This window comes from Micromonospora sp. NPDC049060 (genome assembly GCF_040649055.1).
In the GTDB taxonomy this organism is placed as follows: domain Bacteria; phylum Actinomycetota; class Actinomycetes; order Mycobacteriales; family Micromonosporaceae; genus Micromonospora; species Micromonospora reichwaldensis.
The window spans coordinates 1-56,927 of record NZ_JBEZEV010000010.1 but is presented as its reverse complement, the minus strand read 5'-3'; the positions used below and the strand labels follow the sequence as shown (position 1 = coordinate 56,927).

Here is a 56,927-nt window from a genome sequence, read left to right as displayed (position 1 = left end):
CGGCTACCGCCTCGGCGTACGCGACGCTGGTGTCCACGGCCGCGTCGAGCAGGACCGTGAGCTGGGCCGGGGCCACCCCGTGCGCCAGGTCGGTGGCGACGTGACCGGCCAGCAGCAGCTCGCCCTCCCGCTCGTGCACGTACGCCTTCGGCAGCAGGCGGTCGTGGTTCCAGGCGTTGCAGAAGGCGTACGCCTCCGCGAGCCGGTCGGCCGGCAGCCGGCGGTTCGCCACGGACCGGGCCTGGAGGATCTCGCCCCGCTCGCCGGCGCGCCGGAACTGGATCAGCGCCTCGCCCCACCGGCCCGTGACGGCGCCACGGTCGTCCACCGCGTACCGGTCCCCGCGCCGGTCCAGCTCGGCGGTGATCATCGCCAGGCTCAGCGGGCGTGGCTCCTCGTCCGGCAGGACGTCGTCGGGCGGGTCGTCGGCGTCGTCGTCCGCGTCGTCGTCGGGCGGCAGGGGCACCGGTGCGGCGGCCGGCCGTTCGGCCAGCCAGGACGCGATCCGGCCGGACTGGTGGCCGGTGCCGTTGCGGGCGTCGAAGCTGCCGGCCAGCGCGGTGGCCACCCCGAGCAGGGTGGCACCCAGCGTGGCCACGTCGAGCTCGGCGGCCGGCCGCACCCCGTACGCCGGGCGGTGCACCGTCCGCCCGCCGAGCCCCGCCTCCACGGCGAGGGCGCAGACCAGCGCACCGGCGGCGGCGAACTCCATCGCGGACAGGTCGTCGTGCGGCCGGTCCAGCCGGGGCAGTTGCTCGGCGAGGACGTCGACGCCCCGGGCGGGGTGCCCGGCCAGCGCGCACCACCGCAGGTGCGTCGCGAGCAGCGGGAAGGCGGCCTGCTCCTGCCGGTGCCGCCGGTACGCCCGCACGTGCGCCTCGGCCGCCTGCTCCGGCTGGCCGGTCCGCAGCCACGACAGCAGCCCGGCGACCAGCGTCCGCTCCGGCTGCTCGGTGCAGTCGCCGCCGCCGTGCGGGGAGTCCGGCAGGGCGGCCAGCGCGGCCCGGTGGTCGCCCCAGCCGGCGAGCAGTTCCGCCCGTCGGGCCGCCGCGCAGTCCGGGCAGCCGCCGACCGGCCCCGGATCGGCCGTCGACCAGCGGTCGTACCACTGCCGGGCGGTGGGCTCGTCGCCGAGGTGGTCGGCGATGCGGCAGCGCAGCTCGGCGACCACCGCCGGGTCGTCGGCGGCGCGTGCGGCGAGGTCGTCCAGCATGGCCCGGGCCTGGTCCAGCCCGACCCGGGGCGAGCCGAGCAGGGCCTCGACCGCGTACCGCCGGTAGCGCCGCAGCGGCTCGGCCTGGTCCGCCGCCAGCAGGTCGGGGCGGCGCTCCACCGTAGCGAGGCAGCGGCGCACCGGCTCGACCAGCCGCCACCGCTGCCCGTGCAGGAGGTACGCCTCGATGAGCGCGAACCTGGCTGCCAGCGCCGTCCGGTCGTCGCCCGTGGCGTCGGCGTGCGCGGCGATGCGTTCCAGCTCGGTGCTGCGGGCCTCGCCGTCGGGGGTGTCGCGGGCGTCGGCGAGCGCTTCGGCCAGCGCGGGGTCGGACCCCCGGCCCCCGCGCCGCAGCCCGCTCCACCAGCCGGGCAGCCCGAACGGGTCGAGGCCGCGACCGGCCAGGTCACCGCCGCGGCCCGTCACGCCACCACCCCGCCGGGCAGCCGGGCCACCTCGGTGGCGAGCTGGCAGCCGGTGGCGATGCCGCAGTCGAGCAGCTGGTCGAGCTGGTGCGCGGTGACGCCGCGTTCCAGGTCGGTGATGACCTCGCCGCAGATCCGGGCCCGCCCGTCGTCCTCGACGTGCACGAAGGCCTTCGGCCAGAGCCGGTCGTGGTTCCACGCGTTGCAGAAGGCGTGCAGCGCCGGCACGTACTCGATGGGGAACGCCGGCGCGGTCAGGGTGCGGACCTGGAGCAGCTCCCCGTTGGCGCCGGGGCGCAGGAACCAGATCAGGCTGTCGTCCCAGCGGCCGACCAGGTCACCGTCGGCGTCGGCCTGGACCCGGTATCCCCGGCTGTGCAGCACGGCGGCGATCAGCTCGCCGGTCAGCGGTTCCAGCGCCCCCGGGTGCCCGGCCAGGTGGCCGTCCCGACCGTCCTCGGTTCCCGGCGACGACATGGGGGCAACCCTTCTGAGGCAGATATCACGTGACGCGGCGGGGCCCGCGCTGCGACACGCGGACACGACCCGGAAAGGCGGCGATCTGCCGGGTCACGCCATTAGGTTGATGCTATGGCGGGCCGTACCTCTCAGGCGAGCCGGCGGCGCGGCGCGTCGCCGCGTGGCACCACGAACAGTCGTGCCCGTCAGCCGGCGAAGAAGACCGCCCGCGCGGCGGCCCGGCGGCGGCCGGCGGTCCGGTCCGGCCCGGGGCTGATCGTCGGGCAGGCGGTCCGCACACTGTGGATGGGGATGGCGCACGGCCTCGGCTGGGCGTTCCGGCAGGCCGGCTCGGCCCGGGGGCTCGACCCGGAGCAGCGCCGCGACGGCGCGGGCCTGCTGGTCTTCGGCCTCGCCCTGCTCAGCGCGGTGGCCCTCTGGTTCTCCGGCGCCGGCCCGGTCGGCGCGCGGCTGGCCGACACCTTCCGCCTCTTCCTCGGGGCGATCTCGGTCGTGGTGCCGGTGCTGCTGATGATCGGCGCCTGGCGGTTGATGCGCGAGCCCGTCGATCCCGAGCACCGCGGCCGGGGCCTGGTCGGCTGGACCTCGATGCTGGTCGCCACCGCCGCGATGCTGCACATCGGACAGGACCCGGCCGACGCGGGCCAGCGCGACTTCGCCGGCGGCCTGGTCGGCGCCGGCGTCGGCAGCCTGATGGAGCGGGCGGTCACCGCCTGGGTCGCCGTGCCGCTGCTGATCCTGCTGCTGGTCTTCGGCCTGCTGGTGGTCACCGCGACCCCGATCAACAAGGTCCCGGAGCGGCTCGGCCTGCTGTTCGGCACCCGGATCGCCCCGCCGGTGGTGGAGGAGGAGACGGACGAGGAGCCCGCCCGGCCGGCGCCCCGCAAGCGCGCGGCGAAGCGGGCGGCCCCGCCGCCGCCCGACCCGGCGGAGTTCGACGACGACCTCGACGGGGTGGACCTCCAGGAGACCCTGGTGCTGCCCCGCAAGCCCCCGGGCCGGGTTCCGGCCACCCGCAGGCCGGCGGAGCCGCCGGAGCACTCGCCCGCCCCGACGCGGGCCGAGCAGCTCGCGCTGACCGGGCTGGCGGGCGACTACACGCTGCCGCCGGCGAACATCCTCGGCAGCGGCGCGGCCCCGAAGTCCCGGAGCAAGGCCAACGACGAGGTGATCGTCGCGCTCACCGGCGTCTTCGAGCAGTTCGGTGTGGACGCGGCCGTCACCGGGTTCACCCGCGGGCCGACCGTCACCCGCTACGAGGTGGAGCTGGGCCCGGGCGTCAAGGTCGAGCGGATCACGCAGCTCTCCCGCAACATCGCGTACGCGGTGAAGTCACCGGACGTGCGGATCCTCAGCCCGATCCCGGGCAAGAGCGCGGTCGGGGTGGAGATCCCGAACACCGACCCGGAGAACGTGGCGCTCGGCGACGTGCTGCGGTCGCGGGCCGCCACCAGTGACCACCACCCGATGGTGGTGGCGCTGGGCAAGGACATCGAGGGCGGCTACGTGGTGGCCAACCTCGCCAAGATGCCGCACATCCTGATCGCCGGCGCGACGGGCGCGGGCAAGTCGTCCTGCCTGAACTCGCTGCTGGTGTCCATCCTCACCCGGGCCACGCCGGACGAGGTGCGGCTGCTGCTGATCGACCCGAAGCGGGTCGAGATGACGGGCTACGAGGGCATCCCGCACCTGGTCACCCCGATCGTGACAAACGCGAAGAAGGCGGCCGACTCGCTGGAGTGGGTCGTCCGCGAGATGGACATGCGCTACGACGACCTCGCCGCCAACGGGGTCCGGCACATCGACGACTTCAACCGCAAGGTGCGCAACGGCGAGATCAAGGCGCCGCCGGGCAGCGAGCGGGAGATGCGCCCGTACCCGTACCTGCTGGTGATCGTGGACGAGCTGGCCGACCTGATGATGGTCGCCCCGCGCGACGTGGAGGACTCGGTCGTCCGGATCACCCAGCTCGCCCGCGCGGCCGGCATCCACCTGGTGCTGGCCACCCAACGCCCGTCGGTCGACGTGGTCACCGGCCTGATCAAGGCCAACGTGCCGTCCCGCCTGGCGTTCGCCACCTCCTCGCTGGCCGACTCGCGGGTCATCCTCGACCAGCCGGGCGCGGAGAAGCTGCTGGGCCGCGGTGACGGCCTGTTCCTGCCGATGGGCGCCTCGAAGCCGATCCGGATCCAGGGCGCCTGGGTGACCGAGCGCGAGATCGCCGACGTGGTGAAGTTCTGCAAGGACCAGCGCGAGCCGGAGTTCCGCCCGGACGTGCTCGTCGCGCCGGACGCCGGCAAGAAGAAGATCGACGAGGAGATCGGCGACGACCTCGACCTGCTGGTGCAGGCGGTCGAGCTGGTGGTCACCTCGCAGTTCGGCTCGACCTCGATGCTCCAGCGCAAGCTGCGGGTCGGCTTCGCCAAGGCGGGGCGGCTGATGGACCTCATGGAGACCCGGGGCGTGGTCGGCCCGTCGGAGGGGTCCAAGGCCCGGGACGTGCTGGTCAAGCCGGACGAGCTGGAGGAGGTCCTGGTCGGCCTGCGCGGCGGCGAGGACTAGGACCGGGCGACCGCTGAGGGCGCCGGGGGCGTTCACGGTCGTCACCGGCGGGGCTGAGCCGGGCAACCGCCCGACAGGGCGCACACGCGACGGGCCCGCCGGCACGCCGGCGGGCCCGGTCTCCGCCGGGGGAGCGGTGGGTCAGTTGTTGACGAGCGCGTTGATGATCAGCAGGCTGATCACGATGGCGGCCACGTTGGCGGCGGCGGCGTACCAGCCGAGCGGCTTGTCACCGAGCACGGCGCCGACGATGCCCAGGACCAGCCCGATCACGCCGAAGATGAGCGGGTTGAGCAGGAGCGCGAGGACCGCGAACACGAAGCCCACGATGGTGCAGATGCGGGCGGCGTTGGTGCGCGGGCGGGCGGTCGAGTGCATGTTGGCCATGTCTGCCTCCGTGGATGAGAGCCTTTCCGGTGCCAGGCACAGCTCTACCCACTGTGGTCGTCCGTCACGCCTCGCCCCTGTGGACGCCGGTCAGTGGAAGACCTTCAGGCCGACGACGCCGGCGACCACCAGCAGCAGGCAGGCTATCCGGGGCAGGCTGGCCGGCTCGTTCAGCGCGAGCATCCCGACCAGGGCGGTGCCGACCGCCCCGATGCCGACCCAGACGACGTAGCCGGTGCCGACCGGGATCTCGCGCAGCGCGTACGCCAGGCCGGCCATGCTGAGCACCAGGGTCACCACGAAGGCCAGCGACGGGACGAGTCGGGTGAAGCCGGCGCTGCGGTCGAGGGCGATCGCCCACGCGGTCTCGAGAAGTCCGGAGATCACCAGCACGATCCAGGCCATGGAAGATCACCTCTGCGTAGGCGCCCGGACCAGCGGGCCGGGAGGAGTGGGTTCGGTACACACACGCGGGGCGTCTTGGCCTGACCGGGTACGCCCACCACTCGTCCGGGGCGACCTGGGGCCGCCACGACCGACGGTAGCACCGGCCGGGCGGCCTCCGGGGTGAGCCGGGCCACCACGGGTTGACGTGAACCTCGCTTCAACTTGCAGTATCGGGGTATGCCGCTGCTCTTCTCCGATCCCGAGGTCGCCGCCGCGCTGGACGCCCCCACCACGGTCGCCGCGATGCGGGACGCCCTGCTCGCCGCGTACGCCGGCCGCCTGGTGGCCCCGCCCCGGGCCGCCGCGCCGCTGGGCGGGGGACGGATGGTGCTCACCGCCGGCCACCTCACCGGAGAGTGGTACGGCTACCGCTCGTACGACACGTTCGGGCACCCGGAGAGCGAGCAGGTGGTCGTGCTGCACGACGGGCGCACCGGGGCGGTCCGGGCGGTGGCGGTCGGCGAGGAGCTGGGCTCCCGGCGTACCGGCGGGCTCGGCGGGGTCGCCGTGGACGCCCTGGCCCGGCCGGACGCCGCCACCCTGGGCGTGATCGGCTCCGGCGGGCAGGCGTGGACCCAGGTCTGGGCCGCCGCCGCCGTCCGCCCGCTGCGCGAGGTCACCGTGCACAGCCGCTCCGTCGCCCGGCGGGAGTCGTTCGCCGCCCGGATCCGCGCCGAGCTGGGCGTGCCGGCGCGGGCGGTGGACTCGGCGCGGGCCGCCGTCCGGAACCGCGACGTCGTGGTGCTCGCCACCACCGCCGTCGGCCCCGTGCTCGACGCCGCCGACCTGGCCCCCGGCACCCACGTCAACACGGTCGGCTTCAAGCAGGTCGACCGGCACGAGTTCGGCACCGACCTGCTGGACGCCGCCGACCTGCTGGTCACCGACTCGCCGGCGCAGGCGGCCGCGTACGACCCGCCGATGCTGGCGACGCTGCCCGCGTACGCCGGGCGGTTGCGCGACCTGGGCGCGGTGCTGGCCGGCGCCGATCCCGGCCGGACCGGCGCGGACCAGGTCTCGGTCTTCTGCTCGACCGGCCTGGCCGGCACGGAGGTCTTCCTGCTCGACCGGCTGGTCGGGGTGGGCGCGGCGGCGGTCTGAGCGGGCCGTGGCCGCCGGGAGCGTGCGGGCGGCCCGCCGTTGGCGGCCGCCGCCCGACCGCCCGGTACCCTCGGATGGTGTCTGCCACCTCCCCTTCCCCCGCCGACGGCCGCCGTGTCGCCCTGCTGACCCTGGGCTGTGCCCGCAACGAGGTCGACTCGGAGGAGCTGGCCGCCCGGCTGCACGCCGACGGCTGGCAGGTCACCACCGACGGCGAGGGCGCCGACGTGGTGGTCGTGAACACGTGCGGCTTCGTGGAGAAGGCGAAGCAGGACTCCATCCAGACCCTGCTGGCCGCCGCCGACACCGGCGCCAAGGTGGTCGCCGCCGGCTGCATGGCCGAGCGGTACGGCCGCGAGCTGGCCGACAGCCTCCCCGAGGCGCAGGCGGTGCTGAGCTTCGACGACTACCCGGACATCGCCGCCCGGCTGGACGCGGTGGTGGCCGGCGAGCGGATCGGCGCGCACACCCCGCGCGACCGGCGCGAGCTGCTGCCCCTCACCCCCGTCTCCCGGCGGGACAGCGGGGTGTCGCTGCCCGGCCACGGCACCCCGGTCCGGGGTGTCACCGAGACCGACGAGCACACCCCGGCCCACCTGCGCCAGGTGCTGCGCCACCGGCTCGACACCGGCCCGGTCGCCTCGCTCAAGCTGGCCAGCGGCTGCGACCGGCGCTGCGCGTTCTGCGCCATCCCCGCCTTCCGCGGCGCCTTCGTCTCCCGTACGCCGGACGAGCTGCTCGCCGAGGCGGAGTGGCTGGCCAAGACCGGCGTCCGCGAGCTGGTGCTGGTCAGCGAGAACTCCACCTCCTACGGCAAGGACCTGGGCGACCCCCGGGCGCTGGAGAAGCTGCTGCCCCAGCTCGCCGCGATCGACGGCATCGTCCGGGTGCGGGCGAGCTACCTCCAGCCGGCCGAGACCCGGCCCGGCCTGGTCGAGGCGATCGCCACCACGCCCGGCGTGGCGCCCTACTTCGACCTGTCGTTCCAGCACTCCAGCGAGCCGGTGCTGCGCCGGATGCGCCGTTTCGGCTCCACCGAGCGGTTCCTGGAGCTGCTGGCGAGCGCCCGCGCGCTGGCCCCGGACGCGGGCGCGCGGAGCAACTTCATCGTCGGCTTCCCGGGCGAGACCCGCGGCGACTACCAGGAGCTGGTCCGGTTCCTGACCGAGGCGCGGCTCGATGCGATCGGGGTGTTCGACTACAGCGACGAGGACGGCACCGAGGCCGCCGGACTGTCCGGCAAGGTCTCCGCCGCCACGGTCAAGCGTCGCTACGACAAGCTCAGCGCGCTCGCCGACGAGCTCTGCTCGCAGCGCGCCGAGGAGCGCCTGGGCTCCACGGTCGAGGTGCTTGTCGACTCGGTCGACGACGGCGTGGTCGAGGGGCGGGCGGCCCACCAGGCCCCCGAGGTCGACGGCTCGACCACCCTCGTCGCCCCGGCCGACGGCGGGGTGGACCTGGCCGCGCTGCGCCCGGGTGACCTGGTGCGGGCGACGGTGACCAGCACCGAGGGAGTGGACCTGGTGGCGGTCCCGGATGAGATGATCTCGGCGGCGCCCGGCGCAACACGGTGACGGCGGGCCCGGACGGAGCGGGGGAGCGACGTGGTGGGGTGCCAGGTACGCCACGGCCGCCGGAGCGGGGCGCGGCGATGACCGGGGCGACGGAATCGACGCCCGCGCCGGTGGTGGCCGGCGTACCGGTGATGAACGCGGCCAACGCGCTCACCGCGCTGCGGCTGGTCCTGGTGCCGGTCTTCGCGGCGTCCGTGGTCGCCTCCGCCATGGACCACGCCGGCTGGCGGATGGTCGCCTGCCTGATCTTCGCCGTCGCCTCGGCGACCGACCTCGTGGACGGCTGGATCGCCCGCCGGTTCGCCCTGGTCACCTCGGTGGGCAAGGTCGCCGACCCGATCGCCGACAAGGCGCTCACCGGTGCGGCGCTGCTGCTGCTCTCCTGGTACGACCAGCTGCCCTGGTGGGTGACCGCCGTGATCCTCGTCCGCGAGCTGGGCATCACCGCGCTGCGCTTCTGGGTGATCCGCCACGGCGTGATCGCGGCCAGCCGGGGCGGCAAGATCAAGACTGCGCTCCAGATCCTGGCCATCACGTGGTACCTGTGGCCCATGCCGGCCGTGCTCGCCGCCGTCGGCCCGTGGATCATGGCCGCCGCGGTCGGCGTCACGGTGGTCACCGGCTTCGACTACGTCGCGCAGGCCCTCCGGCTGCGCCGCCCGGCTGCCTGACCCGGTGCCCGTACCGTCCGTCCTCTCCCGCCCGGCCCCGCCCCTCTCCCGCCCGGAGCCGCGCCCGTCGGGAAGGATGAGTAGGGCCGACGGGGCGGGGAAAGGATCCGGGACATGGACAGTGACGCTGCCGGAACGCGGCCGGCCGGAAGCCCGGCGGCCGGCGTGGTGCACAGCCTCTCGGAACGGCGCGAGACCCTGGCCACCGTCGAGTCGCTCACGGGCGGCCTGCTGGCCGCCTCGATCGTGGAGATCGCCGGGGTGAGCGGCATCTACCGGGGCGGCCTGGTGGTCTACGCCACCGAGCTCAAGTCGCTGCTCGCCGACGTGCCGGAGGACCTGCTGGCCGACCGGGGGCCGGTCGACCCGGACGTGGCGGTCGCCCTCGCGGAGGGCGGCCGGCGCCGCTGCGGGGCCGACTGGGGCCTGGCCACCACCGGGGTGGCCGGTCCCGAACCGCAGGACGGCAAGCCGGTCGGGCTGGTCTACGTCGCCGTGGCCGGGCCGTCCGGCGCCGAGGTCCGGCAGCTCGACCTGGACGGCGGTCGCGACCACGTCCGCTCGGCCGCGGTCGTCGAGGCGTTGCGGCTGCTCGCCGCGCGGATCCACGAGACCGACGCCGCCGGGGCGGCCGCATCCGACGGCCGGGCGGCCGGGGCCGACGGCGGACGGACCGACGCGGCCGGCGCGGGTCGCCGCTGACGGCCTTCTGAGGATCCGAGGGGCGGGGTGGGATGTCGTGGGGGCCCGCAACGGGTACGGTTGCGGGAAGGCTCCGACGACCGGTCCGGCTCGACGTGCCGGACGGGCCGCCTGGAAGAGTGGTGTCCCTCAGGGGGAGGTGCGAATGGTCCTGCTACGCCGCGTGATCGGTGACGCACTGCGGGCGCGCCGGCAGGGGCAGCACCGCACCCTGCGCGAGGTCTCCTCCGCCGCCAACGTCAGCCTCGGCTACCTCTCCGAGATCGAACGCGGCCAGAAGGAGCCCTCCAGCGAGCTGCTGGCCGCGATCTGCGACGCCCTCGGTGCGCGCCTGTCCGAGCTGCTGCGTGAGGTCAGCGACACCGTCGCCCTCGCCGAACAGATGCCCGGCGTGCTGGTGCCGGTGCAGGACGAGCCGGCCGCGCCCGTCGCCGTGCGCAGGAGCACGGGTCGGGGCGTCCACCAGGTCAGCTCGGACGGCGCGGTCGCCGTGCAGGTCCGCCAGGACTCCCCGCTCAAGGCCACCCTGCGCAGCTCCCGGGTCCGGGGCAGCGAGCGCGACGTGGTCTGCGCCGCCTGATCCACCCCTCTCCCTCGCCACGTGGTCGGCCTCGACGCCGCCGCGTACCCTTGATCGCGGACGGCGTCGGCGCTCGCTTCGCTCGCCGGTACGGATGCCCCGGTGGCGTCCGGCTGGGACGATGGAGCCACTGCCGCGCCGGAGCCGGCCGGGAGCACCCGGCGCGGTCCAGGCGGAGCGACGCTACTGAGGGGACAACGCAAAGATGGCGAACCCGTTCGTCAAGGGGTGGAAGTACCTGATGGCGCTCTTCGGCGCCAGGATCGACGAGCACGCCGATCCGAAGGTGCAGATCCAGCAGGCCATCGAGGAGGCCCAGCGCCAGCACCAGGCGCTGGTCCAGCAGGCCGCAGCCGTGATCGGCAACCAGCGGCAGCTGGAGATGAAGCTGTCCCGTCAGATGACCGAGGTCGAGCGGTTGCAGGCCAACGCCCGCCAGGCACTGGTCCTCGCCGACCAGGCCCGCGCCCGGGGCGACGAGACCGAGGCCGGTCGCTACGAGCAGTCCGCGCAGACCCTGGCCACCCAGCTGGTCTCGGCCGAGCAGGCCACGGAGGACCTCAAGACCCTGCACGACCAGGCGCTCGGCGCCGCCGCCCAGGCCCGCCGGGCGGTCGAGAACAACTCGATGATCCTCCAGCAGAAGCTCGCCGAGCGCACCAAGCTGCTCAGCCAGCTGGAGCAGGCCAAGATGCAGGAGAGCGTGGCCCGCTCGCTGGAGTCGATGTCGTCGCTGACCGCCCCCGCCAACACGCCCTCGCTCGACGAGGTGCGCGACCGCATCGAGCAGCGGTACGCCACGGCGATGGGCCGCGCCGAGCTGGCCGGCAACTCCGTCGAGGGCCGCATGCTGGAGATCCAGAAGTCGACCCTGGACGCGGCCGGCTCCTCCCGGCTGGAGCAGATCCGGTCGAGCATGGCCGGCGAGCAGCTCGGCGGCAAGCAGGAACGACCGGGTGTGGAGCAGGCCCAGCCCGCCGCACCGGCCGCCGACCCGGCGGCCGCCGCCCGGCTGAACGAGATCCGGGCCAGCATGGGCCGGGAACGTGGCACCGGAGACACCACCGCCGCCGGCTGAGCGGCCGGGTCGAGGAGGCAGAGGTGGCAGACGAGCGCACGCGGTACTTCCGGCGCCTGAGCCGGTTGCGGCGGTCCGCGCGCCGGTGGAGCGTCACGGCCGGCGGCCTGGGCGGCGCCGCCGCCGTGCTGACCCCGTACGCCGGGCTGGGGCTGCCCGACGCGGCCTGGGCGGCCGGGGCGGGCGGCGCGCTGGTGCTCGCCGCCTGGCGCTGGGTCGACCTGCGGGCGCTGGCCGCCCGGCCGGCACCACCGGCGCTCGACCCGGCCGAGGCCGCCGCCCGGTCCCGTGCCAGGCTGGTCGCCGCCGTGGAACGGCTCCCCGTCGGCCCCGGCGTGCTGGCCGAGGTCCGCCGGGTGCGCTCCCGGGTGGCGCTGCGCGGCACCAGCGCCGCCGAGCCGTGGGCCCGGCTGGACCGGGCCGCCCTGACCCTCGCCGGGATGACCGGCCGGCTCACGGGGCTCGCCTCGCCGGCCGTGCTCGAGGCCGCCGAGGCCGACCGGTCGCTGCGGGACCTCGCCGACCGGGTGGCCAGCGTCGAGCGCACGCTGCGGCTCGCCCCGGCCGAGTCCCGGCCGGCGCTGGCCGAGGCGCACCGGGCCCTGAGCGCGCAGCTGGAGCAGGGCGTCACCGCGTACGAGCGGCTCGTCGTGGCCGCCGCCGGCTACGTCGCCGGGGAAGCCCACCCCGACGCCGCGCACCCGGCCGCCTCCCGGCTCACCGAGGCGACCGACCTGCTGCACGGCGTGGCCACGGCCCTGACCGAACTCCGCGGCGTCGGCGCCCCCCTCCGCACCCCCTGACCCTCCCCGCCCCGCCCCGCCCCGGCCCCCTCCCTCCCGCGCGGTCGATCATGCAGTTGTGGTGCCGGTTCGGCGCCCGTTCGGGCGTTTTGCACCCCACCATAACTGCATGATCGGCCCGGGCCCGGGCGCGGGGGCGGGGGGCGAGGTCAGGGGGGTGTAGTTACCGGCACCGGGCCGGTGAACGGGGAGCTGCCGACGACGTTGAACGACCGGATCCGGTAGTGGTAGGTGACGCCGCGCGCCAGCCCGGTGTTGGTGAAGCCCCGGCCCGTGACGGTGAAGGTCGCCACCTCCAGGCCGAACGCCGGGTCCAGCGCCCGCTGCACGATGAACCCCGCGCCCGGTGCCGCCGGCGTGCTCGCCGCCCAGGCGAGGATCACCGTCGCCGTGTCCGGCCCGGGTGCCGTCGCGGTGGCGGTCACCCCCGTGGGCGGGCCCGGCGCCGGCGGGGTGGTCGCCCGGGCCACCGTCGACCAGGCCGACGCGGCGCCGAGATAGGTGGTCCGCACCCGGTAGTAGTACGTGGTGTCGGGGGCGACGGCGATGTCGAGATGGTTGTCGCCGACGCCGATCGCTGTGGTGCCCGGGCCGCTGCTGAACGTCGGGTTGGTGGCCCGCTGCACGTCGATCCCGGTGGCGAAGGAGCGGTTGGTCCAGCGCAGCGCGATCCGCAGCGGCGCGGCCGGCGGGATCGCCGCGGTCAGCCCGGCCGGCGCGGCGAGGTGCACCGAGGCCGGCACGCTGTTGGACCACGTGGAGCAGCTCACCGCGTTCTCCGCCCGGATCCGGTAGTGGTAGGTCACCCCGGGCGTGACGCTGGCGTCGGTGTAGCGGGTCGCCGTGGCCGCCACGGTGATCGCCGTGAGGCCCTCCGTGAAGGCGGCGTCGGTGGCCCGCTGGAGCAGGTGGCTGGTGGCCGGTGGCCGGCTCCCGTTGCCCGTCCAGGTCAGCGCGATCGCGGGCAGCGCGGTGGCCGAGCCGGGGGCGGGGGTCGCGGTCAGCCCGGTCGGTGCCCGGGGCGAGACCCGCAGCACCAGCGGCCGGATCATGCCCTGGTCCCGGTGGCCGCCGAGCTGGCTGTGCCAGTGGTACTCCCAACCGAGGTTGACGAGCTGGTTCACCACGACCGCGGGGCGACCGTCGACCGGGCTGACCGGGGTCGAGCCGGTCCGGGCGCCCGCCGGCCGGAGCGGGTCGAGCAGCCGTACGCTGTCGCCGATCTTGAACGGCAGGGGCGGCGCGACCGGCCGGAGCGCGACGATCACGTCCTCGCGCGGGTCGACCCGGACGACCTGCTTCCAGCCCCGCTCCGCCGGGTGCGGCGGACGGGTGGCGCCGTCCCAGCCGACCCGGCCGACCAGCTGCACGTCGCAGCCGGTGAACCGCACCGGCTGGGTCTGCCGGCTGTTGCCGCGGATCCGCCAGAGCTGGGTGCCGTCGCCGGGCCCGCCCACCGCGACGGCCGGATCGCTGACGTGCAACACCTCCGTGGCCGGGTCGGTCGGCCCGAGCGGCAGGACGGTGGGGGAGAGCGGCCCGGCGTGCGGGTGCCCGACGCCGAGCCGGCCGACGAGCCGGCCGTGGTCCGGTTCGAAGACCTGCTGCACCGCCTTGACCTCCAGCGGCAGGAGCACCGGGGCGGCGGCGCCGGCCGGGACGAAGCTGACCGTCGCGGCGTGCACCGGGACCACCGTGTCGCGCGCGGTCCGGGTGCCGAACGCCACGTCGTACGCCGGCTGCGGCACGATCGGCGGGCGCTGGCTGGCCGCGTACGCCTCGGGCAGGCGCTCGCGCAGCCGCGCCAGGTCGTACGGCGGCGCCGGGGTGCCGACGACCCGGAACTGGAGCAGGGTGCGGGTGTTCGGCCCGTACCCGGGGCGGGCCGGCGGCGCGCCGCCCTCGGCGCTGCGGTCCGGGGCGCCGGTGAAGTGGTCGGCGCGCGGGTCGAAGCCGGGCAGCGGGGCAGGGCAGTCGTTGTAGAGGATCAGCGTGCCGCCGGGCGCGACGGTGGAGAAGTCGACGAGCACGTCGGCCGCCTCGCCCGGGGCGAGCAGCAGCGCGTGCGCGTCGACGTTGAGCACGGTCGGGTCGCGCCGGTCGTACCGGTAGCTCACCGGCCGGTTCGGCACCACCACCGGCGCGGGCAGCAGGCCGCACTCGTTGCCGATCTGGACGAGCTCCGGGCCGGCGGCGCGCGGGTCCGGCACCCCGCCGTCGCGCCCGTCCGTCGGCCAGCCGGCGGGCCGCTCCGGCGCGCGTACCGCCTCCACCATCGGCACCTCGCCGGCGCCGGCGTCGGCCAGCCCGCCGTCCGGGTCCCACATCGGGCCGTCGGAGCGGGCCCGGTAGAGCTGGAGGTTCAGGCCGCGGTCCAGGCAGGCGTTGAGGATCCGGAACCGGTACGTCCTCGGCTCGACCTCCAGGTACGGGTACGCGATCCCGTTGACCAGCACGGTGTCGCCGAACGCGTCCGGCACCGCCGACGGGTGCGGGACGCCGGGCGCGAGCGGCGGCTCGTCAGGGTCGGCGACGGGGTCGTGGTGCGGGTTCGGCACGGGGTCCGCCCGGTGCCGCGTACCGCCGTGCTCCCGCTGCCCGACGTCGTCGCCCGTACGCGACCACGGGCCGTAGTCCCACCGGCCGGTCGGGTTGGTCCCGTCGGCCCGGTGCGGGTTCTGCCGGGGCTGGTAGACGTGCGGGTGCCAGAGGCTGCCCCGGGAGCCCCAGCGGTCCCGGTCCCACGTCGGGTCCTCCCCGGCGAGCTGGGCGTCCTCCGGCACGAACGTCTTGTCCTCGATCACCAGGGGCAACTGGTCGGCGGGGAGCACCTCGTCGGCGACGAGCCGCTCCTCGGCGGGATCGGTGAGCAGGTAGAGGGCGACCTGCCCGGAGTAGACGGTGAGCCGGGCCAGGCCGACGGTGTTGTCGTGGAACCAGCACAGCCGCCCGCTCTGCTCATTCGGGTAGTAGAGCGTGGTGGCGCCCGCGCCGGGCGGCGGCATGTCGGGCACGTGGGTCAGGCCGGGCCCCGTCGGGTAGGGGGTGATCTCGCCGGCCGGCGTCACCCACTGCCAGGGGTTGCCAGCGCTGGTCCAGCCGGTGTGCGCGCCCGCCAGCCGCAGCACCGCCCGGTTCTGCGGGTAGGGTGCCGGGCCGTCGAGCGGGCCGGCCCCGGCGCCGTCGACGGTCGGGTCGACCGGCAGGAAGAGCTCGCCGGAGCGGCCGGTGGGGAGCTGGTTGATGAACTTGACCCGGACCGGCCGGCCGCGCCGGGCCAGGATGAGCGGGCCGAGGTGCCAGGGGCGTCCCGCCGGCGCGACCGTGTTGTGCCCGTGGGCGTCCGTGCCGAGGTTGAGCTGCCGGTAGCCGCGCAGCCGGGTCGCCGGCAGGTCCCGGTGCAGCCGCTGCGCGTACTGCTCCAGGCCGATCTCGTAGTAGTCGCAGCCCGGATAGCTGACGGTGTCCGGCACCGCCACCGGCAGGTGGGCGCCGAGCTCGGTGCGGCCGAGCGCGCCGGGGCGGGGCAGCGCGTCGACGAACTTGCGGATGCCGGTGCCGGGCACCACGCGGCCGTCGCCGTCGACCACCGGCAGCGGGCTGCGGGCCTGGTTCGGCAGCGGGCCGAAGTAGCGGGGCACGGCGGCCGGGTCGAGGCTGGCCGGCGCGGCGACCGGCTCCGCCGCGCGCCGGGCCGCCGGTACGGGCCCCGCCCCGGTTCCGTCGGCGTCGTGCTCGGCGCGGGCGCTCGCCCGCTCCGCCCACGGGATCCGGAGTCTGCGGAACAGCTCCATGGCTCTCCCCGGTGTCCGGGCGCTGCGGCCACCACGTCGGCGTGGCGGACCGGTCGCGCGTCGCTGACGATGCGTGAGGAGTCAACCGCAGCATGCGACCTCGACGGCGATGTTAGGAAGTACCCAATCGTCCGTATCTGTGGCAAGGACGCGACTCGCCGCCCTGCCGGCGGAGTGTCCCGCCCGACACGCCGACCGGGTGGCTGCGGGTGGCTACCCGCCGTGCGCGACGCAGGACACGCGCGTGTCGCACCGGCCCGGCCGCGTCAGTCGGCGGGACGCTCCGGCTGGCAGACCGGGCACCAGTAGGTGACCCGCTCGCCCAGTTCCTCCTTGCGGATGGCGGTGCCGCACCGCCGGCAGGGCTGGGCGCGCCGGCCGTAGACGTAGCTGGTCTGCCCCCGGCGCAGCGAACCGGTGGTGCTCTGCGTCCAGCGGCCCCGGTTCGCCGCGAGCAGCTTCTGCGCGAGGGCGACGGTCCCGGCGAGGTCCGGCACCGCGCGCACCGGGGTCCACGGCGAGACGCCGCGCAGGAAGAGCACCTCGCACTTGTAGAGGTTGCCGACGCCGGCCAGGTTGCGCTGGTCCAGCAGCGCCTCGGAGATGGTGACGTCCGGGTCGGCGGCCAACCGGCGCACCGCCTCCGCCGGGTCCCAGTCCGTGCCGAGCAGGTCGGGGCCGAGGTGCCCGACGAGCGACTCCTCCTCGGCGGTCGGCACCAGCGTCAGCTCGTGCAGGTGGTAGCCGACGGCGACCGCCCGCGCGCTGCGCAGCACGACCCGGATCAGGTGCGCCGGCCGGGCCGTCCAGCGCTCCCCGGGCGCGTACGCCCGCCAGGCGCCGTCCATCCGCAGGTGCGAGTGCAGCGTCCAGCGCGCCCCGCCGTCGTCTCCCGGTGCCGCGTCCCCGGCCGCACCGCCGCCCTGCACCGGGGCCGTGCCGCCCTGCGCCGAGGCTGTACCGCCCTGCGCCGAGGCCGCGCCGGCCTGCGGTGTGACCGGGGTGTCGGGCGGTGGCGTGGCGTGCGGTGGGGCGGTGAGCCGCAGCAGCAGGTGCTTGCCCCGGCTGGCCGACTCCCGCACCGTCCAGCCGGCGAGGTCGGTCGCGGCGAGCTGCGGCACCCGGAAGTCGCTGCCGGTCAGGCGGGCGCCGGCCAGGGCACGGTGCAGTACGCGGGCGGTGTTCCAGACGGTGTCGCCTTCGGGCACCCGTCCATCCTTCCTCTCCATCCTTCCTCGTTCGAAGGAAATTCGCATGCGTCGCTGGTTGTATGAAGTTTTTTGTCAATCTATAAATAGAGCGTCATCGAAAAGTTGTCAGGAGAGCGCCATGACTCTGTCTCAACGTCGTGCCCGTACCACCGCCCTGACCAGCATCCTCGCCCTCGCCCTCGCGCTCCTGCCCACCCTGACCCCCGCACCGGCCGCCGCTACCGCCGTCGACTCCGCCGCCTCCGCCGCCACGCCCGGCCTCACCTACCGGGTGTACGCCACCCGGATCGGGCTGGTCGGCGGAGTGACCGCCAACGGGCACACGATCGTTTCCCGGGACCACTTCGTCGCGCTGCCGTCGTTCCGCGGCCTGTCCCCGCGGAACACTGGCGACTACACCGTCCGGGTCTGCACCACCACCGGCAGCCGGTGCGAGTACGCCCCAGTCTGGGACGTCGGCCCGTGGAACACCCGGAACGACTACTGGAACCCCAGCGACGTGCGGGAGGAGTGGAAGGACCTGCCGCAGGGCCTGCCGCAGGCACAGGCGGCCTACCAGTCCGGCTACAACGGCGGGCGGGACCAGTTCGGCCGGACGGTGCTGAGCCCGGCCGGCATCGACCTGGCCGACGGCACGTTCTGGGACGGGCTCCAGCTCACCACCAACGCCTGGGTCGACGTGGCGTACCTGTGGACCGGCAGTGGCCCCCGGGGGGTGGTCGGCGGTGGTCCGCTCAACATCCGTGCCGGCGCCGGCACGGGTTACGCGGTGCGCGGCCTCGCCGCCCGGCACGCGAACGTGCCGATCGAGTGCTACGTGACCGGGCAGAGCGTCGCCGGGCCGTACGGGACCTCCAACCGGTGGAACCGCGTTGCCAGCGGCCAGTACGTCAGCCACGCGTACGTCTCGGCGGTCTACGGCGGCACCGTGCCGCTCTGCTGACCACCGCCCGCGTACGCCCGCCGGGCAGGACGGAGCAGTCCGCCGGCCCGGCACGGCGACCGGGCCGGCCCGACCAGGGCCCGGTCGGTCGGACGGCGGCGCGCTCCGCCGCCCGGCCCGGCCAGGCGGCGCTCCGCGTGCTCAACCGGCCGCGACCCGCAGCAGGTCGCCCGGCGCCACCGCCAGCAGGTCCACCGCCCGGCCGCCGTTGACCGCCACGGCGACCAGGCCTGCGGAGTCGGCGTGCACCAGCAGCCCGTCCGGCCCGGCGTCGCCGAAGGTACGCCCGTGCACGGCCTCCCGGTCGGGCCCGGCACCCGCGCCCGGTCGCACCCGGACCCGGACCGGCAGCGGCGCCAGCAGGTCGGCCGGCGCGGCCAGTTGGACGTTGCCGAAGTGGTCGACGGTCAGCACCTCGGCCGTGAACCCGTCCGCCTCCCGCCGGAGCACCGGCGCCGGCAGCCGGACCAGGGACTCCGGGTCGACCGCCGGGCCGACCCCGGACAGCGGTGCGCCGAGCGCCAGCCGCGCGGCGACCGGCGCGAAGACGTCCCGGCCGTGGAACGTGCGGGACACCTCGGGCGCGAGCCACTCCGGGTCGGTCAGCTCGACGGCTGCGGTCACCCCGCCCAGCGCCTCGGCGGCCTCCACCAGCAGGCCGTTGTCCGGCCCCACCAGCAGCCCGCGGGGCGTGGCCAGCGCGACGCCCCGCCGGGTGGTGCCCACGCCCGGGTCGACGACGGCCACGTGCACCCCCTGCGGCAGGTGCGGCACGGTCTGCGCGAGCACCGCCGCGCCCCGGCGTACGTCGGCCGGCGGGACGAGGTGGGTCACGTCGACGACCCGGGCCTCCGGCGCCAGCCGCGCGATCACCCCGTGGCAGGCGGCGACGAATCCGTCAGCGAGGCCGTAGTCGGTTGTCAGCGAGATCCACGGGGCGCGGGCCGTACCGGCGGGCGGGCCGGCGACGGCCTGCCGACCGTGGACCGGGCGGCCGGCGGGGACCCGTCCGTCGGCGGTGAGGGGCGGTTCCGGGACCGGTCCGTCGGCGGTGAGGGGCAGTTCCAGGACCAGTTCGTCGTGCAGCTCGATGCCGTCCTCGCCGACCACCGGGATGCTCGGCTTGAGCCGGCGGGCCCGGTCCACCGCGCCCCGGTCCACGCGCACCAGCCGCAGCCCGCGCCGCTGGTAGAACCGCAGCGCCCGCAGGTTGTCGTTCGTGGTGACGAGCCAGAGCCGGGCCCGGCCGTCGGCCCGGGCCACCTCGCCGGCCGCCGCCAGCAGCGCAGTGCCGACGCCGCCGCCGGGCGTCGCGGCCACCACGCTGACCACCTCCAGCCCGTCGGCGTCGTCGTGGTGGGCGAGCGCCCCGACGACCGCCCCGGCCCCGTCGGTCGCCACCAGCGTGGGCAGCGTACGCAGGTCGTACCGGGTGTCGTGGGCGACGACGTACGGCCCGCCCCACTCGCGTTCGTGCAGCGCGTCCACGGGCGCCCGGTCCCCGGCCCGTGCCGGCCGGACGGTCACCCCGTCCACCTCGTCCGCCCCGTCCACCCCGGTCATCGTCGGCTCCCCTCGTCGACCGGTCGGGATCGTACCGACGCCGTCAGCCCGCCCCGGTCGACCGGGGCGGGCTGGCAGAAATGGGACAGCCGCACTGACCGACCGGCCACTGCCGGGACGGGATCCGGTTGGGCAGACTGCCAGGGGTGACCAACCGGAGCCTGCCCGCCGTCGCGGTGCTCGTGATCGCCGCCGCCCTCACCGCCGCCTGTGGCGACGACGCGGAGGACCGGCGCGCCGCGCCACCGGCCGCCACGGCGTCGACCCCGGCCGACGTGCCGTCCCCGGGCCCGACCGGCGCGGCGGAAGCCACGGCGACGCCCGCCGCCCCGCCGAGCGCCCGGCCGACGGGGGCGGGCCCGGCGGCTCCGAGCGCCGGCGGGCCCACCCAGCGCCGCCCCGCCAGCCCGCCGCCGGTCGAGCTGCCGGCCCGCCCGACCGGGACGCCCGGCGCGCGGCAGGTCGTCGACGCGTTCAAGGCCGCCGGGCTGAAGGTGCCGAACCCCCGGGACCGGTCGGTCGAGTGCGGCCCGGACGGGCTCGGCCTGGGCTGCTCCGAGCTGGTCGCGACCGACGCCGTCACCGTGTACGTCTTCCCCGACGAGACCAGCGCCAGCGACATCGCCGAGACGTGGGGCGGCCAGTCGTTCCGGCGGGGCACGGTGGTGCTCAACTACCTGGAGGCGAAGACCCCCGCCGCCGATCGCGCCAAATACGAGAAGGTCCTCACGGGCCTGCGCTGACCGGTGCGGGTCAGCCGCGCAGGCGCAGGCCGCGCGGGGTGGCCCGGAAGCCGGCGGCGGTGAGGGCGTCGCGCAGCGGCGAGGAGCGCACCGCCTCGCCGTCGGCCCGCTCCACCGACATCGCGCCCAACGCGCCGGAGTGGACCGCGTCGGCGAGCGCCTTCCCGGCCGCCGTCAGCAGCTCGGTGTCGTCGGTGAAGGAGAGGATCGTCCGCCCGCCGCGTTCGACGTAGAGCACCAGGTCGCCGGCGACCAGCACCACCACGGCGCCGGCCTTGCGCCCCGCCCGGTGCCCGGTCGCCGGGGCCGTCCCGTCGCCCGAGTCGACCACCCGCTCCGGCCAGGACAGCGCCGCACCGTACGGGTTGGCCGGATCCGTCGCGGCGAGCACCAACGTGGGCCCGCCACGCCCCCGCCCGCCGTCGGTCGGCTCGGCCAGCGCCCGGATCCGGTCCACCGCCCCCGGCACCGCGAACTGCGCGGCGCCCAGCCCCTCGACGAAGTAGCCCCGCCGGGCCGCGCCGCGCTCCTCGAGCGCGGAGAGCACCGGATAGACCGCGGCGAAACCGCCGGTCACCTGCTCGGCCATGACCGCGCCCCGGGTCACCACGCCGTGCCGTTCGAGCAGCACGTCGGCCAGGGCCGCGGCGCGCCGGGTCGCGTCGGTGTCGCGCTCCGGCAGGCGGGACCAGCGGCCGGCCACGGTCGGCGGGCCGCCGCGCGTCGGCAGGGCCACCCGCCCGGGGCGCCGGTAACGCGTGCGCGGCGTGGTGGCACGGGACCGGTGCGCCCCACCGCCGCCGAGCGTCGCGCGCAGCGGCGCCAGGGTGTCGTTGGTGAGGTGACCGGCCCACACCAGGTCCCAGACGACGGCGGTCAGCGCGGCGTCGTCGGTCGAGCCGACCCGGTCGGACAGCGACCGGAAGAACAGCGCCTGCCCGTCGCCGAGCGCGTCCAGCACCGCGTCGTGCAGCGGGGTGCGGGTGAGCGCCTCGTCGGGCGGGGGGAGCAGCAGCGGCGCGACGTCCGCGTAGGCCAGGGTGACCCAGCCGTCCCCGCCGGAGATCGCCCCGGAGCCGGCCCAGAGCACCTCGCCGCTGGCGCAGAGCTCGTCGAGCTGGGCGGGGGAGTAGTCGGCGACCCGGCCGGGCAGCACCAGCCGTTCCAGGGCCGACGCCGGCACGGCCGCGCCCTGCAACTGCTCCACGGCGGCGGACAGCGCCTCCACCCCCCGCGCGGACGAGCCGACCTGCTGCCAGCGGGGCAGGAACGCGGCCAGCGCGCGGGGCGGCACCGGCTCGATCTCCCGGCGCAGCGCGGCCAGGGACCGGCGGCGCAGCAGCCGCAGCACCTCCGCGTCGCACCACTGGCTGCCGGCCGTGTCGGGGGTGAACTCGCCGGCGACCACCCGACCGGTGGCGGTGAGCCGGCGCAGCGTCTGCTCGATCACGAAGACGCCGAGCCCGAAGCGGGCCGCGCAGGTGGCGGCGGCGAACGGCCCGTGCGTACGCGCGTAGCGGGCGACCAGGTCGCCGAGCGGATCGGCCACCGGGGCGAGGTAGGCCTCGGCCACCCCGACGGGCAGGGCCACGCCGAGGGCGTCGCGCAGCCGCGCCGCGTCCTCGACGCCGACCCAGCGCTCCTCGCCGGCGACGCGCACCCGCAGCACCCGGCGGGCCGCCGCCAGCTCGGTCAGCCACGCGGGGGAGGCGCCCCGCTCGGCCAGCTCCGCCTCCGACAGGTCGCCGACCACGCGGAGCAGCTCGACCACGTCCTCCGCGTCGCGCGGGCGGCGCTGCTCGGTCAGCCAGCGCAGCTGCCGCTCGGTCTCGGCCAGCACCGCCGGATCGAGCAGCTCCCGCAGGTCGACCCGGCCGAGCAGCTCGCCGAGCAGGGTCGAGTCCAGCGCCAGCGCGGCGGCCCGGCGCTCGGCCAACGGCGCGTCGCCCTCGTAGAGGAAGGCGCCGACGTAGCCGAAGAGCAGCGACCGGGCGAACGGCGACGGCTGGGCGGTCTCCACCTCGACCAGGCGCACCTTGCGGGCGGCCAGGTCGCGCATCAACTCGGCCAGCGCGGGCTGGTCGAAGACGTCCTGGAGGCACTCCCGGGCGGCCTCCAGGGTGACCGGGAAGTCGGCGTACTCGCGGGCGACGTCGAGCAGCTGGGCGGCGCGTTGCCGCTGCTGCCACAGCGGCTGGCGGCGGCGCGGGTCGCGGCGGGGCAGCAGCAGCGACCGGGCGGCGCACTCGCGGAAACGGGACGCGAAGAGCGCGGACGTGCCGACCGACTCCTCGACGAGCTGGGCGATCTCCTCGGGCTCGAAGACCACCACGTCGGCGCCGGGTGGCTCCTCCGCCGTGTCCGGCAGGCGGACCACGATGCCGTCGTCGGACGGCATCACCTGGGCGTCCACGCCGTAGCGCTCGGCGAGCCGGCGGCCGATGGCCAGCGCCCACGGCCCGTTGACCCGGGCGCCGAGCACGCTGTGCACGGCCAGCCGCCAGTCGCCCAGCTCGTCGCGGAACCGCTCGACCACGACGGTGCGGTCGTCGGGCAGGGACCGGGTGGCGGCGCGCTGCTCGCGCAGGTAGGCCATCAGGTTGCCCGCGGCCCAGTCGTCCAGGCCGCCGGCCCGCAGCGCGGCGACCGCCGTCTCGTCGTCCTGCCGCAGCAGGGCGCGCACCCGGGCGCCGATGGCCCGGCCCAGCTCGACGGGGCGGCCGAGCTGGTCGCCCTTCCAGAACGGCATCTTCGCCGCCTGCCCGGGGGCCGGGGAGACCAGCACCCGGTCGGGGGTGATCTCCTCGATCCGCCAGGACGACGAGCCGAGCAGGAAGACGTCGCCGACGCGGGACTCGTAGACCATCTCCTCGTCCAGCTCGCCGACCCGGGCGGCCCGCTCGGCCCCCGCCAGGAAGACGCCGAAGAGGCCCCGGTCGGGGATCGTGCCGCCGCTGGTCACCGCGAGCCGCTGCGCGCCGGGCCGGCCGGTGAGCGTGTCGGTGGCGCGGTCCCAGACCAGCCGGGGCCGCAGCTCGGCGAACGCGGTGGACGGGTAGCGGCCGGAGAGCATGTCGAGCACGGCGTGCAGCGCCGAGTCGGGCAGCTCGGCGAAGGGCGCCGCCCGGCGTACGAGCACGGCCAGGTCACCGACGCGCCACGGCTCCAGCGCCACCATGGCGACGATCTGCTGGGCCAGCACGTCGAGCGGGTTGCGCGGGTGGTGCAGCTCCTCGATGGCGCCCTCGGCCATCCGCTCGGCCACCACGGTGCACGAGAGCAGGTCGCCCCGGTGCTTGGGGAAGACCACCCCCCGGGAGACCGCGCCGACCTGGTGCCCGGCCCGGCCCACCCGTTGCAGGCCGGCGGCCACGCTGGGCGGCGCCTCGATCTGCACCACCAGGTCGACGGCGCCCATGTCGATGCCCAGCTCCAGGCTGGAGGTGGCCACCACGGCGGGCAGCTGGCCGGACTTGAGCGCCTCCTCGATGTGCTTGCGCTCCTCCCGGGAGACGCTGCCGTGGTGGGCGCGGGCGATCACCGCCGCCGCGCCGGCCGCCGCGCCGGCCTGCGCCATCAGCTCCGCCGGCGTGCGGCCGACGCGCACCGGCCCTTCGGGGCCGCCCCACTCCTGTGCGCCGCGCGGCGACGGCGGGGGCCCGCCGGCCAGCTCCTCGCCGGCCAGCTCGTTGAGCCGGGCGCAGAGGCGCTCGGCGGAACGCCGGGAATTGGTGAAGACGATGGTCGAGCGGTGTGCCCTGACCAGGGAGAAGACGCGTTCCTCGACCGCCGGCCAGATGGACGCCCGGCGCGCGCCGAGGCCGCCGAGGTCGTCCTCCGGCGGCTCCTGCTCGTCGAGGCGGGTCATGTCCTCCACCGGCACCTGGACGCTGACCTCGATCGTCTTGGCGGTGGGCGGCGCGACGACGTCGACGGGGCGGGCGCCGCCGAGGAAACGGGCGCACGCGTCGACGGGCCGGACGGTGGCGGAGAGGCCGATCCGCTGCGCCGGGGCCGGCAGCAGCTCGTCGAGGCGCTCCAGGGAGAGCGCGAGGTGGGCGCCGCGTTTGGTGCCGGCGACCGCGTGCACCTCGTCGAGGATCACCGTCTCGACGCCGCGCAGGGAGTCGCGGGCGGCGGAGGTGAGCAGCAGGAACAGCGACTCGGGTGTGGTGATGAGGATGTCCGGCGGGGTGCGGGCGAAGGCCCGCCGCTCGTCGGCGGGGGTGTCGCCGGTGCGCATCCCCACGGTGATCTCCGGCGGGGCGACGCCGAGCCGGGTGGCGGCCTGGCGGATGCCCGTGAGGGGGGTGCGCAGGTTGCGCTCGACGTCGACCGCGAGCGCCTTGAGCGGGCTGACGTAGAGCACCCGGCACCGCTGCCGGGGGTCGGCCGGGGCGGGCTCGCGGGCGAGCCGGTCGAGCGACCAGAGGAACGCGGCCAGCGTCTTGCCCGAGCCGGTGGGGGCCACCACCAGCGCGCTGCGCCCGGCGGAGACGGAGCCCCAGGCGCCGGTCTGGGCGGCGGTGGGCGCGGCGAAGGCGGCACCGAACCACTCCCGGGTGGCCGCGCCGAAACCCGCCATCGCATCCGTCACGCCATCCATCCTGCCCCGGCGGTGTGACATCGAGGTTCTGGGCGGAGGGCCATTGCCCCGCTCCGGCTCATACGCGATGTTTGCGCGTTCAATCCGTTAAGTCTTACTTAACTGCTTGCTTGTGCCCCACAACATAAAGTAACTTCACCCGGAGCATCGGCCCGGGGTGGAGGAGATCGGATTGACCGTCGAGCAGCGGAGCTTCGAGCCCGGCACCGACGTGCTCATCCGCAAGGTCGACAGTCACCTCGCTGCCGTCCGCACCGGGCTGTCCGGCCCGGAGCTGGAGCTGGCCGAGCGGCTCGCCGCCGCGCTGCGGGAGCTGGTCGTCTCCACCGCGCAGGCCAGCGCGGCCGACCGGGGGCAGGTCCGCGCCGCGGTGCACTACTTCGTGCTGCGTCGGGAGAGCCGGGGCCGGTTGCTGCCGGTGCGCTCCCTCGCCGCCGCCCAACGGGTGGTCAACAAGGTCGTGGTCCAGCTCGGCCGCCCCGACCTGCTGGTGGAGCCCCGGCGCGAGCGCCCCGCCCGGGAGCCCGTCGCCCCCACCGCCGACGTCGCCGTGGGCTGACGGCCGCCCCTCCGCCCTCCCCCGTCCGCCCTCCCGCCTCCGCCCCGGCCAGCTCCCCGCCTGCGCCCGGCCGCCCCTGCCGTGTCGCCCCTCGGCTGACGGCTGGCCGACCGTCTCGGCCGGTTACCCGCACGCGGGCGACAACGGGACGAATTCCCGCAAAACCGCCCGCCGGGCGACGATCTGGCGTCTGATCGCACCTAGGTGCCCGTCCCACCTCCGGCGCGCGCCGCAGCCACCTCGACCGGGAGCGCGGGTGCTCGTACTGCTGATCCTCCACTTCGTGGCGGCCCTCGTCGCGCCGCTGCTCGTCCGGTGGTGGGGTCCCCGCGCCTGCTACCCGCTGGCGCTGGCGCCGGCGGCGGCGTTCGGCTGGGCGCTGGCCCGCACGCCCGCCGTCCACGACGGCGGCGCGGTGGTCGAGACGTACCCGTGGATCGGCCAGCTCGGCGTCGACCTGGCGCTGCGGCTGACCACCCTGTCCTGGCTGATGACCCTGCTCGTCGGTGGCGTCGGCGCGCTGGTCCTGGTCTACAGCGCCTACTACTTCGGCCGGGAGTCCGCCGGCATGGCCCGGTTCGCGGCCGTGCTGGTGGCCTTCGCGGGGGCGATGCTCGGCCTGGTCCTCGCCGACGACCTGCTGCTGCTCTACGTCTGCTGGGAACTCACCACGATCTTCTCGTACCTGCTGATCGGGCACAGCACGGAGCGGCGCTCCAGCCGGTGGGCGGCGGCGCAGGCGCTGACCGTGACCACGTTCGGCGGGCTGGCGATGCTTGTGGGGTTCATCATGCTCGGCGGGCACGCCGGCACCTACCGCTGGTCGGAGATCGTCGCCGCCCCGCTGCCGGGCGGGGCGTACCTCGTCGGGGCGGTCGTGCTGATCCTCGTCGGGGCACTGTCCAAGTCGGCGGTGCTGCCGTTCAGCTCGTGGCTGCCGGTGGCGATGGCGGCGCCGACGCCGGTGAGCGCGTACCTGCACGCCGCCGCGATGGTGAAGGCCGGCGTCTACCTGATCGCGCTGCTCGCCCCGGTGCTGGCGAGCGCCGGCCCGTGGCGGCCGGTGGTCGTGGTCGCCGGCCTGGCCACCATGCTGACCGGGGGCTGGGCGGCGCTGCGGCAGACCGACCTGAAGCTGCTGCTGGCGTACGGCACGGTCAGCCAGCTCGGCCTGATCGCGGTGGCCGTCGGGGCCGGCACCCCCGACACCGCGCTCGCCGGGGTGGCGATGCTGCTGGCGCACGCCCTGTTCAAGGCGCCGCTCTTCCTCGTCGTCGGCATCATCGACCACGGCACCGGCACCCGCGACCTGCGGGAGCTGTCCGGGCTGGGGCGCCGGGCGCCGCTGCTCGTCGCCGTGACGGTGCTCGCCGCCGCCTCGATGGCCGGGCTGCCGCCGCTGGTCGGCTTCGTCGCCAAGGAGGCCGTGCTGGCCGCGTTCACCGACCGGCCCGCCGTCGTCGCCGTGCTGGTGGTGGGCACCGCGCTCACCGTCGCCTACAGCGCCCGCTTCGTCTGGGGCGCGTTCGCCACCCGGCCGGGCGTGGAACCGGCCGTGCTCGGGCGGATCCCCGCGTCGATGCTCGCCCCGCCGGCCCTGCTGGCCGCCGTCGGGCTGGCCGCCGGCCCGGCCGCCGGGATCCTCGACGGCCTGCTCCGCCCGTACGCCGAGTCGTTCGGCGTCGTCGGCAAGGACCTGGCGCTCTGGCACGGCCTCAGCCCCGCGCTCGGCCTCTCCGCGCTGGCCGTGGCCGGTGGCGCGGCGCTGTTCGCGCTGCGCGGCCCGCTCGCCCCGGTGCTGGCCCGGCTGCACGTCCCGGTCAGCGGCAACCAGGGGTACGAGTGGTTCATCCGCCGCTTCGACCGGCTGGCCATGAGGGTCACCGGCGCGACCCAGCGGGGCTCGCTGCCGCAGTACCTCGGCGTCATCCTGGTCGTGTTCGTCCTGGTGCCCGGCGGGGCGATGCTGGCCACCCGACCGTGGCGGGAACGGATCGCCCTCTGGGACAGCCCGTTGCAGGTCGTGGTGGTGGCGGTGGTGACCGTCGCGGCGGTGCTGGCGGTGGGCGCCCGCCGGCGGCTGACGGCGATGCTGCTGGTGGGCATGACGGGCTACGGCACGGCGATGCTCTTCGTGGTCTACGGCGCGCCGGACCTGGCACTGACCCAGTTCCTCGTCGAGACCGCCACCATCGCGGTGTTCGTGCTGGTGCTGCGCCGGCTGCCGGAGCGGTTCTCGGCCCGCCCGAGACGTCTGAAGTGGGCGCGTCGGACGATCGGGCTGGTGGTCGGCGTGGTGGTCGGCGGGCTGGCCCTGACCGCCGCCTCGGCCCGGCGGGCGCCCACCATCTCCGCCGAGTTCCCGGACCTGGCCGTCACCCACGGCTACGGCCGCAACGTGGTCAACGTGACCCTGGTCGACATCCGGGCCTGGGACACGATGGGCGAGCTGTCGGTGCTGGTGGTGGCCGCGACCGGCGTGGCCAGCCTGGTCTTCCAGCGGTCCCGGACCGGGCCCCGCCCGCGCCGCCCGGAGCGGCCGGACCGGGTGCAGCGGCCGGGGCACCGGGTCTGGCTGCGCGGCGGGTCGACCCTGCACGAGCGGCAGCGTTCGATCGTGCTCGAGGTGGTGACCCGCCTGGTCTTCCACACGGTGGTGGTCTTCTCCCTGTTCCTGCTCTTCGCCGGCCACAACGCGCCGGGCGGCGGCTTCGCCGGCGGCCTGGTGGCGAGCCTGGCGCTGGCCGTGCGCTACCTGGCCGGCGGCCGCTACGAGCTGGCCGAGGCCGCCCCGGTCGGCGCCGGCACGGTGCTCGGCGCCGGCCTCTTCGTCTCGATCGGCACCGGCGCCGTCGCCCTGTTCGCGGGCGGCACGGTGCTCGAGAGCGCCCGGATCAACCTGTGGCTGCCGGTGATCGGGGACTTCTACCTGGTCACGTCCCTCTTCTTCGACGTGGGCGTCTACCTGGTCGTGGTCGGGCTGGTGCTGGACATCCTGCGCAGCCTCGGCGCCGAGGTGGACCGGCACATCGAGGCGGCCGGCGAGTCCGGGGGCGGCCTGCGGGTCGACGGGCAGGGGGAGCGGGCGTGAGGACGGCCGGCGCGGGGCCGACCCTGGTGCTGGTCGTCGCCGCCGGGGTGCTGGTCGGCTGCGGGGTCACCCTGCTGCTGGAGCGCAGCCTGACCCGGATCCTGCTCGGCGTCATCCTGCTCGGCAACGGGGTGAACACGCTCATCCTGCTCGGCGGGCGCTCGGGTGCCGCCCCGGTGGTCGGCACGGCGCCCGCCGGTACGTTGAGCGACGCGCTGCCGCAGGCCATGATCCTCACCGCCATCGTGATCACCTTCGGACTGACCGCGTTCCTGCTGGCGGTGAGCTACCGCAGCTGGTACCTCACCGGCGACGACGAGGTCCCCGACGACATCGAGGACCGGCAGATCAGGCATGCGGTCGAGCGCAGCGAACTGGCCGCCGCCGACCTCGGCGGCGAGGGCCCGGACGCCGACCCCGAGCAGGTCGACCCGGAGCCGCCGCGCCGGCTCCGCCGCGGGGACGGCCCCGGATGACCGGGTACGCGGGAGGGGGCGCCCGATGAGCTGGCTCGTGCCGCTGCCCGTGGTGGTGCCGCTGCTGGGCGCGGCGCTGACCCTGCTGCTGGCCCGGTGGCCCGGGGCGCAACGGGTCGTCAGCGTGGCCTGCCTGACCGCCACGCTGGCGGTGGCGGCGGTGCTGCTGGTGCAGGCGTACCGGCACGGGCCGGTGGTGGTCCAGGTCGGCGGGTGGCCGGCGCCGGTGGGCATCGTGCTGGTCGCGGACCAGCTCGCCGCGCTGATGCTTGTGGTCTCGTCGGCGGTGACCCTGTGCGTGCTGCTCTACTCCGTCGGCCAGGGGCAGGGGGACTTCGGCGAGACCGTCCCGGTGACCATCTACCACCCCACCTACCTGGTGCTGACCGCCGGCGTGACCAACGCGTTCCTCGCCGGGGACCTGTTCAACCTCTTCGTCGGCTTCGAGATCCTGCTGGCCGCGAGCTTCGTGCTGATCACCCTCGGCGGCACCGAGACCCGGATCCGCACCGGCTCGACGTACGTGGTGGTCAGCATCCTCTCCTCGATGATCTTCCTAGCCTCGGTGGGCCTCGTGTACGCGGCCACCGGCACGCTGAACATGGCCCAGTTGGCGCACCGGCTGGACGCGCTGCCCGGCGGCGTACGGCTGACCCTTGAGCTGATGCTGCTGCTCGCCTTCGGGGTCAAGGCGGCGGTCTTCCCGCTCTCGGCCTGGTTGCCGGACAGCTACCCGACGGCGCCGGCCCCCGTCACGGCGGTCTTCGCCGGCCTGCTCACCAAGGTCGGCGTGTACGCGATCATCCGCACCGAGACGCTGCTCTTTCCCGGTGGCCACGTCTCCGGGCTGCTGATGGTGGTGGCCGGGCTGACCATGGTGGTCGGCATCCTCGGCGCGGTCGCCCAGTCCGACCTGAAGCGGCTCTTCTCGTTCACCCTGGTCAGCCACATCGGCTACATGATCTTCGGAGTGGGGCTGAGCACCGTCGCCGGGCTCTCCGGCGCGATCTTCTACGTGGTGCACCACATCACCATCCAGACCACGCTGTTCCTGGTCGCCGGCCTCGTCGAGGAGCGGGCCGGCAGCACGGACCTGCGCCGCATCGGCGGGCTGGCCCGGGCGGCCCCGCTGCTCGGCGTCCTCTTCTTCGTCCCCGCCATGAACCTCGCCGGGATTCCGCCCTTCTCCGGGTTCCTCGGCAAGCTCGGCCTGCTCCAGGCCGGCGTCGCGGCCGGCGAGCCGCTGCCCGGCGTGCTGGTCGCGGCGGGGACGGTGACGAGCCTGCTCACCCTCTACGTGGCCTCGCGGGTGTGGAACATCGCCTTCTGGCGCGCCCCCCGGCTGGCCACCACCGAGCCGGTCGTCCACCTGCCCGCGCTGATGGTCGGCGCGACGATCGCGCTGGTCGGGCTGGGGCTGGCGCTTACCGTCGTCGCCGGGCCGCTGTTCGACGTCACCGCCGACGCGGCGGTCGACCTGCGCGAGCGCACCCCGTACATCCGTTCCGTGCTGCCGGTCGGTGTCCCGTGACCCCGGCCTCCGGGACGCCGCCGCGCGGGCGGGGGCGGCGGCGCGACCGGTTGATCGCCTTCGGCTGGCTGGTGCTGGTCTGGAGCCTGCTCTGGGGGGACTTCTCGTGGGGCAACCTCGCGGGCGGGACGCTGGTGGCCGGCGCCGTGCTGCTGTTCTTCCCGCTGCCGCCGGTGAGCTTCGGCGGCCGGCTGCGCCTGGGGCCGCTGGTCGTCTTCGCGGTGCGCTTCGTCGGCGAACTGGTCAGCGCCAGCGCGCACGTCGCCCGGGTCGCGGTCCAGCCCGGCTACCGGCCCCGGGGGGCGATCATCGCGGTCCGCCTGCGGGTGCGTACCGACCTGAACCTGGCGCTCACCGCCGAGGCGATCTCGCTGGTGCCGGGCACGCTGATCGTCGAGGTGGACCGGGACGTCGGAGTCCTCTACGTGCACGTGTTCGACACCCACGGCCCGCAGGACCTGCGCGGCAGCCGGCAACGGATCCTCGCCGTCGAGCGGCGGATCGTCCGCGCGGTCGGCTCCGACGCCGAGGTGCGCCGGGTCAGCGCCGATCCCGTCGAGAGGGGACCCGAACCGTGATCACGTTCCTCGCCGCCACCCTCACCGTCCTGTTCTCGGTGACCGCGCTGCTGGCCCTGATCCGGCTCTACCGGGGGCCGTCGCTGATCGACCGGGTGGTCGCGGCCGACATGCTGCTCGCCACGATGGTCGGCGCGGTCGGCGCGGAGGCCGCGGTGAACCACCACGCCACCACCCTGCCGGTGCTGGTGGCGCTGTCCATGCTCGGTTTCGTCGGGTCGGTGTCGCTGGTCCGCTTCGCCGTGCGCGAGGACGGGGAGGCCTGATGTGGGGCACGCTGGCCGACTGGCTGGGCGGCGGCTGCCTGGTGGCAGGCGCCCTGCTGAGCCTCGCCGCCGGGATCGGGGTGCTGCGCTTCCCGGGCACCCTGGACCGGATGCACGCCGCGACCAAGCCGCAGGTGCTCGGGGCGCTGCTCCTGCTGCTCGGCATGGCGCTGCGCCTGCGTGCCCCGGCCGACCTGGGCATGGTGGCGCTGGTCGGGATCTTCCAACTGGCCACCGCCCCCGTGGCGGCCCAGATGATCGGCCGGGCCGCGTACCGGGCCGGCCGGGTCGAGCCGGGCCTGCTCGACGCCGACGAGCTCGCGTCCGCCGATCGCCGTACGGGTGGCGGGGGCGACCCGTCCTGACCCGCGGCCTGCGGCCGATCGCATCCGAGGCGTCCCAATTCGGGGACTGCGGCGATTCGGTGTCTTGCGTCTTGCCGGGGGGCGTGCCCCGCTGCACGCTTTCGCAGTGATGGCCGTCGATCGATGGCCGTCCGCCGGTCACCGCCCACCCCGCGGGACCGGACCACCCCCCACCCCGGAGGACCAATGAGACCCCGCACCCCCCGCTCCGCCTGGCTGGCCGCGCTGGCCGTGGCGGCGGCGACGGTCGTGACCGCCTCCTCGGCGACCGCCGCGCCCACCGCCACCGTCCCCGCCGCCGCGCCCGTGGCGCTCGCCGCGGCCCCGGACGTCCCGCTGGCCAACGTGAAGGCGCACCTGTCCCAGTTCCAGTCCATCGCCACCGCCAACGGCGGGAACCGGGCGCACGGCCGCCCCGGCTACCTGGCCTCGGTCAACTACGTCAAGGGCCAGCTCGACGCGGCCGGGTTCACCACAGTCGTGCAGTCGTTCAGCTACGGCGGGGCCACCGGCTACAACCTGATCGCCGACTGGCCCGGCGGAGACCCGAACCAGGTGGTGATGACCGGGGCACACCTGGACAGCGTCACCGCCGGTCCGGGCATCAACGACAACGGCTCCGGCTCGGCCGCGATCCTGGAGACCGCGCTCGCCGTGGCCCGCAGCGGCTTCACCCCCACCCGGCACCTGCGCTTCGGCTGGTGGGGCGCCGAGGAGCTGGGGCTGCGCGGCTCCCAGTACTACGTGAACAACCTGCCGTCGACCGAGCGCACCAAGATCAAGCAGTACCTCAACTTCGACATGGTCGGCTCACCCAACGCCGGCTACTTCGTCTACGACGGCGACAACTCCGACGGGGTCGGCTCCGGCCCCGGCCCGGCCGGCTCCGCGCAGATCGAGCAGACCATCCAGGCGTACTTCAGCTCGATCGGCGTGCCCACCCGGGGCACCGACTTCGACGGCCGCAGCGACTACGGGCCGTTCATCAGCGTCGGCATCCCGGCCGGCGGCACCTTCACCGGGGCCGAGGGCACCAAGTCCAGCACCCACGCCTCGCTCTGGGGCGGTACGGCGGGCCAGGCGTTCGACCCGTGCTACCACCGCTCCTGCGACACCACCGCCAACATCAACGACACCGCGCTGGACCGCAACGCCGACGCGATCGCGTACACGGTGTGGGCGCTGGCCGGCACCGGCACCCCGCCGGGGACCACCGTCTTCAGCGACACCTTCGAGACCGCCACCGGGTGGACCGCCAACCCGGCCGGCACGGACACCGCCACCCTCGGCCGGTGGGAGCGCGGCGACCCCGCGGCCACCAGCTCCGGCGTCGCCACCCAGCTCGGCACGACCGTCAGCGGCAGCTACGACCTGGTCACCGGGCCGCTCGCCGGCAGCAGCGCCGGGGCGTACGACCTCGACGGCGGGGTGAGCACCATCCAGTCGCCGGCCATCACGCTGCCGTCGACCGGCACGCTGAACCTCTCGTTCTCCTGGTACCTGGCCCACCTGAACAACGCCAGCAGCGCCGACTACCTGCGCGTACGGGTCGTCGGCAGCGGCACCGTCACCGCGCTGAACGCCACCGGGGCCGCGACCGACCGGGCGGCGGCCTGGCAGAGCGCCACCGCCGACGTCTCGGCCCTGCGGGGACAGACCGTACGAATCGTGATCGACGCGGCCGACGCCAGCGGCGCCAGCCTCGTGGAGGCGGCCGTGGACGACGTGAAGATCACCCAGAGCTGACGCCGGGCAGGCCCCCCGACGTCCCCGCGCCGCGGACGTCGGGGGGCTTCGGCACACCCTCAGCGGATATCCAGCCGATCCCGATAAAATGGGCCGCATGATCGACTCTTCTGCCCAGGAGGGCAGCAGTAGCCAGCCGGGTCGTGCCCGGCATATCCCGACCCCGACGACCCCGGGAGCCCTGAGCGACCCGTGTTGATCGTCGTTGGTCTTCTACTCATCATCGTTCTCACCGTCGCCACGGGTTACTTCGTGGCCCAGGAGTTCGGCTACGTCGCCGTGGACCGGGGCCGGCTCAAGCAGCTGGCCGACGACGGCGACAAGGCCGCCGCCCGGGCGCTCGAGGTGACCGCGAGGCTGTCGTTCATGCTCTCCGGCGCGCAGCTCGGCATCACCGTCACCGCCCTGCTGGTCGGTTACGTCGCCGAGCCGTTCCTCGGTGCCGGGCTGGCCGAGCTGCTCGGGCTCGCCGGCGTCTCCACGGCCGTCACGCTGCCGCTCTCCGTCGTCCTGGCCCTGGTCATCGCCACCGTGGTGCAGATGGTCCTCGGCGAGCTGGCCCCGAAGAACCTCGCCATCGCCCGGCCCGAGCCCCTCGCGAAGGCCCTGAGCAGCTCCACCCTGATCTACCTCAAGGTCGCCGGTCCGCTGATCAAGCTCTTCGACCGGGCCGCGGTCCGGCTGCTGCGCAGCGTCGGCATCGAGCCGATCGAGGAGCTGCCCAGCGGCGCCACCCCGCAGGACCTGGAACAGATCATCGCCGAGTCCCGCCAGGAGGGGCACCTCACCGACGAGATGTCCACGCTGCTCGACCGGGGGCTCGACTTCCGGGGGCTGACCGCGGGCGAGGTCATGGTGCCCCGCGTCGACGTGCACACCGTACGCGCGCACGAGCCGCTCAGCCGGGTGGTCGAGCTGCTCGACACCGGCAAGTCCCGCTTCCCCGTACGCGGCACCGAGGGCGTCGACGACCTCGTCGGCGTCGTCGGCATCGCCGACGTGCTCGGCGTACCCCCGGAGCGGCGCGCGAGCACCCCGGTCAGCGCGGTCGCCGGCCCCCCGCTCCTGGTGCCGGAGACCCTGCCGCTGCCGACGGTGCTGGACCGGCTGCGCTCCGGCCACCGGCAGCTCGCCTGCGTGGTCGACGAGTACGGCGGCTTCGCCGGCGTGATCACGCTGGAGGACATCGCCGAGGAACTCGTCGGCCCGATCCGGGACGAGGACGACCCGCCGGAGCGCGCCCCGGCCCGCCAGGAGGACGGCTCCTGGGTGGTGCCGGCCCGCTGGCGCATCGACGAGGTGGCCGACAGCACCGGCATCTCGCTGCCCGAGGCACCGGAGTACGACACGCTCTCCGGCCTGGTCATGCGGGAGCTGGGGCGGGTCCCCGAGGTCGGTGACCGGCTGGAGATCAGCCTGCCGGCCGACGGCGAGGACGGCGCGGAGGAACCGCGCGCCCTGGTCGAGGTGCTGGCCGTCGACAGGCACGTGGCCGACTCGGTCCGACTGCGGATCGCCGAGCCCGGGGAGGTGTCCGCATGAGCCCCGGCATCGCACTCTTCACGTCGGTGATCCTGCTGGCGTTGAACGGCTTCTTCGTGGCCGCCGAGTTCGCCCTGGTGGCCAGCAAGCGTTACCGGCTGGAGCACGCGGCCGCCGGAGGCGGCCGGGCCGCCCGGGCCGCGCTCGACGGCGTACGCGAGCTGTCCCTGATGCTCGCCGGCGCGCAGCTCGGCATCACGCTCTGCACCCTGGGGCTCGGTGCGCTCGCCGAGCCGGCGATCGAGCACCTGCTGAGCCCGCTGCTGCACGCGGTCGGGCTGCCGACCGCCGCGAGCCACGTGATCGCGCTGATCTTCGCGCTCAGCGTCGTCACCTTCCTGCACCTGGTGGTCGGGGAGATGGCGCCGAAGTCCTGGGCGATCACCCACCCGGAGCGCTCGGCGGTGCTGCTGGCGCTGCCGTTCCGCGCCTTCGCGCGGGTCGCCCGCCCGGTGCTGTCGGTGATGAACGCCCTGGCCAACGCGATGCTGCGGCTGGTCAAGGTCAACCCGCAGGACCAGCTCGCCCAAGTGCACGGCCCGGACGAGCTGCGCATGCTGCTGGAGCAGTCGCGCGAGCACGGGCTGCTGGGCGCGGAGCAGCACCAGATGCTGACCAGCATGCTGGAGTTGCAGGGCACCACGGTGGCCCAGGTGATGGAGCCGTTCGACCAGATGGTGACGGTGCGCCGGGACGAGGGCGCCGACCGGATCGAGCAGGTCAGCCGGGACAGCGGCCGGTCGCGGCTGGCCGTGCTGGACGCCAACGGCGACGTCTGCGGCCTGGTCCACGTCCGGGAGGCGGTGCGGGCCACCACCACGGGGCGCGCGGTCACCGCCGGCGACCTGATGACCAACGCCCTCACCCTGCCGGCCTCGGCGTCGGTGAGCGACGCCGTGGCGGAGATGCGCGCCCGGCAGTCCCAGCTCGCGCTGGTGCGCAACGGGGGCGGGCCGACCCGGCCGGTCGGGTTCGTCGCGCTGGAGGACCTCCTGGAGGAGGTCATCGGCGAGTTCGACGACGAGACCGACCCGGTGCCGCGCGGTCGACGCATGAGATGAAACCGGATAGGTGGCCGCTCTTCGTCGAAGTCGGGGCGGCCACCCGCCGGGTCGGCGACGATGGGGGTGGCCCCACCCGCCGGGGCGGCGACGCCAGGGGTGACCCCACGCGCGGGGTCGGCGGCCGTGGGTGGCCGGGCCGGCCCAGTCGTGGGGGAGTGCCGTGCGGTTGACGGGGGTGTCACCCGAGTCCGGCGGGACCGGGCTGTCGGTGCGCACGGCCCTGGCCAACCCGAGCACCCGTCCCGGGCTGCGGCTGCCAGGGCGGGTCACCGTCGTCGCCGGCTCCACCGACGTACCCGTCCTGCACGTCCGGCTCGGCCTGGTCACCACGGCCGAACCGGACGACCCGGAGGCGCCCCGTCGCCTGGTGCAGTTCCACCAGGCCACGGTGGCCGGCGCCTTCGTGCTGCGCGCCGGGCGGGGCCGCTCGATCCCGTTCGAGTTCCCGCTGCCGTGGGAGACCCCCGTGACCGTCTTCGGCGGGGTGCCCCTGCTCAGCCTGCGGATGGGGCTGCGTACGGAGGTGGCTGTCGAGCCGGCGCTCGACCAGGGCGCGATGGTGCCGGTCTTCGTGCACCCGCTGCCCACCCAGGCGCACGTCCTGGCGGCCCTCGACACGCTCGGCTTCAGCATGCGCCAGGCCGGCCTGGTCGACAACCGGCTGCCGGGGGTGGCGCAGACCCTGCCGCTGCACCAGCGGCTGGGCTACTGGGTGGCACCGCTCTACGCCGGGCCGATCACCGAGCTGGAGCTGATCTTCATCGCCGACCCGGCCGGCCTGGAGGTGATCCTCTGGCTGGACCGGCGGCTCGCCCTGGCCGGGATCACCCACCAGAGCATCAGCCGGTTCCGGGTCTGGCACACCGGCGCCGAGCAGCGGGACTGGGTCGCGACCGTGGACGCCTGGCTGCGCGCGGCGATCAACCGGCACGCTGCCGCCGCCGCGCACGCCGACTGGTCCGCGACCCTCTCCGGGTCGGCGCACGTCAGCCGCCCGCCGGACGAGCCGATCCACCCCGGCTTCGGCCTGGGCGGCACGGCCGGCGGAGCCGGCGTCGGCGGCTCCGGCGGCGGCGACGGCACCTGACCCGGAGCGGGACGGCGAGCACCGCCCCGGCAGGGTCAGGCGGCGGCCGGCCCGGCAGGGCCAGGGACGTGCCGGCGGCCCCGCCGGGTCAGGCGCTGGCGGTGGCCAGCTTGAGGCTGAAGCCGAGGAAGAGCGCGGCGACGCCCGTGGTGGCGCCGACGGCCAGGCGGTGGCGCCGACGGAACTGGGCCGCCAGGAACGTGCCCGTGAAGATCAGCGCGGTCAGGTAGAGCGCGCTGGTGACCTGGGCGATCAGCCCGAGCAGCAGGAACGACAGCGCCGGCCAGGCGTAGCCCGGGTCCACGAACTGGATGAAGAACGAGACGAAGAAGAGGATCGCCTTCGGGTTGAGCAGGCTGATCACCAGCGCCTTGCGGAAGGGGCTGCGCAGCGCCGCCGGCTCCGCGGCGTCGATGAGCCGCGGGGTGGCCGGGTCGTTGCGCGTCCGCCAGCGCCGCCACGCCCCGCGCAGCATCGTCAACCCCACATAGCCGAGGTACGCGGCGCCGGCGTACTTGATCACCAGGAAGAGCGGCGGGTACGCCTGGACCAGCGACGCCACGCCGGCGGCGGAGAGGAACATGAGTATCCCGTCGCCGACGAAGACCCCGCCGGCCGCCCGGTAGCCGGTCGCCACGCCCCGCTGCGCGGCGGTGGAGAGCACGAAGAGGGAGTTGGGACCGGGCAGCAGAACGATCGCCACGGTGCCCAGCACGTACGTCCAGATGTCGGTGATGCCCAGCACGCCCGCCATCATGGGGCCACGGGTGCCGTCCGGCGAAGCCTTTCCCGGAGCGTGACCTGTGCGTTCGGCCACTCGTCGACGATCATCGAATACTGCACGGTGTCCCGCCAGGAGCCGTCCGGGCGGAGCCGGTGCCGGCGCAGCACCCCCTCGCGGGACGCGCCGAGGCGCTCGATGGCCCGCTGCGAGCGCTCGTTGCGGATGTCGGTGTGCCAGACCACCCGCTCCGCGCCCAGCTCCTCGAAGGCGCGGGTGAGCAGCAGCAGCTTCGCCTCGGTGTTGATCGCGGTGCGCCACCAGGGCCGGCCCAGGTAGGTGTAGCCGATCGCCACGGCCCGGCGCTCCGGTTCCACCTCGTAGAAGGAGGTGGTGCCGACCACCGCGCCGGTCACCGCGCAGCGCTGCGCCCAGGGCACCCGCTCGCCCCGCCGGTGGGCGGCTAGCGCGGTGGCGATCCCGTCGGCGGTGCCGGCGGCGTCGGCCGGCTGCGGGCTGCCCAGGTGCCGCCAGACCTCCGGGTCGGCGGTCGCGGCGTGCAGCTCGTCGGCGTGCGCGAGGTCGAGCGGTTCCAGCAGCACGTGCTCGCCGCGCAGCACCGCCGGGTCGAGCCACGGCGAGGTCCGCTCCCGCAGGTACGCCGGCACCGGCACGGTCATCCCGGCGTCGGGCTCGGGCAGCCCGGCGGTCAGCCGCAGCGGCACCACGCCGGCCCAGTGCGGCAGGGCGAGGTCGGTCTCCTCGTCGCGTACGCCGCCGGTGCGGGCGCGCACCGACACCTCGCGCAACGGCAGGGCCAGCACGGCCGTCTCGGCCAGCTCCCGGCGCGACGGGGGTCGGCTGTCGGCGCTGCGCCCGGCGGCGGCCTTCTCCACCAGGGCGGTCAGCATCCGCAGCTTCTCCCGCTGGTCGGTGACCAGGCGGGCGGTGCCGTGGGCGACCACCGAGCGGTAGTTGGCGCTGTGGTGGAACTGCGAGCGGCCGTAGACGAGGCCGTCGAGCAGGGTGACGGCGACGCAGACCGGCAGCCCGTCGCCCCGGGCGGCGAGCAGTGGCCGGCTGCCGGTGGAGCCGTGCAGGTAGAGGGTGTCGCCGACGCGCACGTGCAGGGTGGGCAGCACCCGGGGCTCGCCGTCGACGGTGAACCCGAACGCGCAGTCGTACGCCTCGTCGAGGATCGCGTGCGCGGCGGCCTCGTCGTAGCTCATCCGGTCCCGGGAGCGGCTGGCGGTGGTCCGGTCGGTGGGTGCGTACATGGCTCGACCTTTGTTCTAGTACAATCCTTGATTTGTGTCAGCACGCTATCAGGTCGCCGGTACGACAGCCGCCGAGATTTCGGCCAGCATCGAATCGGGCATCCGCTCCGCCGCCCTCGCCCCGGGCGACGTCCTGCCCCCGGTGCGGGAGCTCGCCGCCCGGCTCGCGGTGAGCCCGGCCACGGCGGCCCGGGCCTACCAGGAGCTGCGCCAGCGCGGCCTGGTGGTCACCGCCGGCCGGCACGGCACCCGGGTCCGGCCCCGGCCGCCGGTGGCGTCCCGCCGCTCCGCGCTGCGCCCGCCGACCGCCCCCGGCCTGCGCGACCTCTCCCGGGGCGAGCCGGACGTGCGGCTGCTGCCGCCCCTCGGGGCGCACCTCGCCGGCCTCGCCGCCGCCGCGGGCGAACCGGTCGGCTACCCCGCGGCCGGGGTGCTGCCCGAACTGGCCGAGGCGGCCCGCGAACGGCTGGCCGCCGACGGCGTACCGGCGACGGAGCTGACCGTCACCGGCGGCGCGCTGGACGGCATCGAGCGGCTGCTCGGCGCGCACCTGCGCCCCGGCGACGCGGTCGCGGTCGAGGACCCGGGCTGGGCCAACCTGCTCGACCTGGTCGCCGCGCTCGGGCTGCGGCCGATCGGCGTGCCGGTCGACGACGACGGTCCGCTGGTCGCCGGGGTCGGCGCCGCGCTCGCCGCCGGCGCGCGGGCGCTGATCGTGACGAGCCGGGCCCAGAACCCCACCGGCGCGGCGGTCTCCGCCGAGCGGGCCGGGGAGCTGCGCGCCCTGCTCGCCGGCCGGTCCGACCTGCTGCTGATCGAGGACGACCACGCCGCCGAGCTGGCCCGCGTACCGCTGCACCCACTCGCCGGGGCGACCCCGGCGTGGGCCTTCGTCCGCTCGGTGAGCAAGCCGTTCGGGCCCGACCTGCGGCTGGCCGTGCTGGTCGGCGACGAGACCACGGTGGCCCGGGTGGCCGGCCGGGCCCGGGTCGGCGCCGGCTGGGTCTCCACCGTGCTGCAACGGCTCGTCCTGGCGCTCTGGCGGGACCCCGCCGTGGCCGGGCTGGTGGACCGGGCCGCCGGCAGCTACGAGCGGCGGCGCACGGGGCTGATCGACGCGCTCGCCGGCCACGGCCTGGTCGCCCACGGCCGCAGCGGCATCAACGTCTGGCTGCCGGTCGACGACGAGACCAGCGTGCTGACCGCGCTGCGCGACGCCGGCTGGGCGGTCGCGCCCGGCGCGCTGCACCGCATCGCCGGCCCGCCGGCGCTGCGGATCACCGTCAGCTCGCTGGACGAGGCGGAGATCCCGGAGCTGGCCGAGGCCGTGGCCCGGGCCGTCCGGCCCACCCCCACCCCCGGCTTCACGGCGTGAGCGGGGAGCCTGCCGTGACCCCGGACGGCCCGGGGTGGGCGACGCCGCGTCGGCACTCCGCCCACACCGTCCACTTTGTGCACACCGGCGTGTCCCGCCCGGCGGGTCCCCGCGCGTGTTCCCTCCCGCACCGGGTAGAACAGTCGCCATGGCCGAGCAGACCGAGACCGCGCCGGGCGCGCAGAAGTTCATCCCGCCGCGCGCCGACACCCTCGACGACCTGCGCGCCGCCGCCGCCGGTTGCCGGGGCTGCGAGCTCCACCGGGACGCGTCGCAGACGGTCTTCGGTCGCGGCGACGCCAGTGCCCGGGTGGTCTTCGTCGGCGAGCAGCCCGGCGACCTGGAGGACCAGAAGGGCCTGCCGTTCGTCGGCCCCGCCGGCCGGCTGCTGCGCAGGGCGGTCGACGACGCCCGGCTCGACCCCGGCCACATCTACCTCACCAACGCGGTGAAGCACTTCCGCTTCGAGCTGCGCGGCAGGCGACGCATCCACCAGACCCCGGACCGGGTGCACGTCACCGCCTGCCGACCCTGGCTGGTGGCCGAGTTCGCCCAGCTCCGCCCCGAGATCGTGGTGGTGCTCGGCGCCACCGCCGCAAAGGCCCTGCTCGGCCCGACGTTCCGGGTCACCCGCCAGCGCGGCGAGCTGCTGCCCTGGCCGGAGTCGGCCCAGCACCCGGAGGACTTCCGGCGGGTGCCGGTGGACTCCGCGGGCGGCGTCGCGGACGCCCCGCCGGCCCGGCTGCTGGCCACCATCCACCCGTCCGCCGTGCTGCGCGCCGACGACCAGGACAAGGCGTACGAGGGGCTGGTCGCCGACCTCACCGTGGCCGCCCGCGCCCTGTCGAGCTGACCGGCCGGGGCCCGCCGGCCGGCGGTCCGCCGCCCAAGAGAATCACGTCGATCTTGGACAGTTGCCGTTCGCCGCGAACGGCAACTGTCCAAGATTCGCCTGTGGCACCGACCGGCGGACGGGTGGGCGGTGCCACACTTGCCGCCATGGAGCAGCATCTCTACGAGCGTGACCACGAGGAGTTCCGCGAGCTGTGCCGCGAGTTCCTGACCCGCGAGGCGGTGCCCCACCACGAGCGCTGGGAGGCCGACGGCATCGTCGACCGCGAGGTGTGGCGCCGGGCCGGGGCGGCCGGCCTGCTGGGCATGGACGTCGACGCGGAGTACGGCGGCGGCGGGCAGCGGGACTTCCGGTTCAACGCCGTACTGGACGAGGAGATCGTCGCCAGCGGCTGCACGGGGCTCGGCTTCGGCCTGCACAACGACGTGGTGGCGCCGTACCTGACCGAGCTGACCACCGACGAGCAGCGCAAGCGCTGGCTGCCCGGGTTCTGCTCCGGCGACCTGGTCACCGCGATCGCGATGAGCGAGCCCGGCGCCGGCTCCGACCTGGCCGGGATCCGCACGAGCGCGGTCCGCGACGGCGACGGCTGGGTGCTCAACGGCCAGAAGACCTTCATCACCAACGGGGAGATGGCCGACCTGGTGGTCGTGGTCGTGCGTACCGCGCCGGAGCAGGGCGCGCACGGGGTGAGCCTGATCGCGGTGGAGAGCGGCACCCCCGGCTTCTCCCGGGGCCGGCGGCTGGCCAAGGTCGGGCTCAAGGCCAACGACACCGCCGAGCTGTTCTTCGACGACTGCCGGGTGCCGGCGGAGAACCTGATCGGCACCGAGAACCACGGCTTCTACCACCTGATGGCCAACCTGCCCCGGGAGCGGCTCAGCATCGCGGTCGTCGCGGTGGCCGCCGCCGAGCGACTGCTCGCCGTCACCCTCGACTACGCCCGCTCCCGGCAGGCGTTCGGCCGGCCGATCGGCGCGTTCCAGCACAACCGCTTCCTGCTGGCCGAGCTGGACACCGAGGTCACCATCGCCCGTACCTTCGTCAACCACTGCGTCGCGGAGTACGGCGCCGGCCGGCTCTCGGTCACCGACGCGGCCAAGGCGAAGTGGTGGACCACCGAGCTGCAGAACAAGGTCGCCGACCGCTGCGTGCAGCTGCACGGCGGCTACGGCTACATGCTGGAGTACCCGGTGGCGAAGGCGTGGCTGGACGGGCGGGTGCAGACGATCTACGGCGGCACCACCGAGATCATGAAGGAGATCATCGGCCGGGGCCTCGGGTTGTAGCGTCAACGGGTTGCCAGGTGGCGGGGCGGGTGCGCAAGGATGAGATGGCACCTCGCCCCTTACCTCGAAGGAGCCGCCATGGCCACCGACCTCGCCGCGCCGCTCGTCGCCGCCGACGTCGCGCCCATCCAGCGGCGTACCCTGCGGCTGCTCTTCGTCACCCAGATCGTCGGCGGGATCGGGGTGACCATCGGCGTCGCCGTCGGGGCGCTGCTCGCCTCCGACATCGCCGGCACCGCCGTCGCGGGCCTGGTCAGCAGTTCCGCCGTGGTGGGCGGGGCGTTGCTCGCCGTGCCGGTCACCCGGATCATGACCGTGCGTGGCCGGCGGCCCGGCCTGGTCGTCGCGTACCTCACCGGCGCGGCCGGCGGCGCCCTGGTGGTCCTCGCCGCGGTGACCCGCTGGGTCCCGCTGCTCTTCCTCGGCATGCTCCTGTTCGGCGGCGGCAGCGCGGCCAACCTCCAGGCCCGCTACACGGCGGTGGACCTGGCCGAGCCGGCGCGCCGGGGCCGCCAGCTCTCGCTGATCGTCTGGGCCACCACCATCGGCGCGGTCGCCGCGCCGAACTTCGCCTCTCTCGCCGACCGCACCACCAGCGGCTGGGGGCTGCCGACGCTGGCCGGTCCGTTCGCGTTCAGCGCCGTCGCGCTCGTGCTGGCCGCCGGGGCGATCCTGGCGCTGCTGCGGCCGGACCCGCTGCTCACGGCGCGCCGGCTGGCGGCGGCCGGCACCCCGGCGACCCCCGTCGTCGCGCCGGCGCCGACCGCCCGGCGCGGTGCGGGCATGCGGGCCGCCTGGGCGGTGGTACGCGCGCGGCCGGCCGCCCGGCTCGGCATCGTCGCGGTGGCGGTCGGCCACCTGGTCATGGTCGCGGTGATGGTGATGACCCCGGTGCGCCTGCACGAGTGGCACGACGACGCCGACGTGCTGCGGGTGGTCGGTCTCGTGCTGAGCCTGCACATCGCCGGCATGTACGCGCTCGCCCCGGTTGCGGGCTGGCTCACCGACCGGGTCGGTCGCCGGGCGGTGATCCTCGGCGGCGTCGGGTTGCTGCTCACGGCGTGCGCGGTCGCCGGCACGGCCGGGCACCACACGGCCTGGCTCTCGGTCGGGTTGTTCCTGCTCGGCCTGGGCTGGTCGGGGACCATGGTCGCGGGCTCGACGCTGCTGTCGGAGTCCGTGCCGGTGGGGATCCGGCCGAGCGTGCAGGGGCTCTCCGACCTGACCATGGGCCTGGCTGGCGCCGGTGCCGGGGCGGTCAGCGGGTTTGTCGTGGAGGCGGCCGGTTACCCGGTGCTCACCGGGCTCGCGGCGGTCGCGGTGGTGCCCCTGGTGACGCTAGCGTTGCGGCCGGTGCCGGTGGGGGCACCGGACGAGGAGGACTGATCACGTGCGGCTGACCGACTTCTGGTCCCGGCTGGAGGAGGCCTTCGGGCCCGGCTACGCGGGCAGCATCGCCCGCGACCAGGTGCTCTCGCAGCTCGGTGGGCGGACCATCGAGCAGGCCCTGGCGTCGGGTGAGCAGACCCACGTGGTGTGGCGGGCGGTCTGCGCCGCCTATCCCGACCGGGTGCCCGCGCGGCTACGCTGAGCAGCCGTTTCGTGGCTTCCGCGTGTCGCTTGTCGCCTCGTACACCTGTTCGGCTATTGTCCACAGCGGGGTGCTTGTCCACAGCTCACGGCCGGTCGGCTGGTTTTCTGTCGGACCCAGCGCCTAGCGTGTCCGCGTGACGCGAAGCTCAGGAAAGACGCCGGCGAAGGCAGGGGTGGCAAACATGGCCGCAGGGCCCGACCGGGAGAAGGCACTCGACCTTGCTCTCGCTCAGATCGACAAGCAGTTCGGCAAGGGTTCGGTGATGCGGCTGGGAGAGCGGCCGGTCGTCCAGACGTCGGTGATTCCGACGGGTTCGATCGCGCTCGACGTGGCGCTCGGCGTGGGCGGTCTGCCCCGGGGCCGGGTCGTCGAGATCTACGGTCCGGAGTCCAGCGGTAAGACCACGGTGGCCCTGCACGCGGTGGCCAACGCCCAGCGGGCCGGCGGCATCGCCGCCTTCGTCGACGCCGAGCACGCGCTCGACCCGGAATACGCCAAGGCCCTCGGCGTCGACACCGACGCCCTGCTGGTCTCCCAGCCGGACACCGGCGAGCAGGCGCTGGAGATCACGGACATGCTGGTCCGCTCCGGCGCGATCGACATCATCGTCATCGACTCGGTGGCCGCGCTGGTGCCGCGCGCCGAGATCGAGGGCGAGATGGGCGACAGCCACGTGGGTCTGCAGGCCCGGCTGATGAGCCAGGCGCTGCGGAAGATCACCGGTGTGCTCAACAACACCGGCACCACGGCGATCTTCATCAACCAGCTCCGCGAGAAGATCGGCGTGATGTTCGGCAGCCCCGAGACCACCACGGGTGGTCGGGCGCTGAAGTTCTACGCCTCTGTCCGGCTCGACGTGCGCCGCATCGAGAGCCTCAAGGACGGCACCGACGTGGTCGGCAACCGCACCCGGGTCAAGGTCGTGAAGAACAAGGTCGCCGCGCCGTTCAAGCAGGCCGAGTTCGACATCATGTACGGCAAGGGCATCTCCCGCGAGGGCTCGCTGATCGACGTCGGCGTGGAGCAGGCGATCATCCGCAAGTCCGGCGCCTGGTACACCTACGACGGCGACCAGCTGGGCCAGGGCAAGGAGAAGGCCCGCGAGTTCCTCCGGGAGAACCCGGACGTCGCCGCCGAGATCGAGAAGAAGATCCTGGAGAAGCTCGGCGTCGGGGTCGGCGCGGGTGACGCCGCCGGTGGCCCGGAGCTGCCGCCGGTCGACTTCTGACCGGTCCCTGACCAGTGGCAGGACGACGCGCCCGCACCGGGCGGGGCTGGGATGCCAGCCCCGCCCGCGCGGGTGACGACAGCGCGCGCCGGCCCCGTCGGGCCTGGCGCGGCCGTACCGACGACACCGACCCCGAGGCGCCCCCGGCCCCGCCGCGCGACGAGGCCGAGCTGGCGCGGGAGATCTGCCTGCGCCAGCTGTCCGTCCGGCCCCGCACCCGGGCCGAGCTGGCCGGGGCGCTGGCGAAGCGGGGCGTCTCCGACGAGGTCTCGGCGGAGGTGCTCGACCGCTACGACGAGGTCGGCATCATCGACGACGCCGCGTTCGCCCGGGCCTGGGTGGCCAGCCGGCACTCCGGCCGGGGCCTGGCCCGCCGGGCACTCGCCAACGAGCTGCGCCAGCGCGGGGTGGACGGCGAGGTCGCGAGCGAGGCCCTCGGGGAGCTGGACGAGGAGACCGAGGCCGAGACCGCCCGCGCCCTGGTCGAGCGGAAGCTGCGCACCGCCCGGGGCGAGCCGGACGCGGTCTTCCGGCGGCTGGTGGCCATGCTGGCCCGCAAGGGCTACCCGCCGGGCGTGGCGATCCGGGCGGTGAAGGACGCCCTCGCCGCGCAGAGCGCCGAGGCGGCCGAGTTCGCCGAGCAGATCGACGCCGACGCGCTCGCCGACGCCGAGGGCGAGCTGGAGCGGGACAACCGCTCCCCCGGGTGAGTGGAGCACCGGGCCGGAAAGGCCGCTGCTGAAGGCGCGTCGCGACGGGCCGCTGAGCCCGGCGGTGGGGCCCGTGTCGGAGGCGTGGCGGCAGGGCCGCAGGCCCGGCGGTGGGACCCCGTGCAGGGGGCGCGTCGCGACGGAGCGCTGAGCCCGGCGGTGGGGCCCGTGTCGGAGGCGTGTGTCGGCAGGGCCGCGGGCCCGGCGGTGGGCGGGGGGAGACTTCGTGTTGAAGGCGTGCCTCAACGGGGCCCGAGGGCGTGCCGAGCATCCGGCGGTGCCGGTCACCCCGGCCGAGTTGGCGGCCGACGCGGCCCGCTGCGCGGGGCTCGGCGCAGGGGCGGTGCACGTACATCCCCGGGACGCCGCCGGCCGCGAGTCCCTGCACCCACTGGTGGTCGCCGCCGCGCTGGACGCGATCCGGGCCGCCCGACCGGGGCTGCCGGTGGGGGTGAGCACCGGGGCCTGGATCGAGGCGCAGCCGGCCGCCCGGGTGGCCGCGGTCCGGGCCTGGACCGTGCTGCCCGACTTCGCCTCGGTCAACGCTCACGAGCCGGGCGCGGAGGCGGTGGCGACGGCGCTGCACGAGCGCGGCGTCATGGTCGAGGCGGGGCTCTGGACGGTCGACGCGGTCGGGGCGTACGCGCGGTGGCGGGTGCCGGCCGGGCGGATCCTGATCGAGTGCATGGCCGAGGACCGGGCGGTGGCGCTCGCGGACGCCGACGCGATGCTGGCCGCGCTGCCCTCCCCTGCGGCCGGGAGACCGCCGGTCCTGCTGCATGCCGAGGGGCCGGCGACCTGGCCGGTGCTGGCCGAGGCGGTGCGCCGGGGCCTGCACAGCCGCGTCGGGCTGGAGGACACGCTGTCGCTGCCCGACGGCTCGCCCGCGCCCGACAACGCCGCACTCGTGGCGGCGGCACTGGCGGCGGGCGCCCGCTGACCCACCCGACCGGGGGAGTGGTGCCCTCGTGGGCTCCGGCGAGCGTCGCGGCGTGGAGGGCTGCGTCACAGCCGGTCGGCCGTGCCCCGGCGGGTACGCGTACGGCCGCCGGGTGGCGCGTCGGCGGGCGCGTACGGGCCGCCCTGCTGAGCAGGGCCGACGCGCCGCGCGACCCGGTCCGCAGCCGTTTTGTCCGCCGGTGTCCGGGCGTGCATCAGCGTTGCGTGACGCGGCAACTTCTCTCCGTTCGGGGGGTTTGATCATGAGTTCTTGACCGGAGCCCCCCGGGAGACCTAGCCTCGCCATACAGGCTCACATTGCCCGACCAAGCGCAGGCTAAGCGCACAACATAGATCGCGTAACGGAACAGCATCACTTTGGCCGATCCGATCGGCCATTGGCGGCAGCTTCGGACTGGCCGGTCCGACGCTGGCGCGACAACTGCACCCGGCCGTCGGCGATGCTCCCGCGTGGGCACCGCCGACGGAAGCTACCCCACGGCCAGTCGCTCCGGTCGGGCGTCCACAGCCGCAGGGTGCGTGCCCATCGGCACGGTCGCTGCGGTCCCGACGTTCAGGGGAGGCGGCCATGGCGAGGCGGCGCAGTTCCACCGGGGTCCCGACATGAGCGGGCCGGTCGGGCCGGGCCCTGTGGCCATCGGGCGGAGCGGGGCGCCGGCATGAGCGGGTTCGACATCGTGATCCTCGCCGTGGTGCTGGTCCTGACCGTCGTCGTGCTCGGGGCGGTGCTGCTCGGCGTACGGGCGCTGCGCCGGTTCGGTGCGGCACCGGCGCCAGAGGACCCCGCCTTCATCGCCGAGAAGGACCGGCAGGAGCAGTCCCTCGCGGCCCTGCGTACCGCCGCCGACGAGGCCAACAGCACGATCGACGTGGCGAAGTCCGCCGCCGCGGCGGCCCGCACCGAGGCCGCCGCCGCGAAGGCCGAGGCGAAGGCGGCCCGGGCGGAGGCCCGCCGGGTGCTCGACGACGCCCGGGCGGAGGCCGACACCGTCCTGGAGCGGGCCCACAAGCAGGCCGAGGCCGACGCGGAGCAGTTGCGGGCCACCGCCCGGCGCAGCGGCGAGCGGGAGGTCGCGGTGCTCGCCGCCACCACCCGGGAGCAGGCCGCCGAGGTGGACCGGCGGGCGGCCCGGATGGACGAGCGCGAGCGGCTGCACACCGAGGAGGTGGAGCGCCTCGCCGAGCGGGAACGGCAGCTCACCGCCGCCAGCGCGGCCCTGTCGGCCCGCGAGGCCGCCCTCGTCCAGCGCGAGGCCGAGCTGGCCGAGGCGGAGGAGCAGCGGCGCCGCGAGCTGGAGCGGGTCGCCGGCCTCACCGCCGACGCGGCCCGGGCGGAGCTGATCGAGGCGATCGAGGTCCAGGCCAAGCGGGAGGCCGCGCTGCTGGTCCGCGACATCGAGTCCGACGCCCGCGGCACCGCCGAGCAGCGCGCCCGGCACATCGTCGTCGACGCCATCCAGCGGGTCGCCAGCGAGCAGACCGCGGAGAGCGTGGTCAGCGTCCTGCACCTGCCCGGCGACGAGATGAAGGGGCGGATCATCGGCCGGGAGGGCCGCAACATCCGCGCCTTCGAGTCGGTCACCGGCGTGAACCTGATCATCGACGACACCCCCGAGGCGGTGCTGCTCTCCTGCTTCGACCCGGTGCGCCGGGAGGTCGGGCGACTGACCCTGGAGAAGCTGGTCCTGGACGGGCGGATCCACCCGCACCGCATCGAGGAGGTCTACGACCTCGCCCGGCACGAGGTGGAGGAGCTCTGCCAGCGGGCCGCCGAGGACGCCCTGGTCGAGGTCGGCATCACCGAGATCCACCCGGAGCTGGTCACCCTGCTCGGCCGGCTGCGCTACCGGACGTCGTACGGGCAGAACGTGCTCAAGCACCTGGTGGAGACCGCGCACATCGCCGGCATCATGGCCGCCGAGTTGCGGCTGGACGTGCCGATCATCAAGCGCTCGGCGTTCCTGCACGACATCGGCAAGGCGCTCACGCACGAGGTGGAGGGCAGCCACGCCATCATCGGCGCCGACCTCGCCCGCAAGTACGGCGAGAACGAGGACGTCGTGCACGCCATCGAGGCGCACCACAACGAGGTGCCGCCGCAGACCATCGAGGCCGTCCTCACCCAGGCGTCCGACGCCTGCTCGGGCGGCCGGCCGGGGGCCCGGCGGGAGAGCCTCGAGGCGTACGTCAAGCGGCTGGAGCGGATCGAGGAGATCGCGGCCGGCAAGCTCGGCGTGGAGAAGGTCTTCGCCATGCAGGCCGGCCGGGAGATCCGGGTGATGGTCAAGCCGGACGACGTCGACGACATCGGCGCCGCCGTGCTGGCCCGGGACGTGGCCAAGCAGATCGAGGAGGAGCTGACCTACCCCGGTCAGATCCGGGTCACCGTGGTCCGCGAGTCCCGGGTCACCGAGATCGCCCGCTGACGGCGTCAACACGAAGGGCCGGCCCGATCATCGGGCCGGCCCCTCGTCGTGCGTCGCGGTCAGGCGCCGCCGGTGCCCTCCGCCTGCGCGGTGAGCGCGGCCGGGGGCGGCTTCTGGGCCGGGGTGCCGGCGGTCTTGCGGCCCCGGGAGAGCCGGTGCTGGACGTACTGGGCCAGCTTCGACAGCGCGTAGTTCACCACGATGAACATGACCGCGATCACGACGTAGACCTGGATCGGGTTGTCCAGCACGCCGATGATCTGCTTGCCGATGTTCAGGGTCTCCTCGTAGCTGATGATGAAGCCCAGCGAGGTGTCCTTGAGCACGACGACGAGCTGGCTGATCAGCGCCGGCAGCATGATCCGGAACGCCTGCGGCAGCAGGATCATCCGGGTGGTCTGCGCCGGGGAGAGCCCGATCGCGGCAGCCGCCTCGGCCTGCCCGCCGGGCAGGCCCTCCATGCCGGAGCGGAGGATCTCGGCGATCACCACCGAGTTGTAGATGGTCAGGCCGATGACCAGGTACCACAGCGTGTCGAACGAGACGCCGAACTCGGGGAAGCCGCGGGCCACGAAAAAGATCGTGATGACCACGGGCAGGCCCCGGAACACCTCGACGCAGACGCGGGTGACCGCCGACAGCATCGTGCTCAGCCCACGCAGCAGGTACGCCAGCGGCGTCGCGAGCCCGGTGAAGCGGCGCTGGGTCAGGCTCTTGAGCTGGATCCGCAGCACCGCGAGCAGGGTGCCGACCACAAGCGAGGAGACGATCGCGAGGGCGGCGGCGGTCAGCGTGTTCTTGAAGCCGAGGCCGATCCGGTCCCACACCAGCGAGAAGTTCTCGTTGGAGGGGTCGATCAGCGGCCCCCAGAGCTCCATCGAGAACTGGCCCTTGTCGTCCAGCGGACGGTAGACCAGGAGGTACGCGGCGGCGAGCAGCAGCACCGTCGCCACCACGCTGCCGATCAGCGTGAGCCGGCGCTGCCGGGGGCCGGGGACGTCGTAGAGGACGCTCTGCTGGCTCATCGGGCCACCGCCTGCCGCTTCTCGATCCGGTCGAGGAGCGCGCCGAGGGGGACGGTCATGATCAGATATCCGATCGAGATGCCGATGGCGACGGGGACGAAGGCGTAGCCCTCGGCCGAGGTGAGCTGGTCGGCGGTCTGCGAGAGGTCGCCGACCACGCCGAAGAAGCCGACGAGCGCCGAGTTCTTGATCATCGCGATGATCACCGACCCGAGCGGCACCACCGAGGCCTTCCAGGACTGCGGCAGCACCACGTACCGCAGGTTCTGGCCGAAGGTCAGGCCCAGCGACCGGGCGGCCTCCGCCTGGCCGGCGGGTACGGCGTTCACGCCGGAGCGCAGCGCCTCGCAGACGAACGCCGCGGTGTAGAGCACCAGGGCGATCAGCGCGAAGCGGAAGTACGGCAGATCGGTGTCGAGGCGGCTGAACACCGCTTCCAGGCCGGGGATGCGCAGGAAGTCGGCGTTGGAGCCGAGCGCCGGCAGGCCGAACGCGGCGAAGAACATCACCACGGTCAGCGGCATGTTGCGGAACACGTTCACGTAGCCGGTGCCGACCGCCCGCAGCGGCGGCACCGGGGAGATCCGCAGCACCGCCAGGACGGCGCCCAGGATCAGGGCGCCGATCGCGGCGAGTACGCAGATCTGGAGGGTGAGCCAGAAACCACCCGCGAAGACGTCGAACTTGTCGATGAGCACACTCACGGGCCGGTCTTCCTCCCCACCCTCCAGATCAACGGATCAGCTCAGTAGCGGTTGACGGTCGGCGCGCTGCCGAGCTCGGCGCCGAACTTGCCGGCGGTGTCGTCCCAGGCCTTCTTCCAGCTGCCGTCGGCGAACGCCTTCTCCAGCGTGTCGTTGACGAAGTTGCGGAAGTCGGTGTCCTCCTTCTTCACCCCGAGGCCGTACGGCTCCTTGGTGAAGTTCTCGCCGGCCAGCTTGAACGACGCCTCGTCCTTGGCGATGTAGCCGAGCAGGATCACGTTGTCCGTGGTGACGGCGTCGACCTGGCCGCCCTTGAGGGCGTCGCGGCACTTGTCGTAGGTGTCGAAGAGCACCAGCTGGGTGGCGACGTCCTTGACGTGCTTCTTGATCTCCTCGGCCGGCGTGGAGCCGGTGACCGAGCAGACCTTCTTGGTGCCGTCCTTGAACGAGTCCGGCCCGGTGATGGCGGCCTCGTCCTTCTTCACCATGATGTTCTGGCCGGCCTCGTAGTACGGCCCGGCGAACGCGATGCGCTCCTTGCGCTTGTCGTTGATCGTGTAGGTGGCGGCGACCAGGTCGACCGTGCCGTTCACGATCACGTCCTCGCGGACCTTCGAGGGGGCCTCGACCCACTCGATCTTGTCCTCGGGGATGCCCAGCTCCTTGACGATGATCTTCGCGACCTCGACGTCGAAGCCCTCCGGCTTGCCGGACAGGCCCTTCTGGCCGAAGCCGGGCTGGTCGAACTTCGTGCCGATCTTGATGGCCTGGGCCTTGTTGAGGCGCTCCATCGTGCTGCCGGCGGCGAAGGACTTGCTGCCGGCGCCGGTGCCCTCGTCGGCGTCGTCGCCACCGCAGGCGGTCATACCGAGCGCCAGGGTGGCGGCCGCCGCGAGCGCCGCTACGCGCGTGATACGCATACACTTCTCCTTCTTCGACGGAACCCGCCGGGGGACGGCGCGCTCCAGGTACGGACGCCTAGTGCGTGAGGATCTTGGACAGGAAGTCCTTGGCGCGCTCGCTGCGCGGGTTGGCGAAGAACTCGGCCGGCGGCGCGTCCTCGACCAGCTGGCCGTCGGCCATGAAGATGACGCGGTTCGCCGCGTGCCGGGCGAAGCCCATCTCGTGGGTCACCACGACCATGGTCATGCCCTCGCTGGCCAGCGACGTCATCACGTCCAGCACCTCGCCGACCATCTCCGGGTCCAGCGCGCTGGTCGGCTCGTCGAAGAGCATCGCCTTGGGCTGCATGGCCAGCGCCCGGGCGATCGCCACCCGCTGCTGCTGGCCGCCGGAGAGCTGGGCCGGGAACTTGTCGGCCTGGTTGGCGATGCCCACCCGGTCCAGCAGGGCCAGGCCGCGCTCGCGCGCCGCCGCCGGCTTCTCCTTGCGGACCTTGACCGGCCCGAGGGTGACGTTCTCGAGGATCGTCTTGTGCGCGAAGAGGTTGAACGACTGGAACACCATGCCGACCTCGCTGCGCAGCTTCGCCAGCGCCTTGCCCTCGGCCGGCAGCGGCTGTCCGTCGAAGGTGATCGTGCCGGAGTTGATCGGTTCGAGGCGGTTGATGGTGCGGCACAGCGTCGACTTGCCGGAGCCCGACGGGCCGATCACCACGACCACCTCGCCGCGCCCGACCGACAGCGAGACGTCGTCCAGCACGTGCAGCGGCCCGAACCACTTGTTGACCGAGTCCAGCACGATGAGCGGTTCGCCCGTCGTCACGTCGTTCACCGTCCCTGTCGTCGCGCGGGGTCGGGTGACCCCCGGTTGGGCAACTGTAGGCGGGGGGATGTGGCGGGACGCAACTCAGTTGGTCACGGAGCGATAACACCAGTTCAGAACGGGGTCAAGAGTCCGACTTTGACCGCGATCGGGGCCCGCCGGTTGCCATCGGATGGAGCTGTTCGGCGATCATCTGGGGATGACCGAACCGGTACGGCTCACCCGGTACGCCCGGGGCGGCGGCTGCGCGTGCAAGATCCCCCCGGGGGAGCTGGAGACCATGGTCGCCGGGCTCGGCCCGGCCACCGGCACCGCCGAGCTGCTCGTCGGGCTCGATCACGGCGACGACGCCGCGGTGGTCCGGCTCGACGAGCGCACCGGCCTGGTCACCACTGCCGACTTCTTCACCCCGGTCGTCGACGACGCGTACGACTGGGGGCGCATCGCCGCGACGAACGCCCTCTCCGACGTGTACGCCATGGGCGGCACCCCCCTCGTCGCGCTCAACCTGCTCTGCTGGCCGCGCGACGTGCTGCCGCTGGAGCTGGCCCGGGAGGTGCTGCGCGGCGGGCAGGACGTGGCCCGCGACGCCGGCTGCCACCTCGCCGGCGGGCACAGCGTCGACGACGAGGGCCCCAAGTACGGGCTGGCCGTCACCGGCGTGGTCCGGCCGGAGGAGCTGATCACCCTGGACGCCGGACGGGCGGGGCTGCCGCTGTCGCTGACCAAGCCGCTCGGCGTCGGGGTGCTCAACACCCGGCACAAGGCCACCGGCGAGAGCTTCCCCGAGGCGGTCGCCGCGATGACCACCCTCAACCGCGACGCGGCGCGGGCCGCGGTGGCGGCCGGCGTCCGCTGCGGCACCGACGTGACCGGCTTCGGTCTGCTCGGGCACGCGTCCAAGCTGGCCCGGGCGAGCCGCCTGACGGTGGCGATCGACGCATCCCGGGTGCCCTACCTGGCCGGCGCCCGCGAGGCGGCACGCGACGGGCACGTCAGCGGCGGCAGCCGGCGCAACCTGGAGTGGGTCACCCCGTGGACCGACTTCGGCGGTGTCAGCGAGGAGGAGCGGCTGCTGCTGGCCGACGCGCAGACCTCGGGCGGGCTGCTGGTCGCCGGCGAACTGCCGGGCGCCACCGTGATCGGCGAGCTGCTGCCACCGGGGGAGCACCGCGTGGTCGTGCGCTGAGGGCGGAGTCGCTGGCCGCCGACGCGGCGGCCGGGCCGCCCGGCGTGTGGCGTCCGGATCGGGCCACCGTACCCGATAAACTGTCATCTTTCCGCTACTCGGAGCAACGGCGCTCGGGAAATTTTGCCCGGAATGGTCACAGACCGGTAACTTGCCCCCGGCTGAGGTCATATGCACCCCACCATCGTCAGTAAGGCCCGATCCGGAGGCCGGTGGGACGAGCACAGCGAGGAGGCGGCATGACCGAGCTGTGGAACTGGAGAATCGAGCAGGTGCGGCCGGTGGAGGTCTACCCGGCACTGGCCGAGGCGCTCGGCCGGGTGGTGATGCCCCTGGCGGCGGCGGACCCCGCCCGCCTGCCGACGTACGCGGTGATCTGCGACGTCTGGCAGGCGCCGGGGGAGTTCGCCACGATCGTGGACTGCTACGGGGTGCCCGAAGGGCTCTCCGAGCACGGCAGCATCGCCACGCTGGCGCGGCTGCTGGACCGCAACTGCCTGCTGCGCGACGACACGCTGGACGCCGGGCGGCACCTGCTCGTCGCGCCCGACGGCACGATCCGGCCGGTGCACTTCGACGTCCGGGAGACCGACGACGGCGAGGTGCTCGCCGACCAGCGGCTGTGCACCGACGCCGACCCCCGCTGTCGCGGCTGGTCGCAGTGCCACCGCTCGCGCTGGGCGCCGGACTCGGTGCTCCCGGCGCTCGCCGCCGCCTGACCCGGCGCACCCGCTGCCGGCCCCCGTGCCGGCACGGCGGAGGCAGCCCGGAAGCCGGCCGGTGGCAGGAGCTCGGAAGCCGGCCGGCGGAAGCAGCCCGGGAGCCGGGCCGGCGGGGGTGAGGCCCCCGTCCCGGCCCGGCGGCGGGATCAGCTCGCCGGGCTGGTGGAGCGGCCGCCGCGTACCTCCAGCTCGGCGAGCAGGGTCGCGGTGGCCGCGGCGACGGCGGCGACCGCCGCGTCGAAGGCCGCGGCGTTGTGGGCGGCGGGTTTGCGGAAACCCGAGATCTTTCGGACGTACTGCAACGCCGCCGCGTCGACGTCGCCCGGGGTCACCTCGGCGACGTACGGCTCACGAAGGGTCTTGATGCTCCGGCACACGGCTCCTCCTCGTTAATTCCGGTCGGTGGGCCCGGATACGCTGTCCGGGTCATGACTACCGCAGCGGCGAGCAGCCCGCGCACCTATCAGGTGCGCACCTACGGCTGCCAGATGAACGTGCACGACTCCGAGCGCATCTCCGGCCTGCTGGAGCAGGCGGGCTACGTGCGTGCCGCCGAAGCCGACGACGACCCGGACGTGGTGGTGTTCAACACCTGCGCCGTCCGGGAGAACGCCGACAACCGGCTCTACGGCAACCTCGGTCACCTGCGCCCCGTCAAGGCCAGGCACCCGGGGATGCAGATCGCCGTGGGTGGCTGCCTGGCCCAGAAGGACCGGGGCGAGATCGTCCGCAAGGCGCCCTGGGTCGACGTGGTGTTCGGCACGCACAACATCGGGTCGCTGCCGGTGCTGCTGGAGCGGGCCCGGCACAACACGGCGGCCGAGGTGGAGATCCTCGAGTCCCTCGACGTCTTTCCCTCGACGCTGCCCACCCGGCGCGAGTCCACGTACGCGGGCTGGGTGTCGATCTCCGTCGGCTGCAACAACACCTGCACGTTCTGCATCGTGCCCTCTCTGCGGGGCAAGGAGAAGGACCGCCGCCCCGGCGACATCCTCTCCGAGGTCCGCGCCCTGGTCGACGAGGGCGTGCTGGAGGTGACCCTGCTCGGGCAGAACGTCAACTCCTACGGCGTGGAGTTCGGCGACCGGCTGGCCTTCGGCAAGCTGCTGCGCGCCTGCGGCGACATCGAGGGGCTGGAGCGGGTGCGGTTCACCAGCCCGCACCCGAAGGACTTCACCGACGACGTGATCGCCGCGATGGCCGAGACGCCCAACGTCTGCCACTCGCTGCACATGCCGCTCCAGTCCGGCTCCGACGACGTGTTGCGCGCGATGCGCCGCTCCTACCGGGCCGACCGCTACCTGGGCATCATCGAGAAGGTCCGGGCGGCGATGCCGGACGCGGCGATCACCACCGACATCATCGTCGGGTTCCCCGGCGAGACCGACGCCGACTTCGAGCGCACCCTCGACGTGGTGCGCGAGGCCCGGTTCTCCTCGGCGTTCACCTTCCAGTACTCCAAGCGCCCTGGCACGCCGGCCGCCACCATGGACGGTCAGCTGCCCAAGCAGGTCGTGCAGGAGCGCTACGAGCGGCTGATCGCCTGCGTGGAGGAGATCACCTGGGCGGAGAACAAGAAGCTGGTGGGGGAGACCGTCGAGGTGCTGGTCGCCGTCGGCGAGGGGCGCAAGGACGAGCGCACGGGTCGGATGTCCGGCCGCGCCCGCGACGGCCGCCTGGTCCACTTCGACGCGGGCTCGTACGCCGGGCGGATCCGGCCCGGCGACGTCGTGCACACCACCATCACCTACGCCGCACCGCACCACCTCAACGCCGACGGCGAGCCGCTGTCGCACCGGCGCACCCGGGCCGGCGACGCGGCCGAGGCGGGGCGCGCTCCGCGTACGCCGGGGGTGCTGCTCGGGCTGCCCACGATCGGCGCGCCGGCCGCGGCGCCCGCGCCGACGACCGGCTGCGCCGCGCCCTGACCCGCGACCGGCC

48 protein-coding genes, 1 pseudogene and 1 riboswitch (1 of these 50 running past the window's edge) are annotated in these 56,927 nt (G+C 74.7%); of the genes and pseudogenes, 33 read left to right on the top strand and 16 right to left on the bottom strand.

Annotation, left to right across the window (positions count from 1 at the left end; all coding sequences use genetic code 11):
• Both AB0B83_RS07010 and AB0B83_RS07005 read right to left on the bottom strand, forming a co-directional pair.
• Positions 1-1,639, bottom strand: partial view of a YbjN domain-containing protein gene (locus AB0B83_RS07010; RefSeq protein WP_357577377.1) — the 5' portion only. Its footprint begins 11 nt before the window's first position; the window shows 1,639 of its 1,650 coding nt (coding positions 1-1,639); it begins with the start codon at positions 1,637-1,639; its stop codon lies off the left edge, out of view.
• Positions 1,636-2,115 carry a YbjN domain-containing protein gene (locus tag AB0B83_RS07005; protein WP_311414210.1) on the bottom strand — a complete coding sequence of 160 codons (480 nt, stop codon included), beginning with the start codon at positions 2,113-2,115 and terminating at the stop codon, positions 1,636-1,638. The genes AB0B83_RS07010 and AB0B83_RS07005 overlap by 4 nt, the downstream gene beginning before the upstream one ends.
• A 114-nt stretch (positions 2,116-2,229) precedes the next feature.
• Here AB0B83_RS07005 and AB0B83_RS07000 point away from each other — a divergent pair, with 114 nt between their 5' ends.
• The gene (locus AB0B83_RS07000) at positions 2,230-4,680 is read left to right on the top strand and encodes a DNA translocase FtsK 4TM domain-containing protein (protein WP_357577376.1); all 2,451 of its coding nucleotides are present in this window, start codon (positions 2,230-2,232) and stop codon (positions 4,678-4,680) included.
• A gap of 141 nt (positions 4,681-4,821) precedes the next feature.
• Here AB0B83_RS07000 and AB0B83_RS06995 read toward each other — a convergent pair whose 3' ends face one another.
• Both AB0B83_RS06995 and AB0B83_RS06990 read right to left on the bottom strand, forming a co-directional pair.
• Positions 4,822-5,067 carry a hypothetical protein gene (locus AB0B83_RS06995; RefSeq protein ID WP_357577375.1) on the bottom strand — a complete coding sequence of 82 codons (246 nt, stop codon included), beginning with the start codon at positions 5,065-5,067 and terminating at the stop codon, positions 4,822-4,824.
• Between the two features lie 90 nt (positions 5,068-5,157).
• The gene (locus tag AB0B83_RS06990; protein WP_357577374.1) at positions 5,158-5,472 is read right to left on the bottom strand and encodes an SMR family transporter; all 315 of its coding nucleotides are present in this window, start codon (positions 5,470-5,472) and stop codon (positions 5,158-5,160) included.
• Between the two features lie 64 nt (positions 5,473-5,536).
• Positions 5,537-5,602: riboswitch (guanidine-III (ykkC-III) riboswitch) on the bottom strand.
• Between the two features lie 89 nt (positions 5,603-5,691).
• Between AB0B83_RS06990 and AB0B83_RS06985 the strand changes: the two genes are divergently transcribed.
• From AB0B83_RS06985 to AB0B83_RS06955, 7 genes are all read left to right on the top strand, one after another.
• A complete protein-coding gene (locus tag AB0B83_RS06985) occupies positions 5,692-6,615 on the top strand; it encodes an ornithine cyclodeaminase family protein (protein ID WP_357577373.1) in 924 nt (307 codons plus the stop codon).
• Positions 6,616-6,689: 74 nt separating this feature from the next.
• A complete protein-coding gene (rimO, locus tag AB0B83_RS06980) occupies positions 6,690-8,189 on the top strand; it encodes a 30S ribosomal protein S12 methylthiotransferase RimO (protein WP_357577372.1) in 1,500 nt (499 codons plus the stop codon).
• Positions 8,190-8,266: 77 nt separating this feature from the next.
• The gene (gene pgsA, locus AB0B83_RS06975) at positions 8,267-8,860 is read left to right on the top strand and encodes a CDP-diacylglycerol--glycerol-3-phosphate 3-phosphatidyltransferase (RefSeq protein ID WP_207913946.1); all 594 of its coding nucleotides are present in this window, start codon (positions 8,267-8,269) and stop codon (positions 8,858-8,860) included.
• 114 nt (positions 8,861-8,974) lie between these two features.
• Complete coding sequence (locus AB0B83_RS06970; protein ID WP_357577371.1) at positions 8,975-9,562, top strand: CinA family protein; 588 nt, start codon at positions 8,975-8,977, stop codon at positions 9,560-9,562.
• A gap of 145 nt (positions 9,563-9,707) precedes the next feature.
• Complete coding sequence (locus AB0B83_RS06965) at positions 9,708-10,142, top strand: helix-turn-helix transcriptional regulator (RefSeq protein ID WP_357577370.1); 435 nt, start codon at positions 9,708-9,710, stop codon at positions 10,140-10,142.
• 205 nt (positions 10,143-10,347) lie between these two features.
• Complete coding sequence (locus tag AB0B83_RS06960) at positions 10,348-11,220, top strand: PspA/IM30 family protein (protein WP_357577369.1); 873 nt, start codon at positions 10,348-10,350, stop codon at positions 11,218-11,220.
• 23 nt (positions 11,221-11,243) lie between these two features.
• The gene (locus AB0B83_RS06955) at positions 11,244-12,023 is read left to right on the top strand and encodes a hypothetical protein (RefSeq protein WP_357577368.1); all 780 of its coding nucleotides are present in this window, start codon (positions 11,244-11,246) and stop codon (positions 12,021-12,023) included.
• 149 nt (positions 12,024-12,172) lie between these two features.
• Here the strand turns inward: AB0B83_RS06955 and AB0B83_RS06950 are convergent, their stop codons facing one another.
• Together AB0B83_RS06950 and AB0B83_RS06945 are read right to left on the bottom strand one after the other, a co-directional pair.
• Positions 12,173-15,817, bottom strand: coding sequence for a hypothetical protein (locus tag AB0B83_RS06950; protein ID WP_357577367.1), 3,645 nt, complete (start codon positions 15,815-15,817; stop codon positions 12,173-12,175).
• 266 nt (positions 15,818-16,083) lie between these two features.
• Positions 16,084-17,025: a zinc finger domain-containing protein gene (locus tag AB0B83_RS06945; RefSeq protein ID WP_357577366.1), complete on the bottom strand. Its 942-nt coding sequence runs from the start codon at positions 17,023-17,025 to the stop codon at positions 16,084-16,086.
• A 121-nt stretch (positions 17,026-17,146) separates the two neighbouring features.
• On the opposite strand from AB0B83_RS06945, the gene AB0B83_RS06940 reads away from it, so the two are divergent.
• Positions 17,147-17,971 carry a hypothetical protein gene (locus AB0B83_RS06940; RefSeq protein ID WP_357577365.1) on the top strand — a complete coding sequence of 275 codons (825 nt, stop codon included), beginning with the start codon at positions 17,147-17,149 and terminating at the stop codon, positions 17,969-17,971.
• A gap of 141 nt (positions 17,972-18,112) precedes the next feature.
• On the opposite strand, the gene AB0B83_RS06935 is transcribed toward AB0B83_RS06940, so the two are convergent.
• Positions 18,113-18,901 carry an SAM-dependent chlorinase/fluorinase gene (locus tag AB0B83_RS06935; RefSeq protein WP_357577423.1) on the bottom strand — a complete coding sequence of 263 codons (789 nt, stop codon included), beginning with the start codon at positions 18,899-18,901 and terminating at the stop codon, positions 18,113-18,115.
• A 258-nt stretch (positions 18,902-19,159) separates the two neighbouring features.
• A pseudogene (locus tag AB0B83_RS06930) lies at positions 19,160-19,534 on the bottom strand (GNAT family N-acetyltransferase); the annotation flags it as partial.
• Between the two features lie 146 nt (positions 19,535-19,680).
• Here AB0B83_RS06930 and AB0B83_RS06925 point away from each other — a divergent pair.
• The gene (locus tag AB0B83_RS06925) at positions 19,681-20,277 is read left to right on the top strand and encodes a hypothetical protein (protein WP_357577364.1); all 597 of its coding nucleotides are present in this window, start codon (positions 19,681-19,683) and stop codon (positions 20,275-20,277) included.
• A 10-nt stretch (positions 20,278-20,287) separates the two neighbouring features.
• On the opposite strand, the gene AB0B83_RS06920 is transcribed toward AB0B83_RS06925, so the two are convergent.
• Positions 20,288-24,862 (bottom strand): ATP-dependent helicase, encoded by a 4,575-nt coding sequence (locus AB0B83_RS06920; RefSeq protein WP_357577422.1) that lies wholly within the window; start codon positions 24,860-24,862, stop codon positions 20,288-20,290.
• Positions 24,863-25,040: 178 nt separating this feature from the next.
• Between AB0B83_RS06920 and AB0B83_RS06915 the strand changes: the two genes are divergently transcribed.
• The 11 genes from AB0B83_RS06915 to AB0B83_RS06865 all read left to right on the top strand — a co-directional run bounded on the left by AB0B83_RS06915 (position 25,041) and on the right by AB0B83_RS06865 (position 37,188).
• Positions 25,041-25,442: a hypothetical protein gene (locus AB0B83_RS06915; RefSeq protein WP_357577363.1), complete on the top strand. Its 402-nt coding sequence runs from the start codon at positions 25,041-25,043 to the stop codon at positions 25,440-25,442.
• A gap of 256 nt (positions 25,443-25,698) precedes the next feature.
• The gene (locus tag AB0B83_RS06910) at positions 25,699-28,533 is read left to right on the top strand and encodes a Na+/H+ antiporter subunit A (protein WP_357577362.1); all 2,835 of its coding nucleotides are present in this window, start codon (positions 25,699-25,701) and stop codon (positions 28,531-28,533) included.
• Entirely contained in the window at positions 28,530-29,009 is a 480-nt protein-coding gene (locus AB0B83_RS06905) for a Na(+)/H(+) antiporter subunit C (RefSeq protein WP_357577361.1), read from the top strand. The genes AB0B83_RS06910 and AB0B83_RS06905 overlap by 4 nt, the downstream gene beginning before the upstream one ends.
• 25 nt (positions 29,010-29,034) lie before the next feature.
• On the top strand, positions 29,035-30,540 hold the full coding sequence (locus AB0B83_RS06900; protein ID WP_357577360.1) for a Na+/H+ antiporter subunit D: 1,506 nt from the start codon (positions 29,035-29,037) through the stop codon (positions 30,538-30,540).
• Positions 30,537-31,118 carry a Na+/H+ antiporter subunit E gene (locus AB0B83_RS06895; RefSeq protein ID WP_357577359.1) on the top strand — a complete coding sequence of 194 codons (582 nt, stop codon included), beginning with the start codon at positions 30,537-30,539 and terminating at the stop codon, positions 31,116-31,118. Before AB0B83_RS06900 ends, AB0B83_RS06895 begins: the two co-directional genes overlap by 4 nt.
• A complete protein-coding gene (locus tag AB0B83_RS06890) occupies positions 31,115-31,384 on the top strand; it encodes a monovalent cation/H+ antiporter complex subunit F (protein WP_357577358.1) in 270 nt (89 codons plus the stop codon). The genes AB0B83_RS06895 and AB0B83_RS06890 overlap by 4 nt, the downstream gene beginning before the upstream one ends.
• Positions 31,384-31,749 (top strand): monovalent cation/H(+) antiporter subunit G, encoded by a 366-nt coding sequence (gene mnhG / locus AB0B83_RS06885; protein ID WP_357577357.1) that lies wholly within the window; start codon positions 31,384-31,386, stop codon positions 31,747-31,749. The genes AB0B83_RS06890 and mnhG overlap by 1 nt, the downstream gene beginning before the upstream one ends.
• 186 nt (positions 31,750-31,935) lie before the next feature.
• A complete protein-coding gene (locus AB0B83_RS06880) occupies positions 31,936-33,495 on the top strand; it encodes a M20/M25/M40 family metallo-hydrolase (protein WP_357577356.1) in 1,560 nt (519 codons plus the stop codon).
• Positions 33,496-33,687: 192 nt separating this feature from the next.
• Complete coding sequence (locus AB0B83_RS06875) at positions 33,688-35,037, top strand: hemolysin family protein (protein ID WP_357577355.1); 1,350 nt, start codon at positions 33,688-33,690, stop codon at positions 35,035-35,037.
• Positions 35,034-36,098: a hemolysin family protein gene (locus AB0B83_RS06870; protein WP_357577354.1), complete on the top strand. Its 1,065-nt coding sequence runs from the start codon at positions 35,034-35,036 to the stop codon at positions 36,096-36,098. Before AB0B83_RS06875 ends, AB0B83_RS06870 begins: the two co-directional genes overlap by 4 nt.
• Positions 36,099-36,261: 163 nt before the next feature.
• Positions 36,262-37,188, top strand: coding sequence for a sporulation protein (locus AB0B83_RS06865; protein WP_357577353.1), 927 nt, complete (start codon positions 36,262-36,264; stop codon positions 37,186-37,188).
• Between the two features lie 88 nt (positions 37,189-37,276).
• Here the strand turns inward: AB0B83_RS06865 and leuE are convergent, their stop codons facing one another.
• Both leuE and AB0B83_RS06855 read right to left on the bottom strand, forming a co-directional pair.
• A complete protein-coding gene (leuE, locus tag AB0B83_RS06860) occupies positions 37,277-37,945 on the bottom strand; it encodes a leucine efflux protein LeuE (protein WP_357577352.1) in 669 nt (222 codons plus the stop codon).
• The gene (locus AB0B83_RS06855; protein ID WP_357577351.1) at positions 37,942-39,186 is read right to left on the bottom strand and encodes a bifunctional pyridoxamine 5'-phosphate oxidase family protein/GNAT family N-acetyltransferase; all 1,245 of its coding nucleotides are present in this window, start codon (positions 39,184-39,186) and stop codon (positions 37,942-37,944) included. Before AB0B83_RS06855 ends, leuE begins: the two co-directional genes overlap by 4 nt.
• Before the next feature lie 34 nt (positions 39,187-39,220).
• Here AB0B83_RS06855 and AB0B83_RS06850 point away from each other — a divergent pair, with 34 nt between their 5' ends.
• The 9 genes from AB0B83_RS06850 to rny all read left to right on the top strand — a co-directional run bounded on the left by AB0B83_RS06850 (position 39,221) and on the right by rny (position 49,621).
• Positions 39,221-40,561, top strand: a complete 1,341-nt coding sequence (locus AB0B83_RS06850) for an aminotransferase class I/II-fold pyridoxal phosphate-dependent enzyme (RefSeq protein WP_357577350.1) — start codon at positions 39,221-39,223, stop codon at positions 40,559-40,561.
• Between the two features lie 148 nt (positions 40,562-40,709).
• Positions 40,710-41,414, top strand: coding sequence for a UdgX family uracil-DNA binding protein (locus tag AB0B83_RS06845; RefSeq protein WP_357577349.1), 705 nt, complete (start codon positions 40,710-40,712; stop codon positions 41,412-41,414).
• Positions 41,415-41,560: 146 nt separating this feature from the next.
• Positions 41,561-42,703, top strand: coding sequence for an acyl-CoA dehydrogenase family protein (locus AB0B83_RS06840; protein ID WP_357577348.1), 1,143 nt, complete (start codon positions 41,561-41,563; stop codon positions 42,701-42,703).
• A gap of 78 nt (positions 42,704-42,781) precedes the next feature.
• Complete coding sequence (locus AB0B83_RS06835; RefSeq protein WP_357577347.1) at positions 42,782-44,089, top strand: MFS transporter; 1,308 nt, start codon at positions 42,782-42,784, stop codon at positions 44,087-44,089.
• Between the two features lie 4 nt (positions 44,090-44,093).
• The gene (locus AB0B83_RS06830; RefSeq protein WP_121395993.1) at positions 44,094-44,294 is read left to right on the top strand and encodes a DUF3046 domain-containing protein; all 201 of its coding nucleotides are present in this window, start codon (positions 44,094-44,096) and stop codon (positions 44,292-44,294) included.
• 184 nt (positions 44,295-44,478) lie between these two features.
• The gene (recA, locus tag AB0B83_RS06825; protein ID WP_089001435.1) at positions 44,479-45,525 is read left to right on the top strand and encodes a recombinase RecA; all 1,047 of its coding nucleotides are present in this window, start codon (positions 44,479-44,481) and stop codon (positions 45,523-45,525) included.
• A 14-nt stretch (positions 45,526-45,539) separates the two neighbouring features.
• Positions 45,540-46,235 carry a regulatory protein RecX gene (locus AB0B83_RS06820; protein ID WP_357577346.1) on the top strand — a complete coding sequence of 232 codons (696 nt, stop codon included), beginning with the start codon at positions 45,540-45,542 and terminating at the stop codon, positions 46,233-46,235.
• 181 nt (positions 46,236-46,416) lie between these two features.
• Positions 46,417-47,175, top strand: coding sequence for a 3-keto-5-aminohexanoate cleavage protein (locus tag AB0B83_RS06815; protein ID WP_357577345.1), 759 nt, complete (start codon positions 46,417-46,419; stop codon positions 47,173-47,175).
• Positions 47,176-47,854: 679 nt separating this feature from the next.
• The gene (rny, locus tag AB0B83_RS06810) at positions 47,855-49,621 is read left to right on the top strand and encodes a ribonuclease Y (protein ID WP_357577344.1); all 1,767 of its coding nucleotides are present in this window, start codon (positions 47,855-47,857) and stop codon (positions 49,619-49,621) included.
• 59 nt (positions 49,622-49,680) lie between these two features.
• Here the strand turns inward: rny and AB0B83_RS06805 are convergent, their stop codons facing one another.
• From AB0B83_RS06805 to AB0B83_RS06790, 4 genes are read right to left on the bottom strand one after another with little or no spacing between them, the layout of a single operon-like run.
• A complete protein-coding gene (locus AB0B83_RS06805; protein ID WP_357577343.1) occupies positions 49,681-50,646 on the bottom strand; it encodes an amino acid ABC transporter permease in 966 nt (321 codons plus the stop codon).
• On the bottom strand, positions 50,643-51,350 hold the full coding sequence (locus AB0B83_RS06800; RefSeq protein WP_357577342.1) for an amino acid ABC transporter permease: 708 nt from the start codon (positions 51,348-51,350) through the stop codon (positions 50,643-50,645). The genes AB0B83_RS06805 and AB0B83_RS06800 overlap by 4 nt, the downstream gene beginning before the upstream one ends.
• A 41-nt stretch (positions 51,351-51,391) precedes the next feature.
• Entirely contained in the window at positions 51,392-52,270 is an 879-nt protein-coding gene (locus tag AB0B83_RS06795; protein WP_357577341.1) for a glutamate ABC transporter substrate-binding protein, read from the bottom strand.
• 58 nt (positions 52,271-52,328) lie between these two features.
• Positions 52,329-53,084, bottom strand: a complete 756-nt coding sequence (locus AB0B83_RS06790) for an amino acid ABC transporter ATP-binding protein (RefSeq protein ID WP_089001428.1) — start codon at positions 53,082-53,084, stop codon at positions 52,329-52,331.
• A gap of 190 nt (positions 53,085-53,274) precedes the next feature.
• On the opposite strand from AB0B83_RS06790, the gene selD reads away from it, so the two are divergent.
• Both selD and AB0B83_RS06780 read left to right on the top strand, forming a co-directional pair.
• On the top strand, positions 53,275-54,264 hold the full coding sequence (gene selD / locus AB0B83_RS06785; protein ID WP_357577340.1) for a selenide, water dikinase SelD: 990 nt from the start codon (positions 53,275-53,277) through the stop codon (positions 54,262-54,264).
• 239 nt (positions 54,265-54,503) lie between these two features.
• Positions 54,504-54,983, top strand: a complete 480-nt coding sequence (locus tag AB0B83_RS06780; RefSeq protein WP_132232940.1) for a hypothetical protein — start codon at positions 54,504-54,506, stop codon at positions 54,981-54,983.
• 149 nt (positions 54,984-55,132) lie between these two features.
• On the opposite strand, the gene AB0B83_RS06775 is transcribed toward AB0B83_RS06780, so the two are convergent.
• Positions 55,133-55,363, bottom strand: a complete 231-nt coding sequence (locus AB0B83_RS06775) for a DUF2277 family protein (protein WP_151453952.1) — start codon at positions 55,361-55,363, stop codon at positions 55,133-55,135.
• A gap of 51 nt (positions 55,364-55,414) precedes the next feature.
• Between AB0B83_RS06775 and miaB the strand changes: the two genes are divergently transcribed.
• The gene (gene miaB, locus AB0B83_RS06770) at positions 55,415-56,914 is read left to right on the top strand and encodes a tRNA (N6-isopentenyl adenosine(37)-C2)-methylthiotransferase MiaB (protein ID WP_357577339.1); all 1,500 of its coding nucleotides are present in this window, start codon (positions 55,415-55,417) and stop codon (positions 56,912-56,914) included.
• Positions 56,915-56,927 lie beyond the last annotated feature (13 nt).

What these genes read in the sequence shown, in the direction of transcription:
- AB0B83_RS07005 (WP_311414210.1), bottom strand. Translation starts at nt 2,115, where the DNA reads ATGTCGTCGCCGGGAACCGAGGACGGTCGGGACGGCCACCTGGCCGGG.
- AB0B83_RS07000 (WP_357577376.1), top strand. Translation starts at nt 2,230, where the DNA reads ATGGCGGGCCGTACCTCTCAGGCGAGCCGGCGGCGCGGCGCGTCGCCG.
- AB0B83_RS06995 (WP_357577375.1), bottom strand. Translation starts at nt 5,067, where the DNA reads ATGGCCAACATGCACTCGACCGCCCGCCCGCGCACCAACGCCGCCCGC.
- AB0B83_RS06990 (WP_357577374.1), bottom strand. Translation starts at nt 5,472, where the DNA reads ATGGCCTGGATCGTGCTGGTGATCTCCGGACTTCTCGAGACCGCGTGG.
- AB0B83_RS06985 (WP_357577373.1), top strand. Translation starts at nt 5,692, where the DNA reads ATGCCGCTGCTCTTCTCCGATCCCGAGGTCGCCGCCGCGCTGGACGCC.
- rimO (WP_357577372.1), top strand. Translation starts at nt 6,690, where the DNA reads ATGGTGTCTGCCACCTCCCCTTCCCCCGCCGACGGCCGCCGTGTCGCC.
- pgsA (WP_207913946.1), top strand. Translation starts at nt 8,267, where the DNA reads ATGACCGGGGCGACGGAATCGACGCCCGCGCCGGTGGTGGCCGGCGTA.
- AB0B83_RS06970 (WP_357577371.1), top strand. Translation starts at nt 8,975, where the DNA reads ATGGACAGTGACGCTGCCGGAACGCGGCCGGCCGGAAGCCCGGCGGCC.
- AB0B83_RS06965 (WP_357577370.1), top strand. Translation starts at nt 9,708, where the DNA reads ATGGTCCTGCTACGCCGCGTGATCGGTGACGCACTGCGGGCGCGCCGG.
- AB0B83_RS06960 (WP_357577369.1), top strand. Translation starts at nt 10,348, where the DNA reads ATGGCGAACCCGTTCGTCAAGGGGTGGAAGTACCTGATGGCGCTCTTC.
- AB0B83_RS06950 (WP_357577367.1), bottom strand. Translation starts at nt 15,817, where the DNA reads ATGGAGCTGTTCCGCAGACTCCGGATCCCGTGGGCGGAGCGGGCGAGC.
- AB0B83_RS06940 (WP_357577365.1), top strand. Translation starts at nt 17,147, where the DNA reads ATGACTCTGTCTCAACGTCGTGCCCGTACCACCGCCCTGACCAGCATC.
- AB0B83_RS06920 (WP_357577422.1), bottom strand. Translation starts at nt 24,862, where the DNA reads ATGGCGGGTTTCGGCGCGGCCACCCGGGAGTGGTTCGGTGCCGCCTTC.
- AB0B83_RS06900 (WP_357577360.1), top strand. Translation starts at nt 29,035, where the DNA reads ATGAGCTGGCTCGTGCCGCTGCCCGTGGTGGTGCCGCTGCTGGGCGCG.
- mnhG (WP_357577357.1), top strand. Translation starts at nt 31,384, where the DNA reads ATGTGGGGCACGCTGGCCGACTGGCTGGGCGGCGGCTGCCTGGTGGCA.
- AB0B83_RS06880 (WP_357577356.1), top strand. Translation starts at nt 31,936, where the DNA reads ATGAGACCCCGCACCCCCCGCTCCGCCTGGCTGGCCGCGCTGGCCGTG.
- AB0B83_RS06870 (WP_357577354.1), top strand. Translation starts at nt 35,034, where the DNA reads ATGAGCCCCGGCATCGCACTCTTCACGTCGGTGATCCTGCTGGCGTTG.
- leuE (WP_357577352.1), bottom strand. Translation starts at nt 37,945, where the DNA reads ATGATGGCGGGCGTGCTGGGCATCACCGACATCTGGACGTACGTGCTG.
- AB0B83_RS06855 (WP_357577351.1), bottom strand. Translation starts at nt 39,186, where the DNA reads ATGTACGCACCCACCGACCGGACCACCGCCAGCCGCTCCCGGGACCGG.
- AB0B83_RS06845 (WP_357577349.1), top strand. Translation starts at nt 40,710, where the DNA reads ATGGCCGAGCAGACCGAGACCGCGCCGGGCGCGCAGAAGTTCATCCCG.
- AB0B83_RS06840 (WP_357577348.1), top strand. Translation starts at nt 41,561, where the DNA reads ATGGAGCAGCATCTCTACGAGCGTGACCACGAGGAGTTCCGCGAGCTG.
- AB0B83_RS06835 (WP_357577347.1), top strand. Translation starts at nt 42,782, where the DNA reads ATGGCCACCGACCTCGCCGCGCCGCTCGTCGCCGCCGACGTCGCGCCC.
- recA (WP_089001435.1), top strand. Translation starts at nt 44,479, where the DNA reads ATGGCCGCAGGGCCCGACCGGGAGAAGGCACTCGACCTTGCTCTCGCT.
- rny (WP_357577344.1), top strand. Translation starts at nt 47,855, where the DNA reads ATGAGCGGGTTCGACATCGTGATCCTCGCCGTGGTGCTGGTCCTGACC.
- AB0B83_RS06805 (WP_357577343.1), bottom strand. Translation starts at nt 50,646, where the DNA reads ATGAGCCAGCAGAGCGTCCTCTACGACGTCCCCGGCCCCCGGCAGCGC.
- AB0B83_RS06795 (WP_357577341.1), bottom strand. Translation starts at nt 52,270, where the DNA reads ATGCGTATCACGCGCGTAGCGGCGCTCGCGGCGGCCGCCACCCTGGCG.
- selD (WP_357577340.1), top strand. Translation starts at nt 53,275, where the DNA reads ATGACCGAACCGGTACGGCTCACCCGGTACGCCCGGGGCGGCGGCTGC.
- AB0B83_RS06780 (WP_132232940.1), top strand. Translation starts at nt 54,504, where the DNA reads ATGACCGAGCTGTGGAACTGGAGAATCGAGCAGGTGCGGCCGGTGGAG.
- miaB (WP_357577339.1), top strand. Translation starts at nt 55,415, where the DNA reads ATGACTACCGCAGCGGCGAGCAGCCCGCGCACCTATCAGGTGCGCACC.